At 71.4% G+C, this 57,151-nt stretch carries 48 protein-coding genes, 1 tRNA gene and 1 pseudogene (2 of these 50 only partly in view); 24 read left to right on the forward strand and 26 right to left on the reverse strand.

Annotation, left to right across the window (positions count from 1 at the left end):
• Positions 1-1,783, forward strand: the 3' portion of a protein-coding gene (locus OHA98_RS14995; RefSeq protein WP_266926024.1) for a phosphocholine-specific phospholipase C. The gene continues 281 nt to the left of window position 1, outside the view; the window shows 1,783 of its 2,064 coding nt (coding positions 282-2,064); its start codon lies off the left edge, out of view; its stop codon occupies positions 1,781-1,783.
• A 67-nt stretch (positions 1,784-1,850) separates the two neighbouring features.
• Here the strand turns inward: OHA98_RS14995 and OHA98_RS15000 are convergent, their stop codons facing one another.
• From OHA98_RS15000 to OHA98_RS15010, 3 genes and pseudogenes are all read right to left on the reverse strand, one after another.
• Complete coding sequence (locus OHA98_RS15000) at positions 1,851-2,747, reverse strand: DUF2510 domain-containing protein (protein ID WP_266927927.1); 897 nt, start codon at positions 2,745-2,747, stop codon at positions 1,851-1,853.
• Positions 2,748-2,883: 136 nt separating this feature from the next.
• Positions 2,884-3,612: a response regulator transcription factor gene (locus OHA98_RS15005; protein ID WP_266926026.1), complete on the reverse strand. Its 729-nt coding sequence runs from the start codon at positions 3,610-3,612 to the stop codon at positions 2,884-2,886.
• Positions 3,609-4,561 (reverse strand): annotated as a pseudogene (locus OHA98_RS15010) (HAMP domain-containing sensor histidine kinase). Before OHA98_RS15010 ends, OHA98_RS15005 begins: the two are co-directional and overlap by 4 nt.
• Positions 4,562-4,824: 263 nt before the next feature.
• Between OHA98_RS15010 and OHA98_RS15015 the strand changes: the two are divergent.
• Complete coding sequence (locus OHA98_RS15015; protein WP_266926027.1) at positions 4,825-5,127, forward strand: DUF3040 domain-containing protein; 303 nt, start codon at positions 4,825-4,827, stop codon at positions 5,125-5,127.
• A 56-nt stretch (positions 5,128-5,183) separates the two neighbouring features.
• On the opposite strand, the gene OHA98_RS15020 is transcribed toward OHA98_RS15015, so the two are convergent.
• Positions 5,184-5,975, reverse strand: a complete 792-nt coding sequence (locus OHA98_RS15020; RefSeq protein WP_266926029.1) for a helix-turn-helix domain-containing protein — start codon at positions 5,973-5,975, stop codon at positions 5,184-5,186.
• Between the two features lie 72 nt (positions 5,976-6,047).
• Between OHA98_RS15020 and OHA98_RS15025 the strand changes: the two genes are divergently transcribed.
• The 5 genes from OHA98_RS15025 to OHA98_RS15045 all read left to right on the forward strand — a co-directional run bounded on the left by OHA98_RS15025 (position 6,048) and on the right by OHA98_RS15045 (position 11,238).
• A complete protein-coding gene (locus tag OHA98_RS15025) occupies positions 6,048-7,283 on the forward strand; it encodes an MFS transporter (protein ID WP_266926031.1) in 1,236 nt (411 codons plus the stop codon).
• Between the two features lie 136 nt (positions 7,284-7,419).
• On the forward strand, positions 7,420-8,151 hold the full coding sequence (locus OHA98_RS15030; protein ID WP_266926033.1) for a FadR/GntR family transcriptional regulator: 732 nt from the start codon (positions 7,420-7,422) through the stop codon (positions 8,149-8,151).
• A gap of 158 nt (positions 8,152-8,309) precedes the next feature.
• The gene (locus OHA98_RS15035; protein ID WP_266926035.1) at positions 8,310-9,077 is read left to right on the forward strand and encodes a (Fe-S)-binding protein; all 768 of its coding nucleotides are present in this window, start codon (positions 8,310-8,312) and stop codon (positions 9,075-9,077) included.
• The gene (locus tag OHA98_RS15040; RefSeq protein ID WP_266926037.1) at positions 9,074-10,609 is read left to right on the forward strand and encodes a lactate utilization protein B; all 1,536 of its coding nucleotides are present in this window, start codon (positions 9,074-9,076) and stop codon (positions 10,607-10,609) included. The genes OHA98_RS15035 and OHA98_RS15040 overlap by 4 nt, the downstream gene beginning before the upstream one ends.
• Positions 10,606-11,238: an LUD domain-containing protein gene (locus OHA98_RS15045; protein ID WP_266926038.1), complete on the forward strand. Its 633-nt coding sequence runs from the start codon at positions 10,606-10,608 to the stop codon at positions 11,236-11,238. The genes OHA98_RS15040 and OHA98_RS15045 overlap by 4 nt, the downstream gene beginning before the upstream one ends.
• 31 nt (positions 11,239-11,269) lie before the next feature.
• Here OHA98_RS15045 and OHA98_RS15050 read toward each other — a convergent pair whose 3' ends face one another.
• On the reverse strand, positions 11,270-13,162 hold the full coding sequence (locus OHA98_RS15050; RefSeq protein WP_266926039.1) for a DUF2264 domain-containing protein: 1,893 nt from the start codon (positions 13,160-13,162) through the stop codon (positions 11,270-11,272).
• A complete protein-coding gene (locus tag OHA98_RS15055; protein WP_266926041.1) occupies positions 13,159-14,202 on the reverse strand; it encodes a hydroxyacid dehydrogenase in 1,044 nt (347 codons plus the stop codon). Before OHA98_RS15055 ends, OHA98_RS15050 begins: the two co-directional genes overlap by 4 nt.
• 456 nt (positions 14,203-14,658) lie before the next feature.
• Here OHA98_RS15055 and OHA98_RS15060 point away from each other — a divergent pair, with 456 nt between their 5' ends.
• A complete protein-coding gene (locus OHA98_RS15060) occupies positions 14,659-15,426 on the forward strand; it encodes a sulfite exporter TauE/SafE family protein (RefSeq protein WP_266926043.1) in 768 nt (255 codons plus the stop codon).
• Between the two features lie 31 nt (positions 15,427-15,457).
• On the opposite strand, the gene OHA98_RS15065 is transcribed toward OHA98_RS15060, so the two are convergent.
• On the reverse strand, positions 15,458-16,987 hold the full coding sequence (locus OHA98_RS15065) for an amino acid permease (RefSeq protein ID WP_266926045.1): 1,530 nt from the start codon (positions 16,985-16,987) through the stop codon (positions 15,458-15,460).
• Between the two features lie 157 nt (positions 16,988-17,144).
• Complete coding sequence (locus tag OHA98_RS15070; RefSeq protein ID WP_266926047.1) at positions 17,145-18,152, reverse strand: hypothetical protein; 1,008 nt, start codon at positions 18,150-18,152, stop codon at positions 17,145-17,147.
• Positions 18,153-18,520: 368 nt separating this feature from the next.
• Between OHA98_RS15070 and OHA98_RS15075 the strand changes: the two genes are divergently transcribed.
• The 3 genes from OHA98_RS15075 to OHA98_RS15085 are packed head-to-tail and all read left to right on the forward strand — an operon-like array spanning position 18,521 to position 22,682.
• Positions 18,521-19,954, forward strand: coding sequence for an FGGY family carbohydrate kinase (locus OHA98_RS15075; protein WP_266926048.1), 1,434 nt, complete (start codon positions 18,521-18,523; stop codon positions 19,952-19,954).
• A complete protein-coding gene (locus tag OHA98_RS15080; protein WP_266926050.1) occupies positions 19,951-21,396 on the forward strand; it encodes an FAD-dependent oxidoreductase in 1,446 nt (481 codons plus the stop codon). The genes OHA98_RS15075 and OHA98_RS15080 overlap by 4 nt, the downstream gene beginning before the upstream one ends.
• Complete coding sequence (locus OHA98_RS15085; protein WP_266926052.1) at positions 21,393-22,682, forward strand: NAD(P)/FAD-dependent oxidoreductase; 1,290 nt, start codon at positions 21,393-21,395, stop codon at positions 22,680-22,682. Before OHA98_RS15080 ends, OHA98_RS15085 begins: the two co-directional genes overlap by 4 nt.
• A 12-nt stretch (positions 22,683-22,694) precedes the next feature.
• On the opposite strand, the gene OHA98_RS15090 is transcribed toward OHA98_RS15085, so the two are convergent.
• From OHA98_RS15090 to OHA98_RS15100, 3 genes are all read right to left on the reverse strand, one after another.
• Positions 22,695-23,027 carry a hypothetical protein gene (locus tag OHA98_RS15090; RefSeq protein WP_266926054.1) on the reverse strand — a complete coding sequence of 111 codons (333 nt, stop codon included), beginning with the start codon at positions 23,025-23,027 and terminating at the stop codon, positions 22,695-22,697.
• Positions 23,028-23,170: 143 nt separating this feature from the next.
• The gene (locus OHA98_RS15095) at positions 23,171-23,593 is read right to left on the reverse strand and encodes a DUF350 domain-containing protein (protein ID WP_266926056.1); all 423 of its coding nucleotides are present in this window, start codon (positions 23,591-23,593) and stop codon (positions 23,171-23,173) included.
• 144 nt (positions 23,594-23,737) lie between these two features.
• Complete coding sequence (locus tag OHA98_RS15100; protein ID WP_266926058.1) at positions 23,738-24,256, reverse strand: DUF309 domain-containing protein; 519 nt, start codon at positions 24,254-24,256, stop codon at positions 23,738-23,740.
• A gap of 108 nt (positions 24,257-24,364) precedes the next feature.
• Between OHA98_RS15100 and OHA98_RS15105 the strand changes: the two genes are divergently transcribed.
• Both OHA98_RS15105 and OHA98_RS15110 read left to right on the forward strand, forming a co-directional pair.
• The gene (locus OHA98_RS15105; RefSeq protein WP_266926060.1) at positions 24,365-27,019 is read left to right on the forward strand and encodes an AAA family ATPase; all 2,655 of its coding nucleotides are present in this window, start codon (positions 24,365-24,367) and stop codon (positions 27,017-27,019) included.
• 50 nt (positions 27,020-27,069) lie between these two features.
• Positions 27,070-27,143: transfer RNA gene (locus OHA98_RS15110), tRNA-Pro, on the forward strand.
• 267 nt (positions 27,144-27,410) lie between these two features.
• Here the strand turns inward: OHA98_RS15110 and OHA98_RS15115 are convergent.
• Entirely contained in the window at positions 27,411-28,748 is a 1,338-nt protein-coding gene (locus tag OHA98_RS15115; protein ID WP_266926061.1) for a PLP-dependent aminotransferase family protein, read from the reverse strand.
• A gap of 104 nt (positions 28,749-28,852) precedes the next feature.
• Between OHA98_RS15115 and OHA98_RS15120 the strand changes: the two genes are divergently transcribed.
• Positions 28,853-29,476: a DJ-1/PfpI family protein gene (locus OHA98_RS15120; protein ID WP_266926063.1), complete on the forward strand. Its 624-nt coding sequence runs from the start codon at positions 28,853-28,855 to the stop codon at positions 29,474-29,476.
• Positions 29,477-29,635: 159 nt separating this feature from the next.
• A complete protein-coding gene (locus tag OHA98_RS15125; RefSeq protein WP_266926065.1) occupies positions 29,636-30,331 on the forward strand; it encodes a hypothetical protein in 696 nt (231 codons plus the stop codon).
• Positions 30,332-30,457: 126 nt separating this feature from the next.
• On the opposite strand, the gene OHA98_RS15130 is transcribed toward OHA98_RS15125, so the two are convergent.
• From OHA98_RS15130 to OHA98_RS15140, 3 genes are all read right to left on the reverse strand, one after another.
• Complete coding sequence (locus OHA98_RS15130) at positions 30,458-30,877, reverse strand: universal stress protein (RefSeq protein WP_266926067.1); 420 nt, start codon at positions 30,875-30,877, stop codon at positions 30,458-30,460.
• Between the two features lies 1 nt (position 30,878).
• On the reverse strand, positions 30,879-32,378 hold the full coding sequence (locus OHA98_RS15135; protein ID WP_266926069.1) for an APC family permease: 1,500 nt from the start codon (positions 32,376-32,378) through the stop codon (positions 30,879-30,881).
• A 117-nt stretch (positions 32,379-32,495) separates the two neighbouring features.
• Positions 32,496-33,716: a saccharopine dehydrogenase family protein gene (locus tag OHA98_RS15140; protein WP_266926071.1), complete on the reverse strand. Its 1,221-nt coding sequence runs from the start codon at positions 33,714-33,716 to the stop codon at positions 32,496-32,498.
• Between the two features lie 242 nt (positions 33,717-33,958).
• Here OHA98_RS15140 and OHA98_RS15145 point away from each other — a divergent pair, with 242 nt between their 5' ends.
• Positions 33,959-36,856 (forward strand): hypothetical protein, encoded by a 2,898-nt coding sequence (locus tag OHA98_RS15145; protein ID WP_266926073.1) that lies wholly within the window; start codon positions 33,959-33,961, stop codon positions 36,854-36,856.
• Positions 36,857-36,981: 125 nt separating this feature from the next.
• On the opposite strand, the gene OHA98_RS15150 is transcribed toward OHA98_RS15145, so the two are convergent.
• The 6 genes from OHA98_RS15150 to OHA98_RS15175 form a co-directional block, all read right to left on the reverse strand.
• Complete coding sequence (locus tag OHA98_RS15150; RefSeq protein ID WP_266926075.1) at positions 36,982-37,386, reverse strand: SHOCT domain-containing protein; 405 nt, start codon at positions 37,384-37,386, stop codon at positions 36,982-36,984.
• A gap of 99 nt (positions 37,387-37,485) precedes the next feature.
• Entirely contained in the window at positions 37,486-37,980 is a 495-nt protein-coding gene (locus tag OHA98_RS15155) for an FBP domain-containing protein (RefSeq protein ID WP_266926077.1), read from the reverse strand.
• A gap of 75 nt (positions 37,981-38,055) precedes the next feature.
• A complete protein-coding gene (locus OHA98_RS15160; RefSeq protein WP_266926079.1) occupies positions 38,056-38,955 on the reverse strand; it encodes a hypothetical protein in 900 nt (299 codons plus the stop codon).
• Entirely contained in the window at positions 38,952-39,965 is a 1,014-nt protein-coding gene (locus tag OHA98_RS15165; protein WP_266926080.1) for an SPFH domain-containing protein, read from the reverse strand. The genes OHA98_RS15160 and OHA98_RS15165 overlap by 4 nt, the downstream gene beginning before the upstream one ends.
• Before the next feature lie 53 nt (positions 39,966-40,018).
• Entirely contained in the window at positions 40,019-40,798 is a 780-nt protein-coding gene (locus tag OHA98_RS15170) for an SDR family oxidoreductase (RefSeq protein ID WP_266926082.1), read from the reverse strand.
• 237 nt (positions 40,799-41,035) lie between these two features.
• A complete protein-coding gene (locus OHA98_RS15175; RefSeq protein ID WP_266926084.1) occupies positions 41,036-41,665 on the reverse strand; it encodes a TetR/AcrR family transcriptional regulator in 630 nt (209 codons plus the stop codon).
• Positions 41,666-41,825: 160 nt separating this feature from the next.
• Here OHA98_RS15175 and OHA98_RS15180 point away from each other — a divergent pair, with 160 nt between their 5' ends.
• Both OHA98_RS15180 and OHA98_RS15185 read left to right on the forward strand, forming a co-directional pair.
• Positions 41,826-42,719, forward strand: coding sequence for a phosphatase PAP2 family protein (locus tag OHA98_RS15180; protein WP_266926086.1), 894 nt, complete (start codon positions 41,826-41,828; stop codon positions 42,717-42,719).
• Positions 42,716-43,798: a hypothetical protein gene (locus OHA98_RS15185; protein ID WP_266926088.1), complete on the forward strand. Its 1,083-nt coding sequence runs from the start codon at positions 42,716-42,718 to the stop codon at positions 43,796-43,798. Before OHA98_RS15180 ends, OHA98_RS15185 begins: the two co-directional genes overlap by 4 nt.
• Here the strand turns inward: OHA98_RS15185 and OHA98_RS15190 are convergent.
• Positions 43,779-44,336: a PadR family transcriptional regulator gene (locus tag OHA98_RS15190; protein WP_266926090.1), complete on the reverse strand. Its 558-nt coding sequence runs from the start codon at positions 44,334-44,336 to the stop codon at positions 43,779-43,781. The genes OHA98_RS15185 and OHA98_RS15190 overlap by 20 nt on opposite strands.
• 33 nt (positions 44,337-44,369) lie before the next feature.
• On the reverse strand, positions 44,370-46,385 hold the full coding sequence (locus OHA98_RS15195; protein WP_266926091.1) for an FAD-dependent oxidoreductase: 2,016 nt from the start codon (positions 46,383-46,385) through the stop codon (positions 44,370-44,372).
• 223 nt (positions 46,386-46,608) lie between these two features.
• Here OHA98_RS15195 and OHA98_RS15200 point away from each other — a divergent pair, with 223 nt between their 5' ends.
• Positions 46,609-47,133 carry a DoxX family protein gene (locus tag OHA98_RS15200; RefSeq protein ID WP_266926093.1) on the forward strand — a complete coding sequence of 175 codons (525 nt, stop codon included), beginning with the start codon at positions 46,609-46,611 and terminating at the stop codon, positions 47,131-47,133.
• Here the strand turns inward: OHA98_RS15200 and OHA98_RS15205 are convergent, their stop codons facing one another.
• On the reverse strand, positions 47,134-47,388 hold the full coding sequence (locus tag OHA98_RS15205; protein ID WP_266926095.1) for a DUF3732 domain-containing protein: 255 nt from the start codon (positions 47,386-47,388) through the stop codon (positions 47,134-47,136).
• Positions 47,389-47,722: 334 nt separating this feature from the next.
• Here OHA98_RS15205 and OHA98_RS15210 point away from each other — a divergent pair, with 334 nt between their 5' ends.
• Entirely contained in the window at positions 47,723-47,989 is a 267-nt protein-coding gene (locus OHA98_RS15210; RefSeq protein ID WP_266926096.1) for a hypothetical protein, read from the forward strand.
• A 402-nt stretch (positions 47,990-48,391) separates the two neighbouring features.
• On the opposite strand, the gene OHA98_RS15215 is transcribed toward OHA98_RS15210, so the two are convergent.
• Both OHA98_RS15215 and OHA98_RS15220 read right to left on the reverse strand, forming a co-directional pair.
• Positions 48,392-49,648, reverse strand: a complete 1,257-nt coding sequence (locus OHA98_RS15215) for an alpha/beta hydrolase (RefSeq protein WP_266926098.1) — start codon at positions 49,646-49,648, stop codon at positions 48,392-48,394.
• Between the two features lie 370 nt (positions 49,649-50,018).
• Positions 50,019-51,473, reverse strand: coding sequence for a sulfatase (locus tag OHA98_RS15220; protein ID WP_266926100.1), 1,455 nt, complete (start codon positions 51,471-51,473; stop codon positions 50,019-50,021).
• Between the two features lie 495 nt (positions 51,474-51,968).
• Between OHA98_RS15220 and OHA98_RS15225 the strand changes: the two genes are divergently transcribed.
• The 4 genes from OHA98_RS15225 to OHA98_RS15240 form a co-directional block, all read left to right on the forward strand.
• Positions 51,969-54,188: an MMPL family transporter gene (locus OHA98_RS15225; RefSeq protein WP_266926102.1), complete on the forward strand. Its 2,220-nt coding sequence runs from the start codon at positions 51,969-51,971 to the stop codon at positions 54,186-54,188.
• A gap of 67 nt (positions 54,189-54,255) precedes the next feature.
• Positions 54,256-55,758, forward strand: coding sequence for a streptophobe family protein (locus OHA98_RS15230; protein ID WP_266926104.1), 1,503 nt, complete (start codon positions 54,256-54,258; stop codon positions 55,756-55,758).
• Between the two features lie 31 nt (positions 55,759-55,789).
• Positions 55,790-56,524 carry a response regulator transcription factor gene (locus tag OHA98_RS15235; protein WP_323179558.1) on the forward strand — a complete coding sequence of 245 codons (735 nt, stop codon included), beginning with the start codon at positions 55,790-55,792 and terminating at the stop codon, positions 56,522-56,524.
• Positions 56,525-56,559: 35 nt separating this feature from the next.
• A protein-coding gene (locus tag OHA98_RS15240) for a cell wall metabolism sensor histidine kinase WalK (RefSeq protein WP_266926108.1) crosses the window boundary here: on the forward strand, positions 56,560-57,151 show its start. It continues 932 nt past the right edge of the window; the window shows 592 of its 1,524 coding nt (coding positions 1-592); the start codon lies at positions 56,560-56,562; its stop codon lies beyond the right edge, outside the window.

A 57,151-nucleotide genomic window follows, 5' to 3' on the forward strand; every position in this document is an offset into this window, starting at 1 on the left:
GACCCTGCCGTTCCACCCGACGGCCGATGACCTGGGAATGCAGTTCCTCCAGGGCCTCAACCACGACTGGGCGGGCGGCCACCAGGCGTACAACGGCGGCCGCTACGACCGGTGGATACCCGCGAAGACACCGACGACGATGGCCTACCTCACGCGCGAGGACATCCCCTTCCACTACGCGCTCGCCGACCGGTTCACCGTCTGCGACGCCTACCACTGCTCGTTCATCGGGGCCACCGACCCGAACCGCTACTACATGTGGACGGGGTACACCGGGAACGACGGGACCGGCGGCGGTCCGGTGCTCGGCAACGAGGAGAAGGGGTACGGCTGGACCACCTACCCCGAACGGCTGGAGGCGGCCGGAATCTCCTGGAAGATCTACCAGGACATCGGCGACGGCCTCGACGCCGCCGGGAGCTGGGGCTGGATCGACGACGCCTACCGCGGCAACTACGGGGACAACTCCCTGCTCTACTTCAACACCTACCGCGACGCCCGCCCCGGCGACCCGCTCCACGACAAGGCGCGCACCGGTACGAATGTCAAGGCGGGCGACGGCTACTTCGACGAGCTCACGGCGGACGTGCAGGCCGGGAGGCTGCCGAAGATCTCCTGGGTCGCCGCTCCGGAGGCCTTCTCCGAGCACGCCAACTTCCCTTCGAACTACGGCGCCTGGTACATCGCGCGGATGCTGGACGCGCTGACGTCCAACCCCGAGGTGTGGAGCCGCACCGCCCTGTTCATCACCTACGACGAGAACGACGGGTTCTTCGACCACGTCGTGCCGCCCTATCCGCCGTCCTCCGCCGCACAGGGCCTGTCCACCGTCGACGTCGCCCCGGACCTCTACCGGGGCGGTGTCGCGTACGCGGCCGGTGCCTACGGACTCGGCCCGCGCGTCCCCATGCTCGTCGTCTCCCCCTGGAGCACCGGAGGCTATGTCTGCTCCGAGGTGTTCGACCACACCTCGATCCTCCGGTTCATGGAGCGGCGCTTCGGGGTGCGCGAGCCGAACATCTCCCCGTGGCGGCGTGCCATCTGCGGCGACCTCACCTCGGCCTTCGACTTCGGCGCGAAGGACACGGCCCCCGCAGCGCTGCCCGACACCTCCGGCTACGCGCCGCCGGACCACGACCGCCACCCCGACTACCGGCCCACACCGCCCGGAGTCGGCAGCATGCCCAAGCAGGAAGCGGGCGCGCGCCCGGCCAGGCCGCTGCCCTACGCGCCGTACGTCGACGGCGCGGTCAGCGTGGGCGACGGCCGCATCGCCCTGACCTTCAGCCCCGGTACGGCGGCCGGGGCGCAGTTCTACGTCACCTCGGCGAACCGCACCGACGCCCCGTGGACCTATACCGCGGAGGCGGGCCGTACGGTCTCCGACACCTGGAACTCCGCCTACTCGAAGGGCACGCACGACCTCACGGTGCACGGCCCGAACGGTTTCCTGCGGACGTTCAGGTGTCCGGCGAAGACCGCCGGACCCGAGGTGACGGCCCGCCACAACGCCGGCACGGGCAACCTGGATCTGACGCTCACCAACGCCGGGAGCGCGGAGGCGAGGCTCACGGTCGTCAACGCCTACGGCGGCCGGCCGCCGCTGACGGTCACGGTGGGACCGGGGGCGACGGTCCGCCACACCGTGGACCTGAGCGCCTCCCGGCGCTGGTACGACGTGTCCGTCGACGCGGGTGCGGGCACCGGCTTCCTGCGGCGCTTCGCCGGCCATGTGGAGACCGGCGAGCCGGGCGTCAGCGACCCGGCGACGCTCACCGTCTGACCGGTGCCGCCCGGCCGGTGGTGTTCACGGCACTGTGACCGTGAACGCCACCGGCCGGGTGTCCCGGTCAGGCGGTCCGGCCGGTGCCCGCTCCGCCGGCAGCCGCCTTGATGCCCTTGGTGATGTCGTCCAGGACGGAGAGCTCCGGCGCCCCGGCGTTGACGTCGAAGCCGGAGCGGACGACGATCAGCATGTCCTTGGAGGCGGGGGAGGGGAAGGCCAGCGACTCGACGTACCCGTCGTCGCCCTTCTCCGTCACCACCTTCCAGCGCACCGCGTAGCCCTTCTGGCCGGCCACGGTGACCGGCTCGGACTTGAGCTGTTCGTGCGAGGTGATGCCTCCGTAGATCTTCTCGCCGTACGACTCCTCGGCGTTGACCGCGATGTCCTTCTTGGCCGCGGCCTCCGCCGTGGTCGCGTCGAGCTTCAGGGCGACCGCCGGGGCGGAGAACACACCGCCGCGCACGCACTTCTCGCCCGAGTTCCCCGGGCAGGCGTACTCACCGGTGGTGAGCCCGGCTCCGACGGTGCCCGACCTGCCGGTCCAGCCCTTGGGCACCGGGAGGCTGATGCCGCTGGCCAGATCCGTCGCGTACCCCTTCTCGGTCGGCGGGATCTGCCCGTCGGGGCCCTGGCCGCCGTTCCCGTTCCCGCCGCCGTCCCCGCCGTTCCCGTCCGGTGCGCCGGGCCGCCCCGGGCTGCCGGACGGTGCGGGCTGCGGTGCGGTGGCGGCGGTGTCCGGCCGGTTGTCGCCGTCCTCCTGGAGCAGAAACACACCGCCCCCGATGGCCGCGAGCACCACCACGCCGACCGTCGCGCCGACGGCGACACGCGTCCGGCGCCGCCGGATCGCCGCGGGCGGCACACGGAGGTGCTCGGTCCACCGGGTCCCGTCCCACCAGCGTTCCTGGGCGGGGCCAATTCCTGAATGCCCGGGGTCTGGATGCCAACCGGGCGGGCTCATCTGGGTCACGGTGTGCACCGTATGCGTACTGAGTGAGAATCACATGAACCATCGGCACACGAATTCTCGGCGCACGGACGTGGCGCGCCGTGCCGCTCGCACGCGTCGCGGGCCGGCAGCGGACCTCGGAGAGCCGTCAGGGCTCGATCAGACCGGCACGGATCGCATAGCGGGTGAGTTCCAGACGGTCGCGCAGGCCGAGCTTGTGGAGCAGGTTCGCGCGGTGCCGCTCGACGGTCTTGACGCTGATGACGAGGAGTCGGGCGATCTCCTTCGACGAGTGGCCCTCGGCCACCAGCTTGAGGATCTCCTCCTCGCGTTCGGTGATGGCGCGGGCCGGGAGGCCGTCCCCCTCCCTCGCCCGTTCGAGGAAGTGCCGGATCAGCGCGGTGACCGCACCGGGGTAGAGGAACGGCTCGTCGCGCATCGCGGCCCGGCAGGCTTCCACCAGGTCCCGGTCGGCGACGGACTTCAGTACATAGCCCGCCGCTCCCGCCTTGAGCGCTTCGAAGAAGTACTGCTCGTTGTCGTACATCGTCAGCATGAGGATGCGCAGTTCCGGCTGGACCCGGGACAGCTCGCGCGCCGCCTGGAGCCCGGTCAGGCGGGGCATCGCGATATCGAGGATGGCCAGGTCCGGCCGCTCGGCGCGGGCCATCTCGACGGCCTCGGCGCCGTCGCCCGCCTCGGCGACCACCTGGAGGTCCGGTTCACTGTCCAGGATGAGGCGGACACCGCGGCGGACCAGGGCGTGGTCGTCGGCGAGCAGGATGCGGGTTCGGCGCGCCCCTTCCGCCGGGGCGACGGGGGAGGTGGCGGCCGGACCGGGGGAGGCGGGCGGGTACGAGGACATGGGCATGGTCACCGGCTTTCGTTCCGGATGGGCACATCGAGGCGTATCTCGGTGCCTTGCTGGGGGCCGCCGCCGAGGTGGAGTGCGGCGCCGATGAGCAGGGCGCGTTCGCGCATCCCGCGCAGCCCCCCGCCCTCGGGGGCGTCACCGAGTCCCCGGCCGTCGTCGCGGACGCACAGTTCCACCCCGCCCCCGCTGCGGCGCAGCGAGAGCTCCAGACGCGTGGCGCCGGAGTGGCGGACCGTATTGGTGAGGCACTCCTGGGCGATGCGGTACACGACGAGTTCGGCCTCGGCCCCAGTTCGGGCAGGTCCTTCTCCATCCGGCGGCCGACCGTCAGCCCGTCGGGCTTCGGTGTCTCGGTGATCAGCGCCGTCAGGGCGCTGACCAGGCCCAGTTCCTCCAGTACGCCGGGGCGCAGCCGGCGGGCGATCCGGCGGATCTCGTCCAGCCCGCCGCGGGTGACCTCCTGGACCTGGCGCAGTTCGCCCCGCAGCGGTTCGGGGGCCCGGTCGGCGACGCGCTTCAGTTCGAGCAGTACGGCGGTCAGGGTCTGGCCGACCTCGTCGTGCAGCTCCTGGGCGACCCGGCGGCGTTCGGCCTCCTGCGCGGAGAGCGCGCGGGCGTTGCTGGTGGCCCGCTCCGCCTCCAGCCGGTCGAGCATCGTGTTGAACGTCTCGATCAGGTCGGCGACCTCGCCCTGGCCGGCGACCTCGGGGCGCGGGCTCGGGCGCAGCAGGTCGATGGTGGTCATGGCCCGGGTGACCCGCTGGAGCGGGGCGAGTCCGAGCCTGAGCAGGGCCGCGTTGGCGACGAGCATCGAGGCGATGCCACCGGCCAGGATCAGGGCCTCGGTCAGCAGTACGGGGGTGGAGATGGTGATCGGGCCGAGCAGCAGCAGGGCCCCGGCCGCCACCAGCACCGCTGCGTTGAGCAGGAAGATCCGCCAGAACAGGGACAAGGGAGCACGGCCTCCTCAGGTCAGGTGTACGGACAGGTGTACGGAAAGGTGACTGCCTCCACTATTGCCGCCGGCTCCGCGCCGTGCCCCGCCCCGGTCCCCGCGTGCGCCCGCGTGCATGGTGACCGCCCCCGGAAATGGGTGGTGTCCCCGATGGTCCGCGCGGCGCCGCGTCCAGCAGCATGGAGGACGGGTCCCGCCTCCGCGCACCCGGCGGCGACGGCCTCGTACCCATCGGTTTCCGCACCGGGAGGGAGACATTCATGCCCACGTACGACAAACGGCTGCGTGATCTTGAGGAGCGACTGCGTCACGAGGACCCCGAGTTCGCCGATGCGCTGTCCGGCGGCGGCCCGCGTGCCCCGCGCGAGTACCGCCGGGTCCATGCCTGGATCTGGCTGGGTGCCGGGCTCGTGGCCCTGGGCGCCGGAATCGCCGCGGAACACGGTCTCCTGATCGCCGCGGGCCTCGTGGTGGCCGGGGTGGCCGGTCAGCTCTTCGACCCTCAGCGCGGGCGGCGGCCGTACGGTCGCCCGCACGGCCGGAGCGTGCCGCCCGCGCGCTGAGCCCGTCGGACATCCCGGCGCGCGGCGGACCCGGTCACGGCGCGCGGCGGACCCGGTCACGGTGCCCGGTCGGCGAAGTAGGCGGAGGGCGTGACGCCCAGCGTGCGGCGGAACATCGCGGTGAAGGCGCTGGGGGTGGCGTAGCCCAGCTCCGCGGCGACCGCCGTGACCGGGGTGCCGGACGCGAGCAGGGTGACCGCGTGGACGAGTCCGGCCTGCTGCACCCAGCGGGCCAGGCCCATCCCCGTGGCGGCGGCGAAGCCACGCTGGAGACTGCGCGTACTCATATGCGCGAAGGCCGCGGCCCGGGGCGTCGTCCACCGGCGGCCGGGGTGCTCCCGGATCGCCTCGCAGAGCCGGTGCAGCGCCTCGGGCCCGTTGTCCCGGGGAGCCGGCAGATGCAGCGCGGGGACGGGGCGCGGGGCCAGCTCCAGGAGCAGCAGTTCCATGACCCTGCCGTCCCGGCCCCGCGGGTCGTACTCCACCGGAATCCGGGTGGCGTCCTCGATCAGCTCGCGCAGGAGCGGGGAGACCGAGACGACGGTCGGTGCGGTGGGCAGGTGCCAGGAGGGCTGCGGCTCGATGTAGAGGGTGCGCATGGCCACCGCGCCCGCGCAGGTCATGGCGTGGGTGAGCCCGGCCGGTACCCAGACCCCCCGGGTGGCCGGAACCACCCAGACCCCGTGCCCGGTCGTGACGGTGATCGCTCCCGTCGTGCCGTAGATCAGCTGGGCCCGCCGGTGCTCGTGCGGCGGGATGTGGTGGCCGTCCGCGAGATCGCGTGCCATGGCTCCGACGGGCCGGGGCACGTCCTGGTAGTCGTCGCGGAGCTCGCTCTTTCCATACATTGGCGCACTCTCGATAGATGATGGCGCTACGCCGAAAGTATGCCGGTCCGGGCCGTCCTAACGTCGACGCATGTGAACCGACGCCATACCCGCACCGAACCCGAACCCGACCCCGGATCCGGCACCGCTCCGGTACGTACCCGGGGGCTGACGGCCCTGCTCGCCTGCACCAGCGCCGTCACCGCGGCGAACGTCTATGTGAACCAGCCGCTGCTGGCCGACGCGGCGGATTCCCTGGGAGTGCCGGCCGATGTCCTCGGCTCCGTACCGACGGCCACCCAGCTCGGCTACGCGGCGGGCATCCTGCTGCTCGTGCCCGCCGGGGACAGCCATGACCGGCGGCGGCTGATCCTCGGCCTCGGCACGGCCTCCGTGCTCGCGCTCGCCGCCTGCGCCGCGTCGCCCACGGTGTGGTGCCTGGTCGTGTCGAGCTTCCTCCTGGGACTGCTGTCCCCGGTTCCGCAGCTCGTCACGCCCTTCGCCGTGGCGCTGGCCGGCCGGCAGGGCGGGGCGGGAGCGGGCCGGGGAACGCTGGTGGGTACGGTGCAGGCGGGGCTGCTGGTCGGAGTCCTGGCCGCACGCGCGTACTCGGGGGCGCTGGCCGAACTGTTCGGCTGGCGTGCCGTGTACGGCTGCTCCGCCGCGCTGACGCTGCTCCTGATGGCCGTGCTCCGGCGCGCCCTGCCCCGGGTTCCCCCGGCCGCCGGGACACCTGCCTACCGCGCCACGCTGGCCTCGCTGCCGAAGCTCTTCGCGGCCGGCCGGCTCGTCCGGAGCATCACGCTCTCCGGTGCGCTGGTCGGGATCTCGTTCGGCGCGTTCTGGACGGCGCTCACGTTCCTCCTGGAGCGCGCCTACGGCTTCGGCCCCACCGGAATCGGACTGTTCGGCCTGGTCGCCGCGGCCAGCGCGCTCGGCTCGCCGTACGCGGGACGGCTCGCCGACCGCCTCGGGCACCGGCTCTCCCTCGGACTCCTCATCGGGCTGGTCGTCGCGGGGTGGCTGCTGCTCGCGCCCGGCGGCGACGGGCTGCTCTGGCTGATCGCGGGGGTGGTCGTTCTCGACGTGGGCGTCTGGGGCAGCCAGGCCGTCTGCCAGACGGCCCTGTTCACCCGCGACCCCGCCGTGCACAGCCGGCTCAACACGCTCTACTTCACCCTGCGTTTCCTGGGTATCGCGGTCGGGTCGCTGCTGGGCACCCTGGCCTGGGCGGGCGGCGGCTGGGCCGGGGTGGTGGCACTCGGTACGGGGGCGGCAGTGTGCGGCCTGCTGGTCGCGGTGGTGCCCTCCCGGGCGGCCGGGGAGTGAAGGCCGGCACCCGGCCGGACGCCGCCGGGCAGCCGGGCCGCAGGGCCGGACGGTAGCCGACGGGTTAGGTCCGACCACATGGCATGCGTGACATAGTCTGAGAATTCGACCGTCCGTGAGGTGCAGGGAGTGGTGGATGCCCGTCGAGTGGCAGCCGGTGCGGCAGACCCGTACGCATGAGCTCGTGCTCCAGAGCATCGAGGACCGGGTGTCCTCCGGTGAGCTGAGAGCGGGCGACCGGCTGCCGCCCGAACGGGAGCTGGCCCCCGTGCTCGGGGTGAGCAGGTCCGCGCTGCGCGAGGCGCTCCGGGTGCTGGAGACCATCGGCGTACTGGTGGCCCAGCCCGGACGGGGCCCGGACTCCGGCGCCCGGATCGTCCGCAACCCGGACGACGCGCTCGGCCGGCTGCTGCGCCTGCACTTCGCGCTCGGCAGCTACAGCCTGCACGACGTCCTGGAGGCGCGGGTCGTCCTGGAGCGGTCCAGCTTCGAGGCGGCGGCGGGATACGCCGGAGCCGAGGACCTCGACGAGGCGGAGGGGCTTCTGCGGCGGATGGGCGAACCGGACGTCACCGTCGGCGAGTTCAACGACCTGGACACCCGCTTCCATGTGCTGATCGCCCGGAGCTCCGGCAACGCGCTCACCTCCACGCTCACCTCCGCCGTACGCGAGTCGGTGCGTCCGCTGATCCTGCGGGCGCTGGAGGCGGCGGCCGACTGGCCCGCCACGGCCCGCGCGCTCAACGCCCAGCACACGGAGCTGCTGCGCCTGGTGCGCGAGGGGCGCGGCGCCGAGGCCGCGGACCTGGTGGAGGAGCACATCCGGGGGCTGCACGGCACGCTCGTCGACGAGAACGCCGGGAGCTGAGGGTCCGGCACGGCCTGCCGACAGGGCCTGCCGACAGGGCCTGCCGGCAGGGCCAAGGGGACGGTGCGCGACGCACCGTCCCTTTTTCGTGCCTTCACCGTTCCGTATGTGGACCGAGGCTAGTATGGTCCGACCATACAAACGACCGAGGAGGCCTCATGCGCATCGGACTCTTCGCCACCTGTCTGGGAGACACGCTCTTCCCCGAGGCGGTGAAATCCACCGCGGTCCTGCTCGCCCGCCTGGGACACGAAGTGGTGTTCCCGCCGGAGCAGACCTGCTGCGGCCAGATGCACGTCAACACCGGCTACCAACGTGAACCCGTCCCGCTGGTACGCAACTTCGCCGACCAGTTCGGCGACGCCTCCATCGAGGCGGTCGTGATGCCGTCCGGCTCCTGCGCGGGCTCGGTCCGCCATCAGCACAGGATCATCGCCGAACGGTACGGCGACACCGCGCTGCGTGCCTCGGTCGCCACCGTCAGCGCGAAGACGTACGAGCTCTCGGAATTCCTGGTCGACGTCCTCGACGCCACCGACGTCGGCGCGTACTTCCCGCACCGCGTCACCTACCACCCCACCTGCCACTCCCTGCGGATGCTCCGGGTCGGTGACAAGCCGCTCAGGCTGCTGCGTGCCGTCGACTCCATCGACCTCGTCGAGCTTCCCGAAGCCGAAGTCTGCTGCGGCTTCGGCGGCACCTTCGCCGTGAAGAACGCCGAGACGTCCACCGCGATGCTCCAGGACAAGATGACCCACGTCGTGGCCACCGGGGCCGCCGTGTGCACCGCCGGGGACTCCTCCTGCCTGATGCACATCGGCGGGGGACTCTCCCGGATCAAGGCGGGCACGCGCACCCTGCACCTCGCCCAGATCCTCGCCGCCACCCGCACCTCGCCGCACGCCCTGCTGGAGGCCGCCGTATGAGCACATTCCTCGGCATGCCCGCCGCACCGCCCCGCTCCCCGTACGGGACGGGCCATCTGCGCGGCGAGCAGACGTTCCCCCAGGCCGCCCACGACGAACTGCGCAACGGCCAGCTGCGCCGCAATCTCGGCCGGGCCACCCGCACCATCCGCGCCAAACGCCTTCACGTCACCGGCGAACTCCCCGACTGGGAGGAGTTGCGCGACGCCGGATCGGCCATCAAGACCGACACCATGAACCGGCTCCCCGAACTCCTGGAGCAGCTGGAGCGCAAGGTCACCGAGCACGGCGGCACCGTCCACTGGGCCCGTGACGGAGCCGAGGCCAACGAGATCGTCACCCGGCTGGTGAAGGCGACGGGCAGCGACGACGTCATCAAGGTCAAGTCGATGGCCACCCAGGAGACCGGCCTCAACGAGCACCTGGAAGCCGCCGGGATCACCCCGTACGAGACCGATCTGGCCGAACTCATCGTGCAGCTCGCCCACGACAGGCCCTCGCACATCCTGGTGCCCGCGATCCACCGCAACCGCGACGAGATCAGGCAGATCTTCCTCAAGGAGATCCCCGGCGTCGACCCGGCGCTCGACAATGTGCCCGCCCACCTGGCCGCGGCCACCCGTGCCTATCTGCGCGAGAAGTTCATGACGACGAAGGTCGCCGTCTCGGGCGCCAACTTCGGGATCGCCGAGACCGGCACCCTGTCCGTCGTCGAGTCCGAGGGCAACGGCCGGATGTGCCTGACCCTGCCCGACACCCTCATCACCCTCATGGGCATCGAGAAGGTGCTGCCGCGCTACGCGGACCTGGAGGTCTTCCTTCAACTGCTGCCGCGCTCCTCCACGGGCGAACGGATGAACCCGTACACCTCGATGTGGACCGGGGTGACGCCCGGCGACGGGCCGCAGGACTTCCACCTGATCCTGCTCGACAACGGACGGACCGCGGCCCTCGCCGACACGATCGGACGCGCGGCCCTCAACTGCATCCGCTGCTCCGCCTGTCTCAACGTGTGCCCGGTGTACGAACGGGCCGGCGGACACGCCTACGGATCGACCTACCCCGGCCCGATCGGCGCGGTGCTCACCCCGCAGCTCGCCGGGATGCACGCAGCCAAGGACGACCCCAACAGCTCGCTGCCGTACGCCTCCAGCCTCTGCGGTGCCTGCTTCGACGCCTGCCCGGTCAAGATCGACATCCCCTCGCTGCTGGTCGAGCTGCGCCACCAGAACACCGAGCAGTCCGGTACGACGGCGGAGAAGCTGGCCATGAAGGCCGCCGCGGCCGTGATGAGCAGGCCGAAACTCTTCACCGCCGCACAGAAGGCGTCCGGCCTCGGCCGGGCCGTCGCCGGGCGGGACGGCACGATCACGCATCTGCCCGCACCGCTCAACGGCTGGAGCGACAGCCGCGACACCGCCGCCCCGCCACGCCGGACCTTCCGCTCCTGGCTGGCATCGGCGGAGGGCGCCGCCACGATGCGCGCCGCCGCCGCCGAACACGACAGCAGCCGCCAGGAGGACGAGAAGTGACCACCGCACGTGACGCCGTGCTCGGCCGGGTCAGGGACGCCCTGGCCCTCGCCCCCGCCACCGCGACCGTGATCCCGCGCGACTACCGCACCGGCCGAACCCTGCCCGACGACGTACGGCTGGCCCTGTTCACCGACCGGCTCGTCGACTACAAGGCCCGCGTCCACCCCTGCACGGCGGACCGTACCGCCGACGTGCTCGCCGAGGTCCTGCGGGAGCACGGCGCCCACCGGATCGGCGTGCCCGCCGGGCTCGACGCGCGGTGGCTCACCGCGTTCGACGGCGAGGTCCAGGAGGACTCCGCGGACATTCCCGCGCCGAGCCTCGACACCCTGGACGGGGTGGTGACCGCGTCCGCCGTCGGCTGCGCGGAGACCGGCACGATCTTTCTGGACGGTTCGCCCGACCAGGGGCGCAGGGCCCTGTCCCTCGTCCCCGATCTGCACGTCTGCGTCGTCGACCTGTCCTCGGTCGAGGCCGGTGTGCCGGAGGCGGTGGCCAGGCTGGTGCCCGAGCGGCCGACGACCCTGATCAGCGGGCCCTCGGCCACCTCGGACATCGAACTGGAGCGGGTGGAGGGTGTCCACGGCCCGCGCACCCTCGTCGTGGTGATCCGCACGGACGCGTAGGACCGGCCGGTACCGGAGCCCGGGACCGCCCTCAGAGCTGATCCACCGTCACTCCCGCGGGGCCGAAGACGATCCGCGTCCTCGCCCCGTCCCGCGCCCACACGGCCTCCACCGTGTCACCGTTCGCGGCCCGGACGTCCGCCACCGCGGCGAGTCCGCCGGCGTCCGGCTCCGCGGTGAGCGAGGCGAGCGCCACCAGCAGCGCCGTTCCCCGCGCGTCGGCGGAGAGCCGGGGCAGCACGGCCCAGCGGGTGAACGCCGTGCCCTGGGGGGCCCGCACCTCCTCCCGCTCCTGCCAGCCGTGCAGCCCGTGCAACTGGGACCGCACCCCGTCCCCGGGACCCGTCGCCCAGCCGGTCTGCTCGATCCGGGCCCCGTCCGGAGCCCCCAGCACCCGGTGCACCCGCAGTTCGTAGCGGCCCCGCACGACGGTGACGCTCTCCACCCGCAGTCCCGGCACCGTGGGCGGGCCCGACGGGAAGACCGGACGGTGCCAGGACGCGGCCCAGCCCCAGCCCTCGCCGTGCCCCGCACCCAGCGGGTGGACGCGCACCCGCGCGCTGCGCGCCCCGCCGACCCGCACCGACAGATGGTTGTCCGCGGTGTTCGCGGCGGAGGTCGGGCCGGTCACCGTGGAGTAGGCCTGCCGGGCGTAGAGCGGGTCCTGACCGGCCGCCGGCTCGCCCTCGTGCGGCCGGACGTGGTCGCTGCCGTGATTGTGCAGCCGGACGATCCCGTCCACCCGCGTCGACTGCACGAGCAGACCGGGAGCCGGAACGGAGAGTACCCGGTCGGGCCCCTCGCTCGGCGCGGGCTCCTCGGTCGCCGTCCACAGCGGATGCTCCGCGGGGGCGAGCAGCGCGACGAACGCCTTGGACGCCCAGTACGGCGACGAGGGGCCGGAGTAGGTCTGGAGCGTGGCCTCGTGCGGGCCGTGCCAGCCGAGGGAGAGCAGCCCGTCGTCCCCGGTCGCGCCCCGCTCCAGGAAGTAGCGCAGCGATCCGCTGACCAGCCGCCTGGACACCCCGGGGGAGAGCGGGGTGTGCCCGCTCACCGCACCGATCCCGGCCGCGGCGCCCGCAGCGAAGCGGTACGAGAGGGAGCGCCCGAAGTACAGGGGCGCGCCGTCGGCCCCGAACATCGCCGCATGGCTCTCCAGATGCTCGCGCAGCCGCGCCCCGTAGCGCTCGCCCAGCTCCGTGTCCCCCGACAGATGGGCGTCGAGCACCGGATAGAGGTGCAGGGCCCAGCCGTTGTAGTGGTCGAAGGCACGCCCGTCCCCGTCCGCGTACCAGCCCCCGCCCCGGTACCAGCCCTCCAGCAGCTCCAGCGCCCGCTCCCTGGCCCGCGCGGTCTCGGCGTCGCCGCGGCCCACCGACTCCAGGAACCCGGCGACGGAGTAGGGGAACAGGTACCAGTTGTTCGGCGCGGGAGTGTGCCGCAGCGCTCCCCGGAGCCACTCCTCGGCCCGGTCCCGCACCCCGTCGTCGAGCAGGTCCCAGAGCCAGGGCCGGGTCAGCCGGAGGCCGATGGCGACGGACGCGGACTCCACCATGGGCTGCCCCTGCACCTGGTGGTCCAGGATCAGCGGCCAGGACTCGGTGTCCTCCCGCCCGGGGGTACGCGTACCGGCGCCCAGCCCGTCCGCGTACCGCTCCAGCCAGCCGTGCGGGTCCTTGCCCTCCGCGCCCGCCACGCGGAACGCGGCGGCCAGGAACGTACGGGCGTACCCCTCCAGCCCGTCGGACCGGACCCCGGAGGCCGAGGGCCTGCCCGGGAGGTCGAGCAGGGCCCGGCCGGGTGTGGCCCACCGCCAGGCGGCGTGCAGCAGCCCGTCGGCCGCGGCCTCCCAGTGCGCCCGGGTGTAACCGGTGTAAGGGCTGCGGGCACGGTCTTCGGCGGGGAGTTCGAAGGAGAGGGTCATGCGAGGAATGCCAGCCTTTCGGGTCGTACGGGATGGGCGAAGCCGTCGCCCGCGGCCCAGCGCCCTGCCTCGCCGACCGCCAGTTCGGCCAGCCGGCGCCACTCGTTGCCCTGGGACCCGGCGAGATGAGGGGTGATCAGTGCGTTCTCGCAGTCCCACAGCGGGTGTGCGGCCGGCAGTTCGTCGGGCTCGGTGACATCGAGCACCGCCCGGATCCGGTCCTGCCGGAGCATGTCGGTCAGCGCGTCCTGGTCGACGACAGCGCCCCGCGAGGTGTTGATCAGGACGGCGTCCGGCCGCATGGAGGTGAGGAGTTCACGGCTGACGAGACCACGGGTGGCGGTCAGCAGTGGTGTGTGGACGCTCACCGTGTCGCTCAGCGCGAAGAGTTCGCCGATCCCCACCTGCCGGACACCGAGCGCCCCGGCGTCCGCCGTGGAGACGTACGGGTCGTACAGCAGGACCCGCAGGCCGTACGGGCGCAGCAGCTCGATCACCCGCCGGCCGATCATCGAAGCGGACAGGATGCCCACCGTGCGGCCGTAGTTGCCCACGTGCGGAGGAGTCCTCAGGGGGTTCTCGCGGCGGCGTACGGTCCGGTAGTCGCGTGCCCGTTCGAGGGCCCGCTTGCCGGACAGCAGGATCATCGCGACGGTGTACTCGGCGACCGGCAGGGCGTTGGCCGCGGCGGCGGACGAGACGTCGATGCCACGCTCCCAGCAGGCCTCGGTGACATGGCCGCGTACGGAGCCCGCGGTGTGGACGACGGCCCGCAGCGCGGGGGCCGCGGCCAGGACGTCCGCGTCCAGCGGCGGGCAGCCCCAGCCGGTGACCAGCAGTTCGACATCGGCGAGAGCGGCGCGGGCCCGATCGGTGGTGAAGTCGTCGAGCACGGGCGGCGGGGTGAGCGCGCACACCTCACCCAGCGCGGCCAGGGACTCCGGCGGGAACACGGCGGCTGCCGCGTCCCTCCCCATGGCGAGGGCGGCGCGCGGACGGCGGCCCGGCGCGGGCGCGGCGGGACCGGTGGTGGGGGTCATCTCTCTCCTGTCCGGTTGCTTGACGGCGCCCGCCGCGAGCCCCGGGCGCCTGAGGCGCTGGAGCGGAGCGGACGCGAGGATCAGCGGCACCACCGCGAGCAGCGGACAACGGGAATCCTGATCGACTGATCGGTCATGGTCAAGAGATCGCTCAGAAGAAAGTTGAAACGGTCAAACGATCATTTCCGGGCCGGTCCGAGACCTCCAGTTCGGCGGCGAGCACACCCACCATGACGGTGCCCCGTGACCGCGCCACGCGGCCGGTGTTCGCCGCCGTCCCGGTTCCACCGGCTCCCGCATGCCGCCGGCCCCTCGCCATGTCGCCGAGCGGTGTTCGTCCGAACGCCTCGCATGAGCGCTCGGGGCGCAGCATGGGCAGAAACCCGCCCCGACCGTCCGCCGGAAAAGGGGATGACCGGACGCCGAAAACCGGGTGTGTCTACCATCTGATCCGGCATGGACACCATCACACTCTGGCAACTGGCCGCACTCGCGGCGGCATCCACACTCGTCGGCTTCTCCAAGACGGCCGTCAGCGGTGCCAATACGATCAGCCTCGCGGTTTTCGCGGCCGTACTCCCGGCCCGCGAATCCACCGGGGTGCTGCTCCCGATCCTGATCGCCGGCGACATCCTCGCCGTGCTGGTCCACCGCCGCCACGCGCACTGGCCGACCCTGCTGCGGCTGTTCCCCGCCGTCGCCGTGGGCGTGGTGGCGGGAACGCTCTTCATGATGTGGGCGGGCGACGCCGCCGTACGGACCTCGATCGGCGCGATTCTGCTGTTCATGTCGGGCGTCACCATCTGGCGCCGGCGTACCGCCGCCGTCCCGGCGGAGGAGGGGACGACGGAGCGGGGCCCCTCACGGGGCGGCCGGATCAAGGCGCGTACCTACGGGGTGCTCGGCGGCTTCACGACCATGGTCGCCAACGCCGGTGGCCCGGTCATGTCGCTCTATCTGCTCTCCGCCGGTTTCCGGAAGCTCGGCTTCCTGGGAACGTCGGCGTGGTTCTTCCTGATCGTCAACACGTCCAAGGTGCCCTTCAGCGTGGGCCTCGGGCTCATTGACGCCCGGTCGCTGCTGCTGGACGCGTGCCTGGTGCTGTTCGTCGTCCCCGGCGCGTTCATCGGCCGCACGTGCGTGGGCCGGATCAACCAGAAGGTCTTCGAACGGATCGTCATCGGGGCGACCGTGCTGGGCGGCCTCCAGCTGCTGCTGAACTGACGCAGCGGCCGGACACCGCCCGGCACACCGGTCAGACGATGCCCTCGGCGATCTCCGCCTGCTCCCGGGCGTTCCCGTACGCGGACGGGGTGCTGTACGAACGGCGGGCGACGAACCACCAGATCGTGGCCAGGACCAGCACCGCGACCAGGGCGATCGACGCGTAGTTCATGGAGTCGATCGTCACCGGCGAGGACTGCGGCAGCAGGAACAGCACGGTCACGATCGCGACCCAGACCACGGCGATCCAGCCGATCGGCTTGGACCAGCGGCCCAGATGCCACGGTCCGCGCTCGAAGCGGTCCCCGGCGCGCAGCTTCAGATAGATCGGGATCGCGTAGGCGGGAGTGATGCCGATGACATTGATCGCGGTCACCGCGCCGTACGCGGTCGCGGAGTACAGCGACGGCACCGCCAGCAGCGCGGCGACACAGACCGAGAGCCACACGGCCGGCACCGGCGTCTGCGTACGGGCGCTCACCTTGCGCCACAGCGCGGAGCCCGGCAGCGCGTTGTCCCGGCTGAACGCGAACACCATCCGGCTGGCGGCGGCGACCTCGGCGTTGCCGCAGAACAGCTGTGCCGCGATCACGATCAGCAGCATCGCCGTGGCGCCCGCGGTGCCCAGCGCGTCGATGAGGATCTGGGCGGGCGGCACCCCGGTGGCGCTGTTCTGCGTGCCCGCGTAGTCCTGGATCGCGAAGGTGAGCCCGGCCAGCAGGACGAATCCGGCCACCCACGACACCCAGATCGCGCGGACGATGCCCTTGGCGGCGGTCACCGAGGCGTTGGACGTCTCCTCGGAGAGATGGGCCGAGGCGTCGTAGCCGCAGAAGGTGTACTGGGCCAGCAGGAGCCCGATCGCCGCGACGTACAGCGGGTTCTCCCAGCCCGTGTCATTGACGAACTCGGTGAAGACGAAGGACGGCGACTGGTGGTTGGAGGGCACGATCGCCAGTACGGAGACGATCACGGCCACTCCGCCGAGGTGCCACCAGACGCTGATCGAGTTCAGCACACTCACCAGGCGGACGCCGAACAGGTTCAGTACGGCGTGCAGCAGCAGGATGCAGAGGAAGATCACCATCGTGGACCCGGGAGTGGGGTCGAAGCCCCACTGAAGGTTCAGCAGCGCGCCGGTGAACAGCGCGGCGCCGTAGTCGATACCGGCGATCGCGCCCAGCAGGCCGAGCAGATTCAGCCAGCCGGTGTACCAGCCCCATTTGCGGCCACCGAGCCGGTCGGCCATGTAGTACAGCGCCCCCGACGTGGGGTAGGCGCTGGTGACCTCGGCCAGCGCCATGCCGACACAGAGCACGAACAGGCCGACGCCGGCCCAGCCCCAGAGCATCACCGACGGGCCGCCGGTCGACATGCCGAACCCGTACAGCGTCATACAGCCGGACAGGATCGAGATCACGGAGAAGCTGATGGCGAAGTTGCCGAAGCCTCCCATGCGGCGGGCCAGCACCGGCTGGTAGCCGAGCTCCCGCAGGCGTTGCTCTTCATCTCTCTGCGGAGTGGCCTCCGCGCTCGACTGCTTGCTGGTGGATATGGACATGGGGAGAACCTCCGGGTGGGGATGGGAACGGTCCGGGGAAGGAGCGGGAAGCGGGAAGGGGGACAGGAGGGAGAAGTCAGGTAAAGGGGCAGGGGCAGGGGAAGCCAGGGGGAAGCGGAGGCGGGCGCGAGGGGAACGGCCGGGCGTGAGCACGCACTCAGCCGTGCCGGCCGGATCCCGGATCGTGCGCGGCCGTGAGACTCCGGCTGCGGGCCCGCAGGAACACTTCCTCGGCTGCCGCCGGATCACCGGGTGTACGGGTGCGGTACGCCCACGGAACCGAGGTGTAGTAGGGGCCCAGCGACCGGAACACCGGTGCCGCCTCGGCGAATTGCAGAGCGCCCCACAGCGCGTGGGCCAGATGGTTCAGATCGAGCAGCGACTGACGGGCCGGGTCGGTGCGGTGGAACCAGATGTGCAGCGCCCGCTGGGCGTCCCGCTCCCCGTCCTCGGTGACCCAGTGCAGATCCAGCGCCTTCTCGCCGCCTTTCTCACGGCGGTACCGCTCCACCCTCACGTACAGCGGCAGCGCATGGAGCGGTGATCCGTCCGGTGCCGAAGAAGCCGCCCACTGTACGAAGTTGACGGCCTCGGACAGCGAACCTCCGCCCCGTCGGGCGTACACGAACTGGAGCATCCGGTGATACGACTCACGGTTGTACGGGTCGCGTCTGTCCGCCTCCGCCAGCAGCCCCCAGGGTCCCGGGAACAGCATCGGCCCCGGAGGTGCCAGCCGGTGTTCCTCCAGCCGCTGCTGTTCATCCAGCTGGGACAGGGCGAGCAGGCAGATCCAGGGCACCGGGTCGGCGGGTGAGGCGTGCGCGGCGGACCGGCAGCCCTCCCAGGCATCCTGCCACAACTGCTGTGCGTGCGGGCTTCGTTCACGGTGTGCGCGGATGGCGCGTTCCACGACGACCCGGGCGTGCATCACGGCCGCGGCGACGCTCCGGGGTTCTTCGGCCAGCCACGCCTGAACGGCGTCGGAACCCGCGGCCACCGCGCCGAGCACCTGGGTGCGCTGGGTCCACAGGGACCAGTCCGGGGTGCTCTCCAGCAGGTTCCGCATGGACACCCAGCGGCCGGTGCGCAGGTCCTGCAGAGCGCCGCGCAGATCATTGTCGTGGCCGGCGGGATGATAGACCGGCCGGAAATCACTGGGGGCCATCGGCTCGCCCCGCCCCCGGAGGGCCTGAGGGGGCGGGGCGGAACGCCGGGCACCGCGGCACGGCTAAGGGGCTGGTCGTCATGAATCCTCAAGAACGTGGGGGGTGGAGCAGCTGCGGTGAGCGAACTGCGCCGGAGAGTCCGGTTGTTGCTCGGCGGTGAGTGTAGAGCGCCGGGCGCCGATCTTCCGAAGACTTTGCGGATCTTACTGAAATACCGGTTGCCCGAAGGGCGTTGACGGCGACATTCCGGTTCCGGCAAGGTATCGGGGCCGGGGTTGACGAATGCCGTGGTCTGCACGACTCTGTGCGTGAAAGACCAATGATCACCATTCCGTTCCCCCGGGACCGCCGCACAGCTGGAGTGTCGATGTCAGGCCCCGTGCTCGCCGTCGACCAGGGCACGTCCGGCACGAAAGCGCTGGTGATCTGCCCCGAGCGCGGGGTGATCGGCTCCGGTTCGGCGCCGGTCCGGCCCCGCTACGGCGCGGGGGGATCCGTAGAGGCGGACCCCGCCCAGTTGCTCGGCTCGGTCCTCGACGCCGGGCGGGAGGCGCTGCGCGACGCGGGCGAGCCGGTCGCCGCCGTCGGCCTGGCGAACCAGGGGGAGACGGTCCTCGCCTGGGACCCCGCCACCGGACGGCCGCTCACCCCCGCGATCGTCTGGCAGGACCGGCGGGCCGAGGGAATGTGCGCCGAACTCGCGGACCGGGAGGAGGAGTTGAAACAGCACACCGGCCTCCCGCTCGACCCGTACTTCGCCGCACCGAAGATGTCCTGGATCCGGCGCGAACTCACCCGCGAAGGCGTCGTCACCACCAGCGACGCCTGGCTCGTCCACCGGCTGACCGGCGCGTTCGTCACCGACGCGGCCACCGCGGGGCGCACCCAGCTCCTCGACCTGGACCGGGTCGAATGGTCGCCCGCCGCCCTGGAGATCTTCGGGCTCGGCGCGGAGCGGCTCCCCGCCGTCGCCGACGCCGACAGCCTCGTGGGCACCACATCCGCCTTCGGCGGCGAACTGCCGCTGACCGGCCTGCTCGTCGACCAGCAGGCGGCGCTGCTGGCCCAGAACGCCCTGGACCCCGGCATGGCCAAATGCACCTACGGCACCGGGGCGTTTCTCCTCGCCCAGACCGGGGACCGGCCGCGCCGCGGCTCCACCGGTCTCGTCAGCTGTGTCGCCTGGCGGATCCGCGGCCGCACGAGCTACTGCCTGGACGGCCAGGTCTACACCGCCGCCTCCGCCGTCCGCTGGCTCACCGAGCTCGGCGTGATCACCGGCGCCGCCGACCTCGATCCGGTCGGCTCCGCCGTCCCCGACGCGGGCGGTGTCACCTTCGTGCCGGCGCTCGCGGGACTCGCCGCCCCCTGGTGGCGCGGCGACCTGCGCGGCTCGATGACGGGCCTCGGCCTGGACACCACGGCGGGCCACCTGGTGCGGGCCCTGTGCGAAGGCATCGCCGCGCAGGTCGCCGAACTCGCCGACGCGGCCGCCTCGGACCTCGGCGCACCGCTGTCGGTACTGCGCGTGGACGGCGGTCTGACCCGCTCCGCGCTCCTGATGCAGACCCAGGCGGACCTGCTGCAACGGCCCGTCGAAGTCTCCGCGCTGCCCGATGTCACCGCACTCGGGATCGGTGCCGTCGCGCGTCTGGGCCTCGACCCGGCCCTGCCGGTCCGCCAGGCCATACCCGCGTGGGAACCCGCCGCCGTGTACGAGCCCCGGATCACGGCGGACGAGGCCGCCGAACGCCGCGCCGGATTCCGTGCGGCGGTGGACACCCTCCTGGAGCGCGCATGACACCCACCGTCACCACGTCCGGGGATCTGCCGGGCGGCGCCACCTACGACGTCACGGTCATCGGCGGGGGAGTCGTCGGCGCGGCAGTCGCCCGCGAACTGGCCAAGTACCCGCTCCGTACCGCACTGGTCGAGGCCCGCGACGACATCGGCGAGGGCACGTCCAAGGCCAACACGGCGATCCTGCACACGGGTTTCGACGCCGTTCCCGGTTCGCTCGAAGCGCGCCTGGTACGCGAAGGGCAGCGGCTGCTGGCCGGCTACGCCACCGGGTCGGGCATCCCCGTCGAACGCGTGGGAGCCCTTCTCGTGGCCTGGGACGAAGAGCAACGTGCGCTGCTGCCGGGACTGTTGGCGAAGGCGGAACGCAACGGCTACCACGCGGGGCGCCTTTTGGGAGCCGAGGAGCTGTACGGCCGGGAACCCCGCCTGGGGCCGGGCGCGCTCGGAGCCCTCGAAATCCCCGACGAGAGCATCATCTGCCCATGGACGACCCCCCTCGCGTACGCCACCCAGGCCGTCCGGGCGGGAGTCCATCTGCACCTCGGCTGCCGGGTCCTGAGCATCGAGAGCGGACCGTACAGCGGCTCGGACACCGGCTCCGGCGCCGCGGGCGGCCGGCATACCCTCACCACGTCGCGCGGCCCCCTGCACACCCGCTACCTGGTCAACGCCGCAGGGCTGTACGCCGACGAGATCGACCGGCGGATGGGTCTGGACACCTTCACCGTGACGCCCCGCCGGGGCGAGCTCATGGTCTTCGACAAGCTCGCCCGCGACCTCGTGCGCCACATCCTGCTGCCCGTGCCCACCGCCGCGGGCAAGGGAGTTCTGGTGGCGCCCACGGTGTTCGGCAATGTGCTCCTCGGACCCACCTCCGAGGAGCTCGACGACAAGACCGACACCGACTCCAGCGCCGACGGCCTCCACTTCCTCCAGGAGAAGGGCCGCCGCATCCTGCCCGAGCTGCTCGACGAGGAGGTCACCGCCGTCTACGCCGGGCTGCGGGCCGCCACCGGCCAGGAGGACTACCGGATCCAGGCACACCCCGACCGGCGCTGCGTCACCGTCGGCGGGATCCGGTCCACCGGACTCACCGCGTCGATGGCCATCGCCGCACATGTCACCGGGCTGCTCGACGGCATCGGCCTGGATCTCGGCACCCCGCGCGAACTGCCGGCCGTCACGATGCCCAACCTGGGGGAGGCCTTCCCCCGCCCGTATCTGAGAGCCGACCTGATCGGCCGGGACCCGGCGTACGGCACCATCGTCTGCCACTGCGAACGCGTCACCCTGGGCGAGATCCGCGACGCCCTCTCCGCCACCGTCCCGCCCGGCTCCCCGGACGGCCTGCGACGGCGTACCCGGGCCGGGGGAGGCCGCTGTCAGGGCTTCGCCTGCGGGCCCGCCGTCCGCGCACTGTTCGAGGGGGCCCGGCCGTGACCAGGAACGAACGGGCCGTGGACGTACTGGTCGTCGGGGCGGGCCCGGCCGGTCTCGGGGCCGGAGCCGAACTCGCCGCGTCGGGCGCCGGCCGGGTCGAGATCCTGGAGCGCGAACTCGACGCGGGCGGCGTGCCACGCCACTGCCACCACAGCGGATTCGGCGGACGGCTGCGCGGCGGGGACACGGGGCCCGACTACGCCCGCCAGTGCGTTCGGGCTGCCGTGCGCGCCGGAGCCGTGCTCCGTACGGGAGTCACGGTCACCGGCTGGGTGAACGCCACCACTGCCGGATCCGCCGCTGACGGCCCGGCCGATGCCCCGTCCCCCGCCGGGGCGCACGTCCTGGACGTCACCGGACCGGCCGGGCTGGAGCGGATCACCGCCCGCGCGGTCGTCCTGGCCACCGGCGCCCGCGAACGTCCGCGCAGCGCCCGGCTGATCCCCGGCGGCAGGCCCTCCGGCGTGTACACCACCGGCGAACTCCAGCAGGCCGTCCATCTGTACGGGCAGCCGGTCGGCAGCCGCGCGGTGGTCATCGGCAATGAACCCGTCGGCCACGCGGCGGCCGACACCCTGCGTACGGCCGGGGTCGAGGTCGTCGCCATGGTCACCGACCAGCCGCCGTCCCCGGTCGCCGCGCTCCTGCGCCTCCAGGGCCGCTGTCCGCTCCTCACCCGCGCCACCGTCATCGGACTCAGCGGCCGCGCACGGCTGACCGGAGTGACGCTGCGCCACGAGGACGGCCGCACCCTGACCGTCCCCTGCGACACCGTGGTCCTCACCGGTGACTTCGTTCCCGACCACGAACTCGCCCGGCGCGGCGGCCTCACCCTCGACCCCGGCACCCGGGGGCCCGCGTACGACCCCGAGTACCGCACCTCACGGCCGGGGGTCTTCGCCGTGGGCAATCTGCTGCACGGCGTCGAGCGGGCGGGGGTCGCGTCGTCCGAGGGCCGTGCCGCGGCCGCTCCCGTGCTGCGCCATCTCGCCGGGACCGTGCCACCGGCCCGGCGTCCGGTGCCGCTGGCGGTCGACGCCCCGCTGCTGTGGATCGCACCGAACCGGACCGGTCCGGCCGGGGCACGCCCCCTCCGCGGCCGGTTCGTGCTGCGTACGGCGCGCCGGCTGGACCACCCCGTCCTCGTCGTCACCCAGGACGGGCGCGAACTCGACCGGCAGCGGCTGCTGCTGCCCGCCGTCCCCGGCCGGCCCTTCCACCTGGGCGCGGGCTGGCTGGAGCGGGCCGATCCGCACGGCGGTACCGTGCGGATCACCGCCGTGTGAGCGCCCCGGACCTCAGGGGATCAGCAGCCAGTCCGCGCCGACGGCCGCCACCAGGCCCAGGCCGAGCAGCCAGCTGCCCAGCCGGGTCCGCCCGTTCCTGCTCAGTTCGATCACGACGCCGCACAGGATCAGCGCGAGCCCGTACACGCCGACGACCAGTACGGACGAGCGGCTGGCGATCCGCAGCGCCAGAACCACGGCCATCGCCGCCATGCCCACCGAGGAAAGGACGATCCGCAACCGCCGTGCCTGACGTGGCGTCAGTCTCTTCCCGTCGACGGCGGCTGCGGCTATCGGGGCGTCCACGCCTTGGTCCTGTCCCTGGTCCTGGTCAGAAGTGCTCATGGAGCCGGATCGTAATGGCTGCGCGGCACGAGGGTCCGCGGACCGGGAAGATCAGGTGCGAGGGTAAGCACCGGAGCGAGCTTCCCGGGAAGCGGCCTCGGAAGTGTTCGGGAGGCGTCCGGGAAGCGTCCGGGGGAGGCGCTTCAGGCGATGGACGCCGAGACGACGGCGGAGACGGCGAGGTTGCAGGACCCCGTCACCCAGACGGCCGGGTGCGGCTCCCGCTCGACCAGCGTGGCCCCGAGCTTCCCGGGGGTGACCAGGTCGACCACCAGGAACGCCACCGCCATCAGCACCAGGCCGAGCACCCCGAACGCCGCGGTCGAGACCAGCCCCTTGCCGAAGTCCTCGTACGTCGTCCAGATCGAGGTGAACACGATGCCGCCGATGCCCAGCAGCGCCGAACTGAGCAGCGCGGCCGCGTTGCGGTTGCGCTCCTCCCAGATCTGCCGGCCCAGCCTGCCCGGCGTCAGGAGGTCGACCAGGAATATGCCGAGCACGAGCAGTACGACGCCGAGGGCCCCGTAGGCGGTGGCGCGGCCGAGGCCGTTGATGATGTCGGTCATCGGAAGTCCGTCTCCAGAACAGGCGGTGGGAACAGGGAAGACACACGGGGAACAGGGAAACGCGGGTGACGAGGGGAAACGCATCGGGAAGAGGGAAATCTATCGCACACCTGATCGCACACGTCCGGGCTGCCCGCGGCGTTCCTACGTCCGCAGCCGAGGCGCCTCCACCGCCGCGTCCACGTTCCCCGAATCCTCCGTGGACCCCGTGACCGTGACCGTCGCCGCGCCCGCCTCCACCCGCCCGGCCAGCTCCGTCGCCCAGCCAACCAGGGAGCCGACGCCGATACCGTGCGGATCGGTGTCGCGGAAGGCGCTGATCGCCCCCGCGCCCCGGCGCAGCAGCCGCGCCCCGCCCGCCGTGTTGCCCCGGGCCGCGTGAGTCAGCCCGACGGCCAACTGGGCCAGACCGCGCCACAGTTCACGCTCGCCCTCGGGCCCCGACTTCCAGGCGTCCTCGAACACCTCGTGCGCGTGGAAGGGCATCCCCGCGTCCAGCAGCCGCTGCGCCTCCCGCACAGTCTCCTCCGGAGTGCGGACCACTCCTTCCGGCTGCCGCTCCACCCCCGGTGTCCCGTAGGGGAGGGGCCGCCCCAGCCCGTCCCGGGGGCGTGCGTTGCGCGCCCTGCCCTCGGCGTCACGGTCCCTGCGAGTCTTGTCCACTACCCGATTGTGCCCCGTACCTGCGAGGAATGGCTTGAACACTGTCCGCGGGCCCCCGCGCACGACTAGGCTCGACAGTCGTCAGTGCCACTTTGGGGAAGGGTGGGCATGAAGCCGTCCCGGCCGTTGTACGAGCGTGAACCGGAACTCGCCGCTGCCGCAGCGGCCGTGGAAGCCCTGTGCGGCGCCCAGGCGGCCGGCGGACTGGTGGTCTTCAGCGGTGAGGCGGGCATCGGCAAGACCGCGCTGCTCTCCGAGGTCCAGTCGATGGCCGCCGACCGCTGCACCGTCTGGTCGGCCCGCGGCGGTGAGACGGTGACCTCGGTGCCGTTCCACGTCGTGCGGCAGCTGCTCCAGCCCGCGTTCGACCAGTTCGCCGCCGATGAGACCCGGGCGCTGTTCGGCGACTGGTACGAGATCACGGCACCCGCACTCGGCCTCGCCGAACCGAGCGGCCCTCAGCCCGACCCACAGGGTGTCCGCGACGGCCTCGACTTCTTCGTCTCCCGGCTGGCCTCGCGCCTCAGCCACCGGCCGCTGCTGCTCATCGTGGACGACGCACACTGGGCCGACGGCGAATCGCTCGCCTGGCTGGCCTCGTTCACCGCACGCCTCGCCGAACTCCCGCTCCTGGTCGTCCAGGCCCACCGTCCGCAGGAAATGGCCGAGCGCGACGCGAGCTATGCCGCCGACCGGGACGCCGAGCGCAACCCGGCCGGCCACGCCCCGCTGGTCCGGGTCGCCCTGCGCGCCCTCACCCCGGACGCCACCGCCGAACTGGTCCGCGCCGCCCTCGGCGAGCACGCGGACGACCCCTTCTGCCGCGAGGTGTGGGCCGTGACCGGCGGCAACCCGTACGAGGCGGTCGAGCTGGTCGCCAAGGTCCAGGACCGTGAACTGCCGCCGGTCGAGGAGTCGGCGGGCACGCTGCGGGAACTGGGCGCGTCCGCCCGCGGCAGCGGACTCGTCGCCCGGCTCGAACGGCTGGGTACGAACGCCAACCGGTTCGCGTGGGCCGCCGCGGTCCTGGGCACCGACATCTCCCAGGAACTCGCCGCCACCCTCGCCGGGATGAGTTCGGCGGAGGCCGCCGACTGCACGGCGCGGCTGCGCGACGCCCGTATCGTCAGCGGTTTCGACCCGCTGGAGTTCGTGCACCCGCTGATCGCCACCGCCGTCTACCGCTCCATCCCGCCGGCCACCCGCACCGCGATGCACGGACGGGCCGCCTGGGCCATCAACCGCGCCGGGCTCGGCGCGGCAGCGGCCTCCCGGCATCTGCTCGAAGTCCACCCGGACGACGACCAGGAACTGGTCGCCCAGCTCCGCGAAGCCGCGGGCCAGCACCTCGCCGTCGGCGCTCCCGAAGCGGCCCGGCGCTGCCTGGAGCGCGCACTGGAGGAGCCGCCCCGCCCGCACGCACGGGCTGCCCTGCTGTACGAGCTGGGCTGCGCGACGTTGCTCAGCTCACCGCCCACCACGGTGCGGCACCTGCGGACGGCCCTCGACATGCCGGGCCTGGACGACGGACTGCGGGTGGACGCCACCTTCCGGCTGGCCGCTGCCCTCGCCCACAACAACCAGCTGAGGGACGCGGCGCTCGCGCTGGCCGCCGAGGCGGCCCGTACCGCTCCGGGCCCTGGACTGATGCGGCTGCAGGCGGCGCACTTCCTCTGGGAAGGCATGCAGGCCACCGAGTCCGACGGCCCGAGCCGCTCCCAGCGGCTCGCCCGCAACGCCGATCATCTGGAGGGCCGCGACAACGCCGAACGGGCGCTGCTCACCCTCCGCGCCTTCGACGCCATGCTGCGGGGCGAGAACTCCCAGGTTGTGGTCGACCTCTGCGAACGCGCACTGGTCGACGGCAGTCCTGCGCGCGGTCTCGGCTGGACCGACTCCGAATGGGGCTTCGAGCTCCCCACGATGGTCGGCATCGCCTACGCGTTCACCGACCAGCTGGACCGGGCCGAGAGCCTGTTCGGCGAAGCGGTGCGCGCCTTCGAGATCTCCGGATGGAGCGGGGCGCACCTCGCCTTCGCCCACACCCTGCTCGGACTGGTCCACCGCCGTCGCGGCCGCCTCGCCGAGGCCGAGGGATTCCTGCGCGAGGGACTGCGTCTGGCCGACCGGGTCGGCAGCGGGCTGCCCGTCCACTGGGACGCCACCTGTCTGCTCATCGACACCCTGCTCGCCCGCGGACGCACGGCGGAGGCCCGTCTGGTCGCCGACCGCTACGACTTCGGCGCTCCCTATCCCAGTGCCATGGTGCTGCCCGACGCTCCGTGCGTGCGCGGCCGGCTGCTGCTGGTCGAAGGCCGTACGAAGGAAGCCGTCACCGAACTGGAGGCGGCTGGCGCGGCCCTGGAACCACGCGGACGGTTCAACGGGGTCTGGGCACCCTGGGCCGGCGACCTCGCCCGCGCCCTGGTCGACGACGACCCGGCACGGGGTGCCCGGATCGCCTCCCGCGCCAGGGTGCACGCCGAACGGTTCGGTACGGACACCGCGATCGGCGAAGCCCTGCGGACTGTCGCCCTCTTCGCCCCGCCGGAGGAGTCCACACGGCTGCTCGCCGAGTCCGTCCGCCACCTGGAGAAGTCCTCGTCCGCGTACGAGCACGCCCTGGCCCGGGTGGACTACGGAATCGCGATCCGCTCGCACCGGGAGCTGGCACGGGCGCAGAAACAGGCCATGACCTGTGGAGCGGAAGGGCTCGCCGCCCGCGCTCAGCAGGCACGGGCGTCGATCCGGTCCTCGGAGTGAGGTAAAGTTCCTCTTGCACAGCCACCCGGGGCAACCGGGAGGTAACGCATCGGGACGTGGCGCAGCTTGGTAGCGCACTTGACTGGGGGTCAAGGGGTCGCAGGTTCAAATCCTGTCGTCCCGACTCGAAAGAGTCGCAGATCAGGGCCGGTTTCGGAGAAATCCGAAACCGGCCCTCGATCGTTTCTGGGCACCGATTGGGGGACCGGCGCCCTTGACCGGCGTCAGCGGGGCGTCGATGACCGGGCTCGGCAGTGAGCGCGGTGCGCGGAGAGCGCCACGGTGCGCGGAGACGGCGCTCGTGCCATCCCGAAACGTGGTGGGCGGCGACCGGGTCCCGTGCAGCCCCTGCTCCTCCCGCAGTTCGCGCGGCAAGGGGCGACCTCGGTGTTCAGGCGCAGGCGTCCTCGACGGCGGCTCGTCGCACTGTGCGCAGCGTCGACCGGAGGCTGTCCAGATCGGTCGAGCCCAGAGCGAGGCGGATCGCCTGCGGTGTGTGGACCGAGGTGGTGAACGGCTCGGCCGTGGATACCGAGATGTGCTGACGGGCGAGGGTGGCGGTCAGGCGATCGGCGCGTGAGCCGTCGGGAAGGGGCAGCCAGGCGAAGTAGGACGAGGGGTGGCTGATGAGGGACAGGCCGGCCAGCTCTTGCCCGGCGAGTGCCTGGCGTGCCTTGGCGTCGTCCCGCTTCTGCGCCTCCAAGTGGTCCACCGTGCCGTCGTCGAGCCAGCGGCAGGCGATCGCGGTGGTGAGGGCCGGGGTGTTCCAGGTGGTCGCCCGAATCGCACGTTCGAGGGACGGCACCGCGGACGGCGGGGCGACGACGAAGCCGACCCGCAGGCCGGTGGCGACGCTCTTGGACAGCCCCGACACGTAGACGGTGATGTCCGGCGCGGTCGCGGCCAGAGGCGGTGGTGGATCCTCCACCAGGTAGGCGTAGGAGGCGTCCTCGATGATGAGCGGGCCGTGCCGTCGGGCGATCCTGATCAGGCGCGTGCGATCGGCCGCCGGCATGACCCGGCCCAGGGGGTTGTGCAAGGTGGGCATGGTGTAGATCGCGCGCACAGGACGGGTCGCGCACAGCTTCTCCAGGGCATCGAGATCCGGTCCGTCGGCGGTTACGGGTATGGGCTCCAGGTCGAGACGGAGGGAGTGCGCGAGCACCTTGAAACCCGGGTAGGTGAGCGCGTCGACCGCGACGACGTCGCCGGCGTCGAGCGCGGCCATGACAGTGATGGCCAGGCCGTGCTGCGCACCGTTGGTGATGAGGATCCGGTCCGCGCCTGTGGTGAGTCCCCGGCGCCTCAGGTGCCGTGCGACCGAGGCCCTGTCCTGGGGGCGTCCTCGATGGGGCTGGTAGCGCAGCAGTGAGTCGAGATCGCCGGAGGTGGCCACCTCGCGCAGGGCCTGCCGGAGGAGGGCGGCCTGTCCGGGCAGCGACGGATGGTTGAAGGTGAGGTCGACCGCGTCGGTGGCGACGGCCTGCTGGTCGATGCCGTGGCCGGCGGGGACCGCGATGTCACGCACGAATGTGCCGCGGCCCTGTTCCCGGCTCACCAGACCCATCGCTTCCAGCTCCGCGTACACCCGGGTCGCGGTCACCACGGCGATGCCCTCACGGGCGGCGAGCCCGCGGTGCGTCGGCAGCCGTACGCCCGCGGTGAGCCGCCCGCCGCGGATGTCGGCGGCGAACGCGTCGACCAGTGCTTTGTACCGAGAGGCTGACATGCACCGGATTGTACGCATGACAATTCTTTGACTGTCCTGCGCGCGGCTCCTTACGGTCAAGGTCACCCACCTACCCGCCCACCCTCCCGGAAGGACACTCCGCCGTGCATATCGCCATCCTCACCTTCGAGGGCTACAACGAACTCGACTCCCTGATCGCGCTCGGTGTGCTCAACCGCGTCAGGACCGACGACTGGCGCGTCACCATCGCCACCCCCACCCCCAGGGTGACGTCGATGAACGGGGTGGTCATCGAGCAGATGTCCACTCTTGAGGAGGCGTGCGCCGCCGACGCCGTCATCGTCGGCAGTGGCATCGCCACCCGCGAGGTCGTCGAGGACCCGGCGATCATGAACATCCTGCGCAACCTGGACCCCTCGCGCCAGCTCATCGCGGCACAGTGCTCCGGCGCGCTCGTCCTGGCCAGGCTCGGCCTGCTCAACGGCATTCCCGCCTGCACCGACCTGATCACCAAGCCCTGGGTCGTCGCCGCCGGCGTCGAGGTGCTCAACCAGCCCTTCCACGCCAAGGGCAACATCGCCACCGCCGGCGGCTGCCTGGCCTCGCACTATCTCGCCGCCTGGATCATCGCCCGCCTCAAGGACCACGACGCCGCCGAAAGCGCGCTGCACTATGTCGCCCCGGTCGGCGAGAAGGAGGAATACGTCAAGCGCGCCTGGCGCAACATCACCCCCTACCTGCCCGCTCCCGCGCCGGCGTTCCGGTGAACGCCGGCCGCTCGCGGCCGGACACCTGCCGGGCCTTGGACAGGGAGGTCGCGCCGTGACTTTCCCGGCGGGCCGATCGAGGCGGTTCCGCCATTCCCGCGAAGTCCAACTCAACGTAAAGTCAGGGAACTTGAATAGTCAGGAGAATCAGGAGCCCGCGTGGAGATCGTCGTCCTGGCTTTGTGCGCCGTGGCCGCCTACGGACTTTTCCTGAAGACCCGAACCGTGCTCCACGCCTGGCGGCTCCCCGACCTTTCCATCAGCACGGACCGGCTGGACGTCTACCAGAAACAGGCGTTCCAGGAGATCTGCCGAAGATCCCCGAGCCTCGGTACCCGAGTCCGACTGGCGCCCTACTTCGATGAGCGGCACTGGAACCGTGCCGACGCCCTGCTCGTCCTCGCGGAACCCGTCAAACACAAACTCGTACGCATCGAGGGATGGAAGTTCGGTTCCTACGCCCTTACACGCAAGGGCTGGCGCGAGTACCGGAAGCACTTCATGTGGACAGGGATCAGTGATGAATCGATGCACATAACGGCCTCGGCGGGCGGCTTCGCGGCGGTCAACGTCAACAGCCCTCACGGGGTGGCCCAGAGCAGCGGGCGTGACAGCAGCGCCGACCTGTCCGGCATCTCGTACCACCAGCTGGCCACTGCCCTCAGGGCCGACCCGGAAGGTGCCCGGCCCGAGGAGGCGGTCAGGGCACGGGAGTATGCCGAAGATCTGACGGACGCGGTCGGCGCGCAGGACGCCGACCGGGCCAACCGTGTCCTCGGTCGCGTCAACACCCTCCTCGCAACCGCGAGTTCCGCCTTCACTCTGACCAGGAACCTGCTGCCGCCCGGCAGCTGAGCCCGGTCCGCCTCGCACCGCTCGGCCTGCGGAGGCCGGTGACGGGCGAACCAGGGGCTGCCCCGAGCACCCCGGCCACGGAAATGCGTCCCCGCCCGGAATCGGGGTACTGGTGGGCTCGCGCGATCAACTGTCGCTGGTCGGCACGCAGAGCACCGGCACCGTCGACAGATGCAGCAGCTTGTGCGGGGTGGAGCCGAGCAGTGCCCCGCGCATCGGGCTGTCGCCCCAGCTGCCCACGACGATGACCCTCGCTCCGTGGCGTGCGGCTGCGTCGATCAGTGCCTGCGCCGGTCTCTTGTCGATGACCTCGACGGTGGCCTGTACGCCCGCCGCCTCGGCCGCCGTGACGGCGTGCTCAAGTCCCGTACGCCCGGCCTGGCGGATGGCCTCGTAGTGGGACCTGTACTCCTCGCCGGAGGGGCCGGGGGGCGCCGCCCCGTAGACCAGGACGAGCCGCTCACCGAAGGCGGCGGCCACCTCGACCGCGATACGCAGGGCACGTGCGGCTCCGGGTGACTCGTCGTACCCGAGGACCACCGACATCTCAGGACTCCTTGCCGTGTACGAGACCGGGATCGACGACACTCCGGCGCTCGGTCCAGAAGGCGGCCGACCGGAGCCGCCACACGGTCATGAGCACCACCCCGACGATGCTGATACAGATACCGATGACGAGCGGCGGGCCGAGCCCGAACCACGAGGTCCCGCTGTAGGAGTTCGCCGGGTCCGACATGTCCATCACCGACCGCACGAGCAGCCAGGTCAGCAGCCCGGCGCCGACCAGCGGGCCGAGACCGATGAGGACGAAGTTGCGGACGCTCTCGGTCAGATGGTGACGGTAGTAGACGACGCAGGCCACACCCGTGAGCGCGTAGTAGAAGGCGATGAGCAAGGACAGCGCCGTCAGCGAGTCGAAGAGGGCGTTCTGGCTGATCCGGTTCACGACGATGTACCAGGCGATGGCGATGCCGGCGACCCACCACGTGCTCACGTCGGGGGTCCGGAACCGCGGGTGGACGCGCGCGAAGTGCGCGGGCAGCGCGTGGCGGCGGGCCATCGACAGCGCCGTGCGCGACGCCGGGATGATGGTGGTCTGGGTCGAGGCCAGTGCGGAGGTCGCGACCGCGAGCAGCACGATCCAGTCCCAGCCGCCCATCACCTCACCGGCGAGAAGGGCGAAGATGAACTCCTCCTCCTCGGCGTTGTCGGCCAGATAGGTCGTTCCGGCGAAGGCGACGACCGCGAAGCCGACGGACAGGTAGGTCACCAGCAGGATGACGGTCGACCACACTCCGGCCCTGCCGGGAGCGCTGGCGGAGTCCTTGACCTCTTCGGTGAGATTCACTGCCGACTCCCAGCCCCAGTAGACGAAGACGCCCAGCAGCAGCCCGCTCGTGAGGGCCGAGCCGCCTGCGCCGAAGGGGTTGAGCCACTCGGCCGAGGGTTTGACCGAATCGAACGACGTCGTACCGGCGTAGACGCGGTAGAGAGCCACGATCACGAAGACCAGCAGAAAGGCGACCTGCGCCAGGATGAGAACGTTCTGCACCTTCGCCGACAGCTCCGTCCCGATGACACAGACGCCCGTCATGACGAGGATCAGGAGCACGGCGAGAAGCTGGCGCACGAACGCGTTCTCCGCCCAGCTGTCGAGGCCGATGGCCAGCAGGCCGAAACTGACGGCGACGTCCGCCAGGGACCCGATCACCAGAACCCCGGTCATCGTGATGGCCCAGCCGCCGAGCCACCCGGTCCACGGACCCATCGCCCGGGTGACCCACGAGAATGTCGTGCCGCAGTCCTGATCGACCCTGTTCAGGTAGTAGAAGGCGGAGGCGATCAGCAGCATCGGCACGAACGAGGCGAAGAGCACCCCCGGGGCGTAGATACCGACGAGCGCCACGATCGGGCCGATGACGGCCGCCACGGAGTAGGCCGGTGACGTCGCGTTCAGTCCGATGACCAGCGCGTCGACGAAGCCGATCGCGTTCGGCTTCAAGCTCGCCGGTGGTGTCGGTCGGGAAAGGCTGTCCGCCTCTGCCATGCTCCCTCGCTCCGGTCACAGGCCTGAAAGAACGAGCGAAATATACCGAGTCCATGGCATTTGGATGCTTCTGAGCGTGCCTGTCAGCCGGAAGCACCCGGATGCCATCGGGCACGGTCACTGCTCACGCATGCCCCACGGTGCGCCGTACTCCGTCAGCAGATCGAGGAACGGCCGGGGCGGCATGGCCTCGGGGCCCAGCACTCCGCTGCCGCTCCAGGTGCCGCAGGCCATGAGTTCGAGGGCGGCGACGGGGTTGATCGCGGTCTGCCAGACCACGGCCTGGGAGCCGTACTCCCGCATGGACCACTGGTTGTCCACCACGTGGTACAGGTAGACCTCTCTTGGGCTGCCGTCCTTGACGCCCTTCACCCAGGTGCCCGCGCACGTCTTCCCGCTCATCCGCTCGCCGAGTCCGGCCGGGTCGGGCAGGCAACCGGCGACGACATCGCGGGGGGACACCGCGACCGGGCCCGATCCGCTGTTCACCCGGACGGGATCCGTCCGGTCGAGGCCCAGCTTGTGGAGGGTCCGGAGCACCCCGATGAACTCGTCGCCGAGACCGTACTTGAACGTGACCCGCCGGGCCTTCAGCCATCGAGGCACCAGGAGCACTTCCTCGTGCTCGACATTGACGCACTCCACCGGCCCGATGCCCTCGGGGAAGTCGAAGACCTCCGGCTCGCTGAACGGGGCAGTGGTGAACCAGCCCCGTCCCTCCTCGTACACGACCGGCGGGTTCAGGCATTCCTCGATGGTCGTCCAGATGCTGAAGGAAGGGGCGAACCCGTAGCCCTCCACGACCAGATCGGCGCCGTCACGAATGCCGATCTCCTCGATCTCGTCGAAGAGTTCGTCCGAGGCGTACCGGGCGAACACGTCCGAAAGGCCGGGCTCAACCCCCATACCCACCAGAGCGAGGCGGCCGGCCGCCTCCCACTCGGCGGCCCGTTCGAACTGAGCGTCCCCGAGCTTGACTCCGCACTCCTCGTACGGATGGGACGGGTGCGGCTGGGACAGGGACATGGCCATGTCGAGATAGTGCGCACCGTGGGCCAGCGCCGCCTCGAACAGGGGCATGACGAAGCGGGGGTCGGTGGCGTTGAGCAGTACGTCGCAGCGGTGTTCTCCGAGGGCGGTGCGCACGGCCGCCGGGTCCGCGGCGTCCAACCGCGCGGCGGTGAACCGATGGCCCTGCTCCCCGAGAGCCTCGACCGCGGCCTCCGCCCGTCCGAAGTCGTAGTCGGCGACCGTCATGTGTGCGAAGAACGGCCGACGGGCCGCGATCCTGGTGATCGCCGTGCCCACGCCTCCCGCTCCGATCAAGAGGACCCGCATGGGTGCATCACTCCTTCTCCGTGCTGCCGCGGCAGTGGGCGCGCCCGTGCCGTCCGGTGGGGCGAGGACGGTAACAGCCGGACGGCCCGGTGGCGGGCAACCGTACGGGTGATGCCCTCGGCCCGGGGCGTCCGTGTTCCGGAGGTTCGTCCGGTCGGGTCTGCGCCCCATGAGAGTGCTAGCGTGCCGCGCACCATTAACTGGCTGACACGCAAGAGGTGTTGTGCGGGAGACTTCCTGGGATGAGTGAGCTCATGGGTGCGGAGGGCGGCGCCGAGAACGACGAGGCGGACAGCGCGGAGAGCAGCGCGGCAGACAGCGCGGAGCGCAGCGCGGAAGACGGGGCGGAGGACGCGGCGGAGCGCGCGGGGCTGGGGCGTCATCGCCGTACCTACCGCCCGCAGCGCAGAAAGGCCTCCGCGTACGCGCTGCTCCTGCTGAAGCTGGCCCCCTTCTCGGCCCTGGCCTGCCTCCTGACGATCCTCCTCGGGGCTTTCCTCGGCTGGGAGGGGTCCGTCGCGGCCGTTGTGGCCGAAGCGCTCGGCGGGCTGGCGCTGTTGGGGCCGTTCGCCGTCCGGGCGCTGTGGTACCGGCGGCACACAAAGGTGGAGTTCCGCCTCTACGAAAAGGGCCTCGTCGCGATTGCGGCCGACGCTACGGAAGCGGTCTATCCCTGGCAGTCGACCGCGGTCTTCACGAACGGTTCGCATCGCTACAAGCTGTCCAACCCCGAGGGGACGATCGTCACGCTCGGGGCGGCGGACCGTGGCCCCGTACTCGGCGGGGAGAAGATCCGGGGACTGCGCACCCGTACGGCGATCAGGGGCGCCCAGCTCCCCCAGGAGGGAGAGTGGGGGCCGGCGATCCGGCAGGGTGTCCGGGACGCACAGCTGGCCCCGACCATCGAAACGGTTCTGGGCGGCGGTGAAGTCTCTTTCGGGGAACTGGTGTTGAGTCAGGACGGGCTGACCGTCCGGCGCAGGCGCGGCCGGGACGACTCCACTGCCTGGGAGGACGTCGACTCGCTCTCCCTCACGGCGGAGGGCGGCCTCCTGGTCGCCTCTCGTGGCAGCGATTTCCCGACTTATTTCGCATGGCCCGGGTACCGGATACCCAATCTGGAGATCTTCCTCGACATCGCCCGTCAGCTGCGCGCAAGCAGGCCGCGGGCGGCACGCGCTCCGACCGTGCCGACCCCGACCGTGCCGACCCCGACCGTGCCGTCTCCGACCGTGCCGTCTCCGACCGTGCCGACCCCGGACGTGCCGTCTCCGACCGTGCCGACGCCGGACGCACCGACTCCGACCGGACCCGCGCCGGCCGCCCGCGATGACGAGGAGTCCCCGGACGACGTGCCGGAACTCCTGGGCCTGTACGTCACCTTCGGGGTCGGCGCCTGGGCGGCCTGGCGCCTCGGCACCCGGCAGGGGATCGACGGACTGGGGTCCGCACTCCTCGCCGCCGTCAGGGTGGTCCTCGGCGGATTCTTCGGGGCGGTCTTCGGCCTGGGCCTCGCGGCAGCCGTCATGATCGTGCCGAACGTCGTGGGTCTGCTGCTCGTCGAACCCCTGATCCGCTGGATCCGGCACCGCCGGTACGTCGCCGCGGTCGCCCTCGCCCTCTTCGCGGTCGTCCCGCCGGTGGCACTGCTCCTCTTCCTGTTCCGCGCCACCCCCTCCCATCTGGTCCCCCTGGTGGCGCTCCTCTTCTTCGGCGGCTGGACGTTGCTGCTCCTGGTGAAGCGGTGCGCCGGGTCCGAACGCCTGGTCGTGCGTCACCTTCCGGACCTCCCCGGCGTGTTCCTGGTCGTCCTCGCCGTCGAGCAGCTCGTTTCCGGTGACGTACTGACCCTCACGCCGGCCGCCGGCCTCTTCTTCCCGCTCGCCATCTGGCTCTCCTGGCGCGGCTGGCGCAAGCTGAAGGAGTCGACTCGGCCGACGGTGCAGGCGGTGGCCGACATCGTCCTGTCCGTGGAACTCGGCCTGGTACTGACCGTGCTCATGGTGTGGCTGGCCAACGTACTGTCGTTCACCCCGCCCCAAGTCACCGTTGTGCGCGGCGTGGTGGAAAAGATCCAAGAACTCACCGAGGTGGACTGGCTGTACTGGCTGGCGGCCTACACGGCGCTGGCCGTCGGCAGTTACGCCGTACTACGCTGGCCGGACCGTGTCGCGCGGGTCGGACAGCGGCTGCGCCCGGCGCGCTTCGGCGAGTCCCGGCTGCCGCTGGGTATGACCGCCAACTTCGCACGGCGGTCCCTCTCGGGGATCAATGTCGGCATCATGGTCGCGCTGCTGTTCCTCGTCGCTCTGGCTCCGGTGTCCGAGGGCGCGTGGAAGCGGCCGGTGACCGAGAGGTACGCGGTCGAGGTCCAGCGCCGGCAGTACGCCGAGGGCGCCGCGGCCGCGTACAAGGAGATCCACCAGCAGGTCGTGGCACATCCCCGGGCCGCCGCCCGCCTGAGAGCCGTGATTCTCGCCGTGCACCGGGCCGCTCCTTCGCCACCCGGAGAGCCCGTGAACCGGACGGCGCTGGACATAGCCAGGCAGGTCGGCCGTTTCCAGGCCGACGCACTCGCTCTCGACGACCCGGAACCACAGCCCGCCCGGAGCCCGGAGGCCGACGACCTCGACGGCCGGCTCGATCAGCTCGACGAGAGCCAACAGCGCACCGCGGAGCGGGAGGAACAGGCCGACCGGTTCGCCGAGATGGCCTCCCTCGCGATCACCCGCTCCTTCGACGCCCTCGACCTGGGCGACAACCAGGCCGTACAGCTCCTCAAGGAGTACCTGGGCGGACTGGTGGAGGACGGCCCCGTGAAGAAGATCTTCCACCAGTACGGCGAAGGAATCGGCCGGCCCCCGCCCGACGGCGGCCGGCTCGTGCGCATCGACGTCCGCCGCCTGACGGCGGTGGCCTACGACCGCACCCGGGCGGCAGTCGAACGCGCCGACGCCGGCCTGCTCGTCTTCTACGGCCGGTTCGGCATCGGCATCCCCGCCGAGGACACGTCGTTGACGCCCGCGATCGACCTGGCGAACCAGCACCGGTATCTGCGCCAGGGCACAGGCCCCTGCACCGGCTGCGTCAACTCCACGACCAGCGGTTCCCGTACGGGCGGAGGCGGTGGCCGCCGCTGAGCCGAGGCAGTACGCCTCCGCTGAGCCGAGGCAGTAACGCCCCAAGGCCGTACCGGGAAATCTCCGGTACGGCCTTGGGGCGTTGTCGGCGGGGTGTGCCCGGGTATCCCGGGCGGTATCGCGCATCAGGCGAGAAGCTTGGCCTTGGCCTTCTCGTACTCCTCCTGGCTGATGTGGCCCTTGTCCTTCAGCTCGGCGAGTCTGGCGAGGTCGTTCACATGGCTGCTGCCGCCGGCCCCGTCCTCCGTGGCCGCCGCCTGTCTCACGTACTGACGGAACGCCGCCTCCGACTCCTTGATCTGCTTGGTATCCCGTTCGCCCATGCTCCGGCCCCGGACGATGAGGTAGACGAAAACGCCGATGTAGGGCAGCAGGATCACGAGGATCAGCCAGCCCGCCTTCGCCCAGCCGTTCAGCGAATGGTCCCTGAAGAGGTCCGTCACCACCTTGAACAGCAGGAAGAACCACAACACCCAGAGGAACAGGAACAGCATCGTCAGGAAGAGGTTCAGAAGCGGGTAGTCATCCATGGGTGCCTACTCCAATCACGCGTATGGTGATTTATTCATACATCTGCCCTCTTCGGGGCGCATCCGCAGGCGTCCGGATGGGGCACCGGTGCGGTCGGTTCAGCCCGAGAGTGTGTCCAGGAAGGCGAACAGCTTGTTCCGGGTGCGCTCCACCTGCTCTTCCACGGTCAGGGACTCGTCGAAGCGTGACCCGGGGGCGGGCACCTTCTTGCCCCGTACGTACAGCGAGCAGTCCAGATCGGTGCAGAGGTAGATCCCGACCGAATTCCCGTCCCGGCCCGCCTGGCCGCGCTTGCGGGCGGTCATCAGGGAGACGCCGTTGCCCGGGTGGGTGGTCAGACAGACCGAACACATGCTGCGGTGGAGGAAGCCGCGCTGGTGGGAGGGGAAGCGCAGGGTGATGCCGATGAGCGCGCCCCGCAGTTCGGTGACGATGTAGCTGCGGTCCGGTGCGGAGAGGTCGCGCCAGCCCAGGAAGTCCAGATCGTCCCAGCGCCGCTCGTCCAGATCGCGCGGAAGGGGCAGGCGCTGGGCCTCGCCCTTGGAACAGTTGACGAAGGACGCGCGGATTTCCCGCTCACTGACGGCTCTCATGAGGAAAACGCTATTCACGCCTATGACCTACAGGCAAATGATTAATGTGTGTAGGGGAGTGGCCGACGGCCGGTCTCAGATGACGAGCCGCAGTGAGGTGGTGGCGATGCCGAGCCGTACGGTCTGCCCCCAGGTCAGCTCCAGGGCGTCGGACTCCATGCCGTCGCCGAAGACCACGATCCGGTCCGACTCGACCGTGAGCCGGAGCCCCTGTCCGGGGCTCAGTTCGCCCGCGACCAGGGAGGTTCCGGTCACCGGCGAGGGCCAGGCCTCGCGTACGAACCACAGCAGCCGCGGATCGGACGGGGCGGGCAGTACCGGTGTGCTGCCCCGCTCCAGCCAGAGCGAGCGGAGCCAGCCGGTGGCTCCCGTACCGGTGCCGACCAGGACGCCCGAGGAGGCCTGGGCCTCGGCGGCGGTCGCCCCGTCGTCGGGGCCCAGGCGGTAGCGCGCGGTCTGGTGGCCGGGCGGTCCGAGGTAGATCTCGTTCAGGGCGAGCAGCCGCTGGGTGTCGTCGGCGACGGCCTCCACCATGGTGAGCTCCTCCGCCCGGCCCCGGGGCGTGACGGCCGCCCGGAGCAGGGCGGCGGCGTCACCGGGGCGGTGGCGGACGAGGACGCCGGGGTTCCGCCCGGGGTCGCTGTCGATCCCGACCACCGGCTGGCCCGCGAGGTACTTCGCGGCGTTGGCCACCAGCCCGTCCTGGCCGACCACGATCACCACGTCCTCGGGGGCGAAGAGGAAGCGGTCCAGATCCGCCCGCTCCACCCGTGAACCCCGCCACTGGAGCGGAACGGCGGCCGCCACATCGGCCAGGGCCCGTTGCGTACGCTCATGGCGCCGGGCCACCTCGTCGATCGACCGGCCCCGGCTGGACAGGAAGAACGCGGCCTGTCCGTGCGTCCCGTGCCGGGCGAGGAGTTCCTCGTACTCGGTGGTCCGGTGCACGAGCACCGCACGCGGGGCGAGGCTCATGCCCGCGGTTCCGGGGCCGGCCGGCCGAGCTTGGAGAGCAGCCCGGTGAGGACGTCGGGGGAGAGCGTCAGGCTGTCGATGCGGGGCAGGTTCTCGGCGAGCCGTGTCGCCGCCAGGGCGTGCAGCGTCGCGGGATCCACCTCCGCGTGCACCCGCAGCCAGGCCGCCTGTGCCTCGGCGCGCGCCGCTCCGGTGTCCCGGGCCGCCGCCGCCTCCGCACGGGCCAGCCGCACGGTGCGGGCCGCCTCGGCCTCGGTGCGTACCGCGTCGGCCGCCGCCTTCTCCTCGGCCTGGCGCCGGGCGTTGGTGCCGTTCTGTTCCACCAACTGCTCTTCCCGGCGGGCCAGTTCGATCTTGCTGGCCAGTTCGTTCTCGGCGATGGTGCGTTCCCGCTCGACCGCGACGGCCCGGCGTTCGTACGTCGCCCGGTCGGCCTCCTGCTGGATCTGCTCACGGGCCGGGGTGCGCAGGGCCCGCTCGACCTCGGCCTCGGGACGGATCGCCACGACGCGGACGGCCACCACGTCGATGCCGGTGGCGGGCAGCCGCGGTTCGGCGGCGAGGCCCGTGGCGACCCGTTCGCGCACGGAGGCGACCCCGTCCACGAGCGCGGCGGCGAGCGGTGTGCGCGCCAGGACGTCCAGCGTGTGCTGCTGTGCGGTCTCGGTGAGCAGGGTGGCGATCTGCTCCAGCGGTGCGCCGCGCCAGTCGCCGGTGTCCGGGTCCACGGAGAAGTCGAGCCGGGCCGCCGCCTGGGCCGGGTCGCTGATCCGGTACGTCACGGTGGCCTGCACGGTGACGTCCTGGAAGTCGGCCGTGCGGGCGTGGAACGCCATGGCCAGCTCGCGGTCGTTGACCGGCACCTCGGAGAGCGCGGCGGTCAGTGACCGGTACCAGAAGCTGACTCCGGGGCCGTCGTGGGCGAGCTTGCCGCGCTTGTGGTGGCGGATGTGGGCCGTGGGCGCGGAGCGCAGATGGCGCCAGCCGTAGCGCCTGGTGATGTCGGCCATGAGGGCCCCCTTTATTTCGTCAGTGCGACGATAAGGGGTGATGCCGAATATCGTCAAGAGGACGAGAAGGGATTTCCGGCCAGATAGCGGGCCGGTACCTCGCCGCCGCCGTGCACCGCCAGATCGGCGCCGTTGACGTACGGAGCCAGCCGGCCGGCCAGGAAGAGGCAGGCGCGGGCCACATCGTCCGGCACCGCCTCCCGCCGCATCGGGATGACGCCCTCCGCCGCCGGGCCGCCTCCTCTGCCGCTCCCGGCGTGCGGCGTGCGGACGGGGCCCACGGTGATGTGGTTGACGCGGACCTTCGGCGCCCACTCCAGGGCCAGGGCCCGCGTCAGCGCCAGCAGCCCCGCCTTCGCCGCCGTGTAGGCGGCGGTACCGGGCTGCGGCTGGCGCGCGGAGACACTGCCGATATTGATCACGCTGCCGCCCTCCGGCTGCTCCCGCATGACCAGGTTCGCGGCCTGCGACAGGTAGAAGGGGGCCAGCAGATTGAGCGCGACGACCTTCTCGACGAAGCGCGGGGAGACGGTCGCCGCGTCGGCGTCGGGGGAGCCGCCCGCGTTGTTGATGAGTACATCGAGCCGCCCGAACCGGTCGGCGGCCGCCGTCACCAGTGAGGCGGCCGCCGCCGGGTCCCGGACGTCGGCGGCCCGGAAGAGGGCGTGGCGCCCGTCCGCCGAGGGTGGTCGCACCGGTTCGCCGCGCCCGCACACCATGACATCCGCGCCCGCCGCGAGAAATGCCGTGGCGATCTCCGCGCCGATGCCCTTCGTGCCGCCGGTGACGATCACCGCCCGTCCGGAGAAGTCGATCGGATCGCCGATGTCCATGGTCCGCCCTCCGTCGTTGTCGACGACAAGCTACCAAGCATTTGTTTGGCGCCCTAGGGTCTGCGGGGAGGAACCGGACGGCGACGGTGGTGGCCGGGGCGGGAGTGCGGAGAAGCACGGCCGGCCGGTGAATCCCTTGGGATTCACCGGCCGGCCGGGGTGGTGCGCCGCCCCCGTCCCCACGGTGCGGCGCGGGTGGACCGTCGTCTCCGCCGGGGCGGACGGTCCACGTTTCGTTCAGGACTCCGGCGGGGGTGCCTCGAGTCCGAGTCCGGGAAGGATCGCGGTCGCCACGAACCGGGTGAGATACGCCTCGTCCGCGTACCGCCCCTCCAGCAGTGGCCGGGCACGCATGACCCCGAGCAGCTGCGCGGCGACGTACGCCGCCGCGGGGTTGTCCGCCGCGATCTCGCCCCGCTCCACGCCGCGTCGCAGCATCGCGTCGATCGCCGCGATCTCCGGCAGGATCAGCGCCTCCCGCAACGCGCACAGCAGCTCGGGGCTCTGGAGCGCCGCGTGGCTGAGCGCGTGCATCAGCGGGGTGTCGCGGCCGGAGTCCTCACCGATGGACCGGGCCGCCTGGTGCAGGTCCCCGGCCAGGGTGCCGGTGTCGATGTGCGAGAGCAGCATGCGCCGGGTGCCGTGCAGTGCGGCGACGACCAGCTCGGGCTTGGAGCCCCACTGCCGGTAGAGCGTCGATTTCCCGCAACGGGTCCGCGAGGCCACTCCCTCCATGGTGAGGGATTCGTAGCCGCTCTCGCGCAACAGGTCCAGCACGGCCGTGTAGAGCTCCTGTGCCCGCTCCGGTGTGATCTTCGATCGGCGCGACACGGGTGCTGACTCCTGTACGGAATCGTGCGACGGCATGTGCTTCCCTCCTGCGGCTCTGCGGTGAGGTCCCTCGATACGCCAGTGTACCGATACGCGCGTGTACCGATACGTTCGCGTATCGGTACACTGGCGTATCGATACGGCATGGACTGGACCATGCCGCCGTAACAGCGCTTCGTCAGCAAAGGGGCAACGGGTGATACACGCCCGCAGCGAGCCTGCAGACCGGGAGCCGGACAGTTCTGCCCGACCGCCCCTCGTACGTGAGTTCCTCCTGGTCGCGGGACTCTTCCTCGTCTACAAACTCGGCCGGCAGGCCGCCAACGGGCATGTCGAGGAAGCCTTCCGCAACGCCGCACACGTATGGGACTTCGAACGGGCCGTCCGCCTCCCGGACGAGGGCGCCGTGCAGGGGGTCCTGCTGCACAGCGAGACGCTGATCCACGCGGCGAACACGTACTACGCCACTGTGCACTTCCCCGCCACGGTGCTGTTCCTGGTCTGGCTCTACTGGCGCCGGCCCCGTCACTACGTCTGGTCGCGCCGCATCCTCGCCGTGCTCACCGGCGCCGCCCTCGCGCTGCACCTGCTGTTCCCGCTCGCCCCGCCCCGGATGCTGGACGCGGCAGCGCTCGTCGACACCGGCCAGGTGTACGGCCCGACGGTGTACGGGAACACGCCGTCCACCGACTCGATGGCGAACCAGTTCGCCGCGATGCCCTCCCTGCACTTCGGCTGGGCGGTGATGGTCGCCGTCGGGCTGATCGTCGCCACCCGCTCCCGGTGGCGCTGGCTGTGGCTGCTGCACCCGCTGGTCACGCTGCTCGTGATCGTGGGCACCGCCAACCACTACTGGCTCGACGCGATCGCCGTCTCGGCGCTGCTCGCCGTGGCCTTCGCCGCGCTCCGGCTCCCGCGCACCGCGCCGGTCCGGGCGCCCCTGCCGTGGCCGTCACCCGGGGCGCCCGCCGCCGGGAGCGCGTTCGCCACCGCCCGCGTACCGGCGGCCGCCGGATCCCGTACCCGTACCACGCCCGTCGCGGGTGCGGCCGGGGCGCGGACGCTCGCCCGGTCCGGAGCCCGGCGGTGAACGCCACGCTCGTCGCGGTCGTCCTGTCCCTCGTATCGGCCGCCGCCTACGCGGCCGCGGCCGTGGCCCAGTCCCGGCTCGCCGGACGCACCGAGCCCTCCGCCGGAGTCCTGCGCGTGCTGGGCCGCGGAGCCTGGTGGTCGGCGGTCGGCCTGAACGCCGGAGGCGCGCTGCTCCATGTCGCCGCGCTGAAGTACGGCCCGCTCACCCTTGTCCAGCCGCTGGGCGCACTCACCCTCGTCGCCGCCGTCCCGCTCGGCGCGCGCGCCGCCGGGCGCCGGGTGAGCCGGACCGAATGGCGCGGCATCCTCCTCACCCTGATCGGCCTCGGCGCGCTGCTGATGACCGCGGGCGGCGCCGCTCCGCACGAGACGCTCAGCCTCCCCGAAGCGCTCGGCGTCGGCGCGGCGACCATGGCGGTCGTCGCCGGTCTCAGCCGCCCCGGCACCCGCCCGGGACTGCGGCACGCGGCGGCGTCCGGCATCACCTCCGGCGTCGCCTCGGCGCTCACCCAGACACTGACGGTCGCCGTCACCGACCACACCGCGGGGCCGCTGTTCAGCTGGCGGCTGCTGACCGTGGCGCTGCTCGTCTCCGCCTTCGCCATGGGCGGCCTGCTGCTGTCCCAGACCGCCTACCGCGGCGGTCTCGGTGCCCCGCTCGCCGTGGTCACACTGGCCAACCCGGTCGCCGCGGCGGCGATCGGCCTGGCCCTGCTCGGCGAACGCCTCCAGGGCGGAGCGGCCGGTGGGGTGCCCGCGCTGGCGGGCGCCGCGGCCGCGGTACGCGGGGTGATCCTGCTCAGCCGGGCCCAGCAACGGACCGAGCCCGGGACCACCGGGAAGGGCGGGGTTGCCGACGAGGACGGGACACCCATGGCCGGGGACGCCGGACCGGCGCCGTCGCGGATCGTCATCGGCAGCCCGCGGAAGCGGCACCGCCCGGTCCTCGCCCGCGCGGCCCGTGCCCGTGCCCCGCACGCTCCCGATCCGGGCGGTCCCGGCCTGCCGGGGCTCGACCCGGCCGCGCTCGACCCGTCGGCGCTCGACCCGCTCGCCGTCAGGACGGGCGGTCCCTGACGGCGGGCGGCTCGCCCGGATCGTCGAGAGCCCGGGTCAGCCAGCCGATCCAGAAGCTCTCCAGATCGATGCCGCCGCGCAGCACCAGGTACCGCAGCCGGTCCTCGTCGGCCGTCGGCGCGGGCGTGAAGTCGCGCTCCTCGATCTCCAGGTACTCCGCCAGCTGACGCTGATGAAGCTCCAGATGGCGCCGCAGCTCGGCCCCCAGGCCCGGCGCCCCGACCACCGCGGCCGCCCGCATCCTCAGCAGCAGCGGATCACGGACCGGACGAGGATCCTCCGGCTGCGCCACCCAGGCGGCCAGCTCCTCCCGGCCCGCCGGCAGCACCTCGTACTCCTTCTTCCGCCCACGCGCCGGCTGCGCCGCGGGCAGGGCCCTGATCCGCCCGGCCCGCTCCAGCTTCCCCAGCTCGCGATAGATCTGCTGATGCGTGGACGACCAGAAGTATCCGATGGACCGGTCGAACCTGCGGGTCAGCTCCAGCCCCGACGACGGCTTTTCCAGCAGGGCGGTGAGGATCGCGTGCGGCAGTGACATGGAGTGCATCCTAAGGACGGGCGGAAGGGGACCTCACAACGTCGCCGCGAGCTCCGTGCCCTGGCGGATCGCGCGCTTGGCATCGAGTTCCGCGGCCACATCCGCGCCGCCGATCAGATGCACCGGACGGCCGGCGGCGAGCAGCTCCTCGTACAGCTCGCGGCGCGGTTCCTGGCCCGCGCACAGCACCACCGTGTCGACGGGAAGCAGGCGCTGCTCGCCGTCCACCGTGAGGTGCAGGCCCTCGTCGTCGATACGGTCGTAGCTCGCGCCCGCGATCATCTCGACGCCCCGGTGGCGCAGCTCGGTCCGGTGGATCCACCCCGTGGTCTTCCCGAGCCCCGCTCCGACCTTGGCCGCCTTGCGCTGGATCAGATGGACTGTGCGGGGGACCTTGGGGCGCTCGGGAGCGCGCAGCCCGCCGCGGTCCGCGTAGCCGGTGTCCACGCCCCACTGCCGGAAGAACACCTCAGGATCGAGACTGGCCGCATCGCCGCCGTCCGTCAGGAACTCGGCGACGTCGAAGCCGATGCCGCCCGCTCCGACGACGGCGACCCGCTCACCGACCGGTGCTCCGTCGCGCAGCACGTCCAGATAGCTGACCACGCTGGGGTGTCCGGCCCCGGGTATCGCGGGGATGCGGGGTTCGACCCCGGTGGCGAGGACGATCTCGTCGAAGCCCTCCAGCATCCCGGACGTGGCACGGGTGCCGAGCCGGAGCTCGACGCCCTGCTCGGCGATCCGGGTACGGAAGTAGCGCAGCGTCTCGTTGAACTCCTCCTTGCCGGGCACCCGGCGGGCCACATCGAGCTGACCGCCGATCGTGTCCGCGAGGTCGAACAGGGTCACCGCGTGCCCGCGCTCGGACGCCGAGACCGCGCAGGCCAGACCGGCGGGACCGGCTCCGACGACGGCGATCCGCTTACGGGTCCGGGTCGGCGAGAGCACCAGTTCCGTCTCGTGGCAGGCCCGCGGATTGACCAGGCACGAGGTGATCCTCAGGCTGAAGATGTGGTCCAGGCAGGCCTGGTTGCAGCCGATGCAGGTGTTGATCGCGTCCGCACGGCCCGTGGCCGCCTTGGCCACGAAGTCCGGGTCGGCCAGGAACGGCCTGGCCATCGACACCATGTCCGCACGGCCGGAGGCGAGGATCTCCTCGGCCACCTCCGGGGTGTTGATGCGGTTACTGGTCACCAGGGGAACGGAGACCGCGCCGCGCACCTTCTCCGTCACCCAGGTGAAGGCGCCGCGCGGCACGGAGGTGGCGATGGTGGGGATGCGTGCCTCGTGCCAGCCGATGCCGGTGTTGATGATCGTGGCACCCGCCGCCTCGATCTCGCGCGCCAGCCGCACGACCTCCTCCAGCGTGGAGCCGCCGGGCACCAGATCGAGCATGGAGAGCCGGTAGATCAGGATGAAGTCGCTGCCGACCCGCTCACGGACCCGGCGCACGATCTCCACGGGGAATCGGATGCGGTTCTCGTACGGGCCGCCCCAGCGGTCGGTGCGGTGATTGGTCGCGGAGACGATGAACTCGTTGATCAGATACCCCTCGGAGCCCATGATCTCGACCCCGTCGTAGCCCGCGCGACGCGCCAGCTCCGCCGCCCGGACGAACTCCTCGATGGTCTCCTCGACCTCGTCGCCGGTCAGGGCGTGCGGGGTGAAGCCGCTGATCGGGGCCTTGAGCGCGCTGGGTGCCACCAGGTCCGGGTGGTGCGCGTAGCGGCCGAAGTGCAGGATCTGCATCGCGATCCGGCCGCCCGCCGCATGCACGGCCGCGGTGATCTCCGTGTGCTGCGCGGCCTCCGCCTCGGTGGTCATCCGGGCACCGCCGGGGAAGGAGCACCCACGCTCGCTGGGCGCGATGCCCCCGGTGACGATCAGGCCGACGCCGCCGCGGGCGCGCTCGGCGTAGAAGGCGGCCATGCGCTCGAAGCCGCGCTCGGCCTCCTCCAGGCCGATGTGCATCGATCCCATGAGGACCCGGTTGGGGAGGGTGGTGAACCCCAGGTCGAGCGGGCTCAGCAACGTGGGGTACGGACTCATCCGGCGTCTCCTCGCACAGGTGTCGTCTAGGGGCTGTCCCGTTGTAAACCACCTGAACGTCATTGTGCAACAAGTTGCACAATGATCTGCGTCGCACCCCGGAGCCCTGCCGGACGGCCGTCCGTTCCCGTCCGGTCTAACCCGACCGTGCCCCCGGGCCCCGGGCCGACCACAGTGGAATCCGTAGCGTCCGCCCGACTGCCCCCACCCCCGGGAGTCCCTCATGGTCTGCGTCAACCGGCGTGATCTCGGCCTGCTCGTTCTGCGCGTCGGCACCGGCGCGGTCCTCGCCGCGCACGGCACCCAGAAGCTCGCCGGATGGTTCGGCGGCGGCGGAATCGAGGGCACCACCGCCGCGATGGAGGCCATGGGCTTCCAGCCGCCCAAGCACAGTGCTGTCGCCGCCGGGCTCGGCGAGACCGGCGGCGGTGTCCTGCTGGCCCTCGGCCTCGCCACTCCGGCGGCCGGCGCGGCCGCGGCCGGTGCGATGGCGGGGGCCGTGTCCGTCCATGCCCCGGCGGGCTTCTTCGCGCAGGGCGGCGGCTACGAGTACCCGGCGTTCCTCGGCTTCACGGCCGCGGCCATCGGCCTGATCGGCCCCGGCCGCTACTCCGTGGACCATGCGACGTGCCATGTCCTCAACCAGCCGTGGGTGGTCGCCCTGGCCTTCGCGGGCAGTGCGGTGGCCGCCGCGACAGTCGTCGGCAGGCGGGCCAGGCGGCAGGCGGAGCCGCCGGACGACGCGTAGTCAGTCGGCCTCCTGGACGGTGGAAGCGTCGCGGGGCTTCCCCGGGAAGAACGCCTGGGTGGGCTGGTCCAGCATGAGGAAGCCGGGAACGGGCCGGTTGCTGCGTCGCAGGTATGTATGCAGAGCGAGGTGAGCGACCAGGTGATAGCCGATGTGGTTCTTGGCGCTACCGATGCGGGTCAGGGGCAGACGTCCGGCAGGTCGTCTCAGGACGTCAGCCGATCTTGAACCGGTCTTGTGTCTCTCCGTTGACAACGACCTGGCTTGGCCGTTGCTGAGGCCTTCTTGCATGTAGTCCCGCTACGTGAGGCCATGGACGTGCTGCACAGCCACTTGCTCCGCACCCTGCTGGGGCCTCGCTGTTGTAGGTGGGGGCGGCCCGCGTGGTGGTGCCGTGGGCGAAGTCCGGACTTCGGCGCGATCAATCGGCTTGTCGATCTTTCCGAAGGGGACAGCCCTTAGAGGTGGCCCGCGGCGTGCTGGCTAGAGGGGTTCTCTTGTCGTTGGAGAAGAAGGCATCGTTGACCGTCACTCCCCGTCGCTTCAGGCTCATCACTGCCTGCTTGTGCGCGGGGGTATTGCGCGCGCAATGACGAACACGACTTCTCCCGCCGCCAAAGCCCTCGAAGAACGCCGTGCCGCCTCCTACCACGGTGTCGTCGAACTCATCACCCGTGCCCAACGCAGCGGGCACCTGCACGAGGACTTCACCCACCAGGACATCGTGATCCTGCTCATGGCCAACGCCGGCGTGATCGCCGCCACCGGCGACGCCGCCCCAACAGCTGGCGCCGACTGGTCGGCCACATGCTCCGCGCCTTCGCCACGCCCGGCACCGAAGCCCCGCCCAGGGTAGGGCAGGTCACCTTCGCCCACTCGTCCCAGGACGACCGCTGGGAGACCTCCACCGGCGACTCGGCCCATCACGTCCAGGTCGAAGCGCGGCCACCAGTCGCCGTCGTGCTTCACCGGGCCGGCCGCCCACCGCTCGCCGACCGGCCCGCCGCCGAGGGACTCGACGGCGGCCTCGCGCGACGGGAACGGCCTGGGCCGGGCGTCGAACCACCCTCCGATCTCCTCCTGCACGTCGAGGTTCAGCACCGGCCACAACCAGTCACAGGCACCTGATGTCCACCAGTACTCGTCACAGAGCAGTGGCGTCTTCGATCGCCTCCCCGCAGCGCGGCGCGAAACAGGAGCCGGATCGTGCCGGAGTGTCCTGGTGTTGGCCGGTTGCGCGAGCTGTCTGGGCGAGCCGTCAGGTGTGCTGTGCGAGGAATGCTGCGAGTTCCTTGGCATAGGTGTGGGGGTCGGTGTTCCAGGCGCCGGTGTGAGTCGCCCCCTCCACGGTGACGAGTCTGACCTTGTCGGGCCAGTCGTGGGCGAACTCCGCGCTCGTGGCGTACGGCACCACGGTGTCGCCGGTGCCGTGGAAGAGCAGGACGGGCTGCTTCGGGCCGGTGCGCCGGTTGGCGGCCAGGGCGTCGACGTCGTCGAGGTCGACGCCGGCGCGCAGGCCCAGCATTCCCGCCTGGAGGGCGGCGACGGGTGAGGGGAGTCCGAGGCCGGTGACGATGGTGTCGAGGGTCGCGCGGTAGTCGAGGGCGGGCGAGTCGAGGATGACGGCGCGCACGGCGCTGGTGTCGGTGGCGCGTTGGAGGTAGGTCTCGATGATGCCTCCGCCCATGGAGTGGCCGAGCAGGACGACGCCGGTGGCGCCGTGGTCGCGGGCGTAGCGGACGGCGGCGTCGAGGTCGCGCCATTCGGTGTCGCCGAAGTGCCGGGTGTTGCTGCTGTCCTGCGGGGCGCCGGGGTCGTTGCGGTAGGTGATGTCGAGGACGGGGTGGCCGAGGTCGTGCAGTTGGGGCATGGTGCGCAGTCCCGCGGCGCGTCCGGCGCCGAGGCCGTGGACCTGGATGACCCATGTGGTGCCGGTTCCGGGCAGGAACCAGGCGGGCATCGGGCCGAGTTCGCCGGGGTAGGTGACGTCCTGGTGGTCGAGGCCGAGTGCTTGCCCGGGGTCGGTGTTCCAGACGGTGACGATGACCTTCGCCTTGGCGCCCGGGGCGGGAGGGGTGTCGGCGGTCAGTTCGCGGGTGACGGTGTCGTCGTCGGAGGAGAGGACTGCGCCGAGGGTGCCGTGGTGGCGCCGGTCGGTCTCCTCGTCCTGCCAGACCAGGCCGTACGTGCCGGTGGCGCGGCTGTCGGTGGTGGCGGGGAGGGTCACCATGCCCGGCGCGGAGGCGACGATGTGGGTGCTCAGCGGGGTGTCGTCCATGGGGTGGACGAGTCTGCCCGCGGCCAGCCAGAGCAGGCCGGCGGCGGCACCGAGAACGAGGACGACGGTACTGGCGAGGCCGACCAGCAGACGTCGGCGCAGTCGGGAACGGTGGGTGCGACGGCCGGGTGCGGCGGTCTCCGGGCAGGCCTCGGACCCGGGTGCCTCAAGGGCGGCGGCCTCGGCGGGAGCGGTCTCCGGTGCGGTGGGTTCGGGCGGGGTGTGGTCGTGAGACATGGGCGGTGACGGTTTCCGATTCAATGAGGGGGGCCGGTGGTGGGCTTGAGAGCGAGGGTGCCGTCGGAGGGCTGCTTCCTCACGCTGAGGCGTTCGTTGATCAGGGAGGCTCTGGCCGGAGTCCCGGAGGATGGCCGCCAGGGCGTCGGCGCGATCGTGATGTCCGGCGACACGACCGACGGCCGCGCTCGGCGCGGGCGTGCCGGCGCGGGCGTCGTCGAGCGGCTGCGGCCCGAGGCGCCGTTCGGTCTGCGGAGCAGCCCGCCGCTGCGCAGGGGACAAGGCCTTCCCGGGTGGCCAGGAGGGTGGAGGGTGTGCCGGACGCCGACGGCGGGCGCTTGAGCGATGATCAACCGCCCGCCGCCGTGTCCTAGGCCGGATAAGGCAGCAGGCCTGCGTCGATCTTCTCCCAGGCGGCCCTGAGCTCGGCCACGAGCTGCGGTTCGTGCGTCGACCGGTCTGCGTACTCCCGCTGGTCCTGGTCCAGGTCGAAGAGAGTGTCCTTGCCGTTCTTGTGAGGGAACCTGGCCTTCGTGGCGCGGTGGTACTTCCACTTGCCGCGGCGCAGGGCCCGTTCCTCGCGGGTGCGCCAGAAGAGGTCCCGCTCGGGTCCCTTCTCGCCGCGCAGCAGGTATCCGGCGAGGCTCACGCCGTCCAGTGGTGTGGTCGGGTCGGGGCGGGCTCCGGTGACGTCGAGGAAGGTGGCGGTCCAGTCCGGTGTGAACACGGGTACGTGGCTGACCTGGCGGCCGTCGACACGGGCGGGCCACCTCATGATGGTCGGCACCCGGATTCCGCCTTCGAGCAGCGCGTACTTGCCTCCGGTCAGCGGCCAGCTGTCGGAGTAACGCTCCCCTCCGTTGTCGCTGGAGAAGACGACGAGGGTGTCGCGTTCCTGCCCCGAGCGTTTGAGGGCCCGCATCACCTCGCCGACGGAACGGTCGAGGCCCTCGACCATTTCGCCGTATTTGGCCAGGGACCCGCCGTCCAGATGCGCGAGAGCGAGTTGGGCCTGTTCGAGCGGTAGCTCGCGGACGAGACTCTCCAGCCGCTTGGCCTCCTCCGTGTCGCCCTCGGCGATCCAGGGCCAGTGCGGGGTGGTGAAGTTGAGGTTGAGCAGCCATGGCTTGTCGTGGTCGCGTGCGATGAACGCGCTCGCCCGCTCGGTGAGGACCCGGGTGTAGTAGCGCAGGTCCTTGTAGGGCGTCCCGCCCTCGTACAGGTCGTAGATCCGGTCGCTGGTGAGCTTCGAGTAGTACTCCAGGGCGCCGCCGAAGTTCCCGAAGAACTCGTCCCAGCCCGACCTGGTGGGGGAGTAGTCCGGCAAGAAGCCGCAGTGCCACTTGCCGATCATCGCCGTCGTGTACCCGGCCCGGCCCAGGAGCGAGGCCAGCGTGGGGTGGGTGGGTTCGAGACCGACGGTGGACCGCTCGATGATCGGCTCCTCAAGACCGGCCTCCGTACGCCCCGGATAGCGGCCGGTGTAGAGGCTGAGCCGGGTGGGCGAGCACGTCGAGGAGCCCGCGTAGCCATCGGTGAACCGCACGCCCTGCGCGGCGAGTCGATCGAGGTTCGGGGTCCTGATGTGCGGCGACCCGTAGCAGGCGAGGTCGGCCCAACCGAGATCGTCGGCGAGTATGTAGAGCAGGTTCGGCCTCTTGGCCCTGCGGTCCGTGGCGGCGTGGAAGGGCCGCTCCTCGGCGGCCCCGGACGCGACCGGCACCGCGTGGGCCCCCGAGGCGGGCAGACCCACCGCCGCGGCGGCCCCTGCTCCGACCGCACCGCCGAAGGCTCGTCGCGACAGGTTCTGTTCAGGCTTGGGCACAGTTCGCTCCTTGTGCCGGGCGGGACGCGGAATCGGCGCTGCCCGGGAGGTAGGGAAGACAGGGCGAGAGCATGAAGCGTGAGGCAGCTCGACGGGGTCGGCCATGCGCCGGGGCCCCGTCCGTTCCTGAGGACTGCCGTTGCGGGTATCAGCTTGGCCACCACGGCGATCGCGAGTTCATCTCCGGCGGCGCCTTTCTGGGTGTTCTCTGTCAATCCCCGGGTCGCGCGAGGGTGAAGAACGGGGCAATCCGGGTCTTTCCATGGCGGCGGCGAGGCCGGATACCCAGGAAACTCCCAGGAACTCTCCGAAAGCTGCGAAGTCCGGTTGGGAGAGTGCAGCCACGCCGACGGACGACGGCCCGGCGAGCGTCACGTTCGCCCTCCCGAATGTGACGTTTCGCCGAACCCCTGTGTGCGGGTGCCGTTCGACGACCCCGTCAAGGTCGTCCGCCCGGCGGTCTCCCGTACACCGATCCCCTCCCAGGAGCCACCCGTGGCAGCCCTTCTCTACCGACTCGGCCGGTTCACTCACCGGCACCGCTATCTCGTGGTCCTGTTGTGGATCTCAGTGCTCACGCTGGCCGGGGTGGCCGCTGCCCGGGCCCCCGCCGCCGGGCCCACGTCCTTCGCCATGCCCGGCACCGAGTCCCAGCGGGCCTACGACCTGATCGACGAGCGGTTCGAAGGACAGCGGGCCGACGGCGCCACGGCACGGGTGGTCTTCAAAGCGCCGGAGGGCAGCAGGATCACGGATCCGGCCCTGCGGGACGTGGTCTCAGCCACCGTCGACGAATTGGCTGCCGGACCCGAAGCGGCCCAGGTGGCCGATCCGTTCGAGGCCAGGACCGTCAGCGCCGACCAGTCGGCCGCCTACGCGCAGGTGACGTACAAGGTTTCCGGCACGGAACTCTCCGAGCGGTCCCGGCAGGCCCTCAGTGACACGATGGCGAAAGCCTCCCGTTCGGGCATGACGGTCGAGGCCGGGGGCGTCGCCCTCAAAGGAGAGCGGGGATCCCATGCGGCCGAGGCCGTCGGACTCGCCGTCGCGGCCGTCGTCCTGCTGATCACCCTGGGTTCGCTGCTCGCCGCCGGGCTGCCGTTGATCACCGCGCTCATCGGCGTGGGCATCGGCGTGTGCTCCATCACCGCCCTGGCGTCGACGTTCGCGCTGGACTCCACCACGTCCGTGCTGGCCATGATGCTGGGCCTGGCCGTGGGCATCGACTACGCCCTGTTCATCGTGTCGCGCTACCGCAGTGAGCTGGCCGACGGTCGGCTGCCGGAGGACGCGGCCGGTCGGTCGCTCGGAACGGCGGGCTCGACGGTGATCTTCGCCGGTCTGACCGTGGTGATCGCGCTCGCCGGCCTGGCCGTGGTCGACATCCCGCTGCTCACCAAGATGGGCGTCGCGGCGGCGGGCACCGTGATCCTGGCCGTACTGGTCGCGCTGACGCTCGTTCCCGCGCTTCTGGGCGTGGCCGGCGGGCGCATCAAGGCGCCGAGGGCGCGGAACAAGCCGACGGACCCCGAGTCCGCGGACGGCTCCCGCACACCGCGGGCATCGAACATGGGCGGCCGCTGGGCGTCGTTCGTGATCCGCCGGCCGGTGGCCGTGCTGGCGGTCGGTGTGGCCGCGCTGTGCACGCTGGCCGTCCCGACGGCGTCCATGCGGTTGGGGCTGCCCGACGAGGGCTCCCAGCCGGTGACCAGCACGCAGCGCAAGGCGTACGACCTCATCTCGGAGCACTTCGGCCCCGGCTTCAACGGACCGCTCCTCGCCGTCGCCGACGCGCGGGGGAGCGACGACCCGAAGCGGGCGGTGGGCGAACTCACCACCGTCATGAAGGACATCGATGGAGTCGCCACCGTCGGCCCGCCCCGATTCAACGACGCCGGCGACACGGCCATGATCACCGTCATCCCCGCGTCACGCCCCGGAGGCGCCGAGACGGAGGCCGTGGTCCACGCAATCCGTGAGGCGGGCGGCGATGTCATGAACGGCGACGGCGGTCGGCTGATGGTTTCCGGAAGCGCGGCGATGAACATCGACGTGTCGCGAAAGCTGAACGACGCCCTCCTGCCCTACCTCGCCCTCGTCGTCGGACTCGCCTTCCTCCTGCTCATCCTGGTCTTCCGCTCCCTCGCCGTGCCGCTGAAGGCCGCGCTCGGATTCCTGCTCTCCGTCGCCGCCTCGCTGGGCGCCGTCGTCGCGGTCTTCCAGTGGGGCTGGCTCTCCTCGTTGCTGGGCGTCACCGACCCGGGGCCCGTGATGTCGATGATGCCGATCTTCATGGTCGGAATCGTCTTCGGCCTCGCCATGGACTACGAGGTGTTCCTGGTCACCCGTATCCGCGAGGCATACGTCAACGGGCGGACGGCCCGCGAGGCGATCACCGCCGGATTCCGGCACAGCGCCCGTGTGGTGACAGCCGCGGCCCTGATCATGATGGCCGTGTTCGCCGGATTCATGGGGGCCGACGAGCAGATGGTCAAGACCATCGGGTTCGGCCTTGCCGTCGCCGTGTTCATCGACGCCTTCATTGTGCGGATGACCCTCGTTCCGGCCGTACTGGCGCTCATGGGCGACAAGGCGTGGTGGCTTCCCCGCCGGCTCGACTCCGCCCTCCCCCACCTGGATATCGAAGGGGACGACCTGCGGGTCGAAGAGGAGCACGAAGAGGTCGCCGCACTCGCGCACAGCACCCGTTCCTGACAGCCGTAATACGGAGAGAGAACTCCTTATGCCTATCCCGTCGAAAAAGAACACATCACGGGAATCCGTGCTGAAAGGCCCGAGAGCGGCCACCCTTCACCTTCTGGAGGGCGCGGGTTCGGTGGTCGTCGCCGTCACGGTGATGGCGCTCGTGGGATATGTGGCTCTGCGGAGTCTGCACGCCGAATCGGTCGGCCCGCTGACTCGGCTGGTGCCGCTGGTCCTCGCCATGGCGGTCGGCGGCTCGCTGACGCTGTCGTCGGCGGGTGGCGCGCCGGCCGTGGGCGACGGAGCCGCCGGCGGCGGGCTGGGCGGTCTCTTCGGAGGCGCGGGAGGCGCTGGCGGCATGCGCCTGGAGGTGACGGGCGGCCTGGACCTCATGCCGCTGTCCCTCACGCTCGTCGGCTCCGTGGTTCTCGCCACACTCCTCTTCCGGCCGCTCAGGCGGCGGGCAAAGCCCACCGGGCCCGTGCTCGGCGCTCGCTTCGCAGGGGCGGCCCTCGCCGCGGTGACGCTGTTCGCCGTGGTCGCCTCCCATGCATCCGGAACGCTGCAGTTGCCGGAGTCCGTCACCTCCAAGCTCGGCCAGGGCAAGGGCGGCGGTCGCGCCGGGGGGCGTGGACTCAGTGACGCGATGAAGGACGTCGCCGTCGGCGTCGACGCTGGAGCGGTCGCCGTCCAGGGCCTGGTCTGGGCGCTCCTCGTCCTGCTGATCGGCTGTGTCGTCGCCCGCCGCACCACCCTGCCCCGTGGGCTCGCGATGTCCTCCCTCCGGCTCAGGTGGAACCCGGCGGCCTCCGCGGTCGTCGGCGTCCACCTGCTGCTCGCCCTCGTCCCGCTGCTGCTCTCCGCGGCACTGGCCGCCGTGGCGGCGTGCGGTGGCGACCTGCCGGGCGCCGCCGGGAAGGCCGCCGGCGGGCTGCTGCTCCTGACGCCCAACCTCCTCACGATCCTCCTCACCGCAGGCCAGGGCTCCGCCTGGCAGGGAACGATGGAGAGCGAACAGGGCAGCGGCGGCGGTCTCGCGGGCATGCTCGCAGGCCGGGCCGAGGCGGCCCCCGAGCCGGCTCCCCGCGGCAAGAACGTGATGGACATCGCCGTCGCGGGGATCCCCCTGTGGGCCATCGGGCTGGCACTGCTGATTTCCGCGCTGCTCGTCTGCGGCTATGCGGCCACCGCTCGTACCCCCCGTCCCACCCCGCGTGAGGCCGCCAACGCACTCCTCGGCTTCCATGTGCAGATCGCGGTGCGCATCGGCGTCGTCACCTCCCTGTGCACGGCCCTTGTGTCCTGGCTCACCACGGCTTCCGGCGGATTCGGCATCGGTATCATGGGCATGCGGTTGGGGGGCGCCACGGCCGACCTGAGCGGGGACTGGCTCCTGGCCTGCCTCACCGGCAGCCTGCTCGGAGGAGCCGCAGGCTACGCTGGAAGCCACCTCCATCGCGTGCTGCGCATGCGGCGACCCTGCACAGCTCCTGCCGCGAAGCGTCGCCCCGGCCCGGGTCCGAGCGCGTCCGCGCCGGCGGAGCCCGTACGGCCCGAGGCCGCCGCGGCCAAGAACTCGTGAACGCGCCACAAGGCGACCGACCCTGTCCAGGATGCCGACGATGACCACACCCTCTCCGACGGCCGGCGGAAACCTGCTCGTCGTGGACGACGAGCAGACCGTCCGCGAGCTGCTGCCGACCGCACTGCGCTACGCCGGCTTCACCGTGGACACGGCCGCCACCGGCGAACAGGCCCTGGACAGGGCGGCACAGCACCCACCGGACCTGGTACTGCTCGACGTGATGCTCCCGGACATGGACGGCTTCGAAGTGATTCGACGCCTGCGTGAGCAGCCGAACGCGGCCACGACCGACCGACTGGGCCCTGTTCCCGTCATCTTCCTCACCGCCCGCGAAGCGACGCGGGACAAGGTCAACGGACTTCTGCTCGGCGGAGACGACTACGTCACCAAGCCCTTCGACCTCGAAGAGCTGATAGCCCGGATACAGGCGATTCTGCGGAGGACCAAGGGGAATCCTCACTCGACCTTGAAGATGGCCGACCTCGAGCTCGACCCCGAAGGGCATCAGGTCACCCGGGGAGGCGTGCCCGTCCGCCTTTCGCCGACCGAATTCCGACTGCTGCACTTCCTTCTCTCGAACCCCGGGAGCACGGTGTCCAAGTCACAGATCCTCGAATACGTATGGCGATACGACTTCGGTGGCGACCCCAGCATCGTGGACACCTACATCAGTTACCTGCGGCGCAAGATCGAAAACGGCGGGCCGAAACTCATCCACACCGTCCACGGAATCGGATACGTGATGCGCGGCCCGCGCACGTGAGGGTGCCTTCGGCGGCGTCGCGGATCCGGCGGGCTGTGAACCGGTACTCCCTGCGCGCACGTCTGCTGTTCCTGTCCGCGACGCTGCTCGCGGTCAGTCTGGTGACCAACGCGTTCTTCGTGAGTAACGCGCTGAGCGGGTACCTGATGGAGCAAGCCGACTCCCGGCTCAAGGTCACCACACAGATCTGCGCCCGACTGCCCGCCGCCGTACTGGAAACCTCACAGCGCGCCGAGCGACTTCCCCCGCAATGGAGCCAGTTCAGCAACCCCGTGGTCTTCCACATGGACGATCAGGGCACGATCCTCAACCGAATACCACCACCGGAGAAGCTCCCCCCGGGGGGCGGGCCCGCCCTCCCCACCCTCGACGGTCACTCCGTCGACGCACGGAAGGGCGATCCGTTCACCGTCGACTCACAGAACGGGTCAGGGCGCTGGCGGGTCATGGCCGTGCCCTACACCTCGGCCGCCGGTACCGCGGCTGACGGCGCCCCCCAGCCCGACAGCGTGATCGTGGCGGCGTCCCTCTCCCACGTCGACGACACGGTGAGCGAGATCCGCACGATATCCGCCACCGTGGGCAGCGTCCTGCTCTGCCTCCTCACGGCAGCCGGCTGGCTGGCCG

Source organism: Streptomyces sp. NBC_00654 (genome assembly GCF_026341775.1).
Classification (GTDB): domain Bacteria; phylum Actinomycetota; class Actinomycetes; order Streptomycetales; family Streptomycetaceae; genus Streptomyces.

Excerpts from the sequence above, each read along its gene's own strand:
- OHA98_RS15000 (WP_266927927.1), bottom strand. The coding sequence starts at position 2,747 with ATGAGCCCGCCCGGTTGGCATCCAGACCCCGGGCATTCAGGAATTGGC.
- OHA98_RS15015 (WP_266926027.1), top strand. The coding sequence starts at position 4,825 with ATGCCCACGTACGACAAACGGCTGCGTGATCTTGAGGAGCGACTGCGT.
- OHA98_RS15020 (WP_266926029.1), bottom strand. The coding sequence starts at position 5,975 with ATGTATGGAAAGAGCGAGCTCCGCGACGACTACCAGGACGTGCCCCGG.
- OHA98_RS15030 (WP_266926033.1), top strand. The coding sequence starts at position 7,420 with ATGCCCGTCGAGTGGCAGCCGGTGCGGCAGACCCGTACGCATGAGCTC.
- OHA98_RS15035 (WP_266926035.1), top strand. The coding sequence starts at position 8,310 with ATGCGCATCGGACTCTTCGCCACCTGTCTGGGAGACACGCTCTTCCCC.
- OHA98_RS15040 (WP_266926037.1), top strand. The coding sequence starts at position 9,074 with ATGAGCACATTCCTCGGCATGCCCGCCGCACCGCCCCGCTCCCCGTAC.
- OHA98_RS15050 (WP_266926039.1), bottom strand. The coding sequence starts at position 13,162 with ATGACCCTCTCCTTCGAACTCCCCGCCGAAGACCGTGCCCGCAGCCCT.
- OHA98_RS15055 (WP_266926041.1), bottom strand. The coding sequence starts at position 14,202 with ATGACCCCCACCACCGGTCCCGCCGCGCCCGCGCCGGGCCGCCGTCCG.
- OHA98_RS15060 (WP_266926043.1), top strand. The coding sequence starts at position 14,659 with ATGGACACCATCACACTCTGGCAACTGGCCGCACTCGCGGCGGCATCC.
- OHA98_RS15065 (WP_266926045.1), bottom strand. The coding sequence starts at position 16,987 with ATGTCCATATCCACCAGCAAGCAGTCGAGCGCGGAGGCCACTCCGCAG.
- OHA98_RS15070 (WP_266926047.1), bottom strand. The coding sequence starts at position 18,152 with ATGGCCCCCAGTGATTTCCGGCCGGTCTATCATCCCGCCGGCCACGAC.
- OHA98_RS15075 (WP_266926048.1), top strand. The coding sequence starts at position 18,521 with ATGTCAGGCCCCGTGCTCGCCGTCGACCAGGGCACGTCCGGCACGAAA.
- OHA98_RS15080 (WP_266926050.1), top strand. The coding sequence starts at position 19,951 with ATGACACCCACCGTCACCACGTCCGGGGATCTGCCGGGCGGCGCCACC.
- OHA98_RS15090 (WP_266926054.1), bottom strand. The coding sequence starts at position 23,027 with ATGAGCACTTCTGACCAGGACCAGGGACAGGACCAAGGCGTGGACGCC.
- OHA98_RS15095 (WP_266926056.1), bottom strand. The coding sequence starts at position 23,593 with ATGACCGACATCATCAACGGCCTCGGCCGCGCCACCGCCTACGGGGCC.
- OHA98_RS15105 (WP_266926060.1), top strand. The coding sequence starts at position 24,365 with ATGAAGCCGTCCCGGCCGTTGTACGAGCGTGAACCGGAACTCGCCGCT.
- OHA98_RS15115 (WP_266926061.1), bottom strand. The coding sequence starts at position 28,748 with ATGTCAGCCTCTCGGTACAAAGCACTGGTCGACGCGTTCGCCGCCGAC.
- OHA98_RS15130 (WP_266926067.1), bottom strand. The coding sequence starts at position 30,877 with ATGTCGGTGGTCCTCGGGTACGACGAGTCACCCGGAGCCGCACGTGCC.
- OHA98_RS15135 (WP_266926069.1), bottom strand. The coding sequence starts at position 32,378 with ATGGCAGAGGCGGACAGCCTTTCCCGACCGACACCACCGGCGAGCTTG.
- OHA98_RS15140 (WP_266926071.1), bottom strand. The coding sequence starts at position 33,716 with ATGCGGGTCCTCTTGATCGGAGCGGGAGGCGTGGGCACGGCGATCACC.
- OHA98_RS15145 (WP_266926073.1), top strand. The coding sequence starts at position 33,959 with ATGAGTGAGCTCATGGGTGCGGAGGGCGGCGCCGAGAACGACGAGGCG.
- OHA98_RS15150 (WP_266926075.1), bottom strand. The coding sequence starts at position 37,386 with ATGGATGACTACCCGCTTCTGAACCTCTTCCTGACGATGCTGTTCCTG.
- OHA98_RS15155 (WP_266926077.1), bottom strand. The coding sequence starts at position 37,980 with ATGAGAGCCGTCAGTGAGCGGGAAATCCGCGCGTCCTTCGTCAACTGT.
- OHA98_RS15160 (WP_266926079.1), bottom strand. The coding sequence starts at position 38,955 with ATGAGCCTCGCCCCGCGTGCGGTGCTCGTGCACCGGACCACCGAGTAC.
- OHA98_RS15165 (WP_266926080.1), bottom strand. The coding sequence starts at position 39,965 with ATGGCCGACATCACCAGGCGCTACGGCTGGCGCCATCTGCGCTCCGCG.
- OHA98_RS15170 (WP_266926082.1), bottom strand. The coding sequence starts at position 40,798 with ATGGACATCGGCGATCCGATCGACTTCTCCGGACGGGCGGTGATCGTC.
- OHA98_RS15175 (WP_266926084.1), bottom strand. The coding sequence starts at position 41,665 with ATGCCGTCGCACGATTCCGTACAGGAGTCAGCACCCGTGTCGCGCCGA.
- OHA98_RS15190 (WP_266926090.1), bottom strand. The coding sequence starts at position 44,336 with ATGTCACTGCCGCACGCGATCCTCACCGCCCTGCTGGAAAAGCCGTCG.
- OHA98_RS15195 (WP_266926091.1), bottom strand. The coding sequence starts at position 46,385 with ATGAGTCCGTACCCCACGTTGCTGAGCCCGCTCGACCTGGGGTTCACC.
- OHA98_RS15200 (WP_266926093.1), top strand. The coding sequence starts at position 46,609 with ATGGTCTGCGTCAACCGGCGTGATCTCGGCCTGCTCGTTCTGCGCGTC.
- OHA98_RS15210 (WP_266926096.1), top strand. The coding sequence starts at position 47,723 with ATGACGAACACGACTTCTCCCGCCGCCAAAGCCCTCGAAGAACGCCGT.
- OHA98_RS15215 (WP_266926098.1), bottom strand. The coding sequence starts at position 49,648 with ATGTCTCACGACCACACCCCGCCCGAACCCACCGCACCGGAGACCGCT.
- OHA98_RS15235 (WP_323179558.1), top strand. The coding sequence starts at position 55,790 with ATGCCGACGATGACCACACCCTCTCCGACGGCCGGCGGAAACCTGCTC.